The 57,671-nt window shown below is 74.8% G+C and carries 30 protein-coding genes (1 of these 30 running past the window's edge); 14 read left to right on the plus strand and 16 right to left on the minus strand.

The genetic code is table 11. The features are described 5' to 3' along the window. From ABD350_RS31975 to ABD350_RS32000, 6 genes are all read right to left on the minus strand, one after another. Positions 1-856, minus strand: an 856-nt coding sequence (locus ABD350_RS31975) for a beta-ketoacyl synthase N-terminal-like domain-containing protein (RefSeq protein WP_344352430.1), incomplete at its 3' end; no start/stop codon positions are given. Positions 857-882: 26 nt separating this feature from the next. Then, on the minus strand, positions 883-16,347 hold the full coding sequence (locus ABD350_RS31980; protein ID WP_344352431.1) for an SDR family NAD(P)-dependent oxidoreductase: 15,465 nt from the start codon (positions 16,345-16,347) through the stop codon (positions 883-885). Between the two features lie 67 nt (positions 16,348-16,414). Then, complete coding sequence (locus tag ABD350_RS31985) at positions 16,415-21,166, minus strand: type I polyketide synthase (RefSeq protein WP_344352432.1); 4,752 nt, start codon at positions 21,164-21,166, stop codon at positions 16,415-16,417. Next, on the minus strand, positions 21,166-26,616 hold the full coding sequence (locus tag ABD350_RS31990) for a type I polyketide synthase (RefSeq protein ID WP_344352433.1): 5,451 nt from the start codon (positions 26,614-26,616) through the stop codon (positions 21,166-21,168). Before ABD350_RS31990 ends, ABD350_RS31985 begins: the two co-directional genes overlap by 1 nt. 201 nt (positions 26,617-26,817) lie before the next feature. Further along, complete coding sequence (locus ABD350_RS31995; protein WP_344352434.1) at positions 26,818-27,186, minus strand: 5-carboxymethyl-2-hydroxymuconate Delta-isomerase; 369 nt, start codon at positions 27,184-27,186, stop codon at positions 26,818-26,820. Positions 27,187-27,525: 339 nt separating this feature from the next. Beyond that, on the minus strand, positions 27,526-28,461 hold the full coding sequence (locus tag ABD350_RS32000) for a LysR family transcriptional regulator (RefSeq protein WP_344352435.1): 936 nt from the start codon (positions 28,459-28,461) through the stop codon (positions 27,526-27,528). 71 nt (positions 28,462-28,532) lie between these two features. On the opposite strand from ABD350_RS32000, the gene ABD350_RS32005 reads away from it, so the two are divergent. Then, complete coding sequence (locus ABD350_RS32005; RefSeq protein ID WP_344352436.1) at positions 28,533-29,486, plus strand: DMT family transporter; 954 nt, start codon at positions 28,533-28,535, stop codon at positions 29,484-29,486. Between the two features lie 123 nt (positions 29,487-29,609). Here ABD350_RS32005 and ABD350_RS32010 read toward each other — a convergent pair whose 3' ends face one another. After that, positions 29,610-30,860 (minus strand): glycoside hydrolase family 88 protein, encoded by a 1,251-nt coding sequence (locus ABD350_RS32010; RefSeq protein ID WP_344352437.1) that lies wholly within the window; start codon positions 30,858-30,860, stop codon positions 29,610-29,612. A gap of 185 nt (positions 30,861-31,045) precedes the next feature. On the opposite strand from ABD350_RS32010, the gene ABD350_RS32015 reads away from it, so the two are divergent. After that, a complete protein-coding gene (locus ABD350_RS32015) occupies positions 31,046-31,705 on the plus strand; it encodes a maleylpyruvate isomerase N-terminal domain-containing protein (protein ID WP_344352438.1) in 660 nt (219 codons plus the stop codon). Between the two features lie 137 nt (positions 31,706-31,842). On the opposite strand, the gene ABD350_RS32020 is transcribed toward ABD350_RS32015, so the two are convergent. Next, positions 31,843-32,583 (minus strand): VCBS repeat-containing protein, encoded by a 741-nt coding sequence (locus ABD350_RS32020; protein WP_344352439.1) that lies wholly within the window; start codon positions 32,581-32,583, stop codon positions 31,843-31,845. Positions 32,584-32,775: 192 nt separating this feature from the next. Here ABD350_RS32020 and ABD350_RS32025 point away from each other — a divergent pair, with 192 nt between their 5' ends. Next, positions 32,776-33,432 (plus strand): hypothetical protein, encoded by a 657-nt coding sequence (locus ABD350_RS32025; RefSeq protein WP_382466868.1) that lies wholly within the window; start codon positions 32,776-32,778, stop codon positions 33,430-33,432. 29 nt (positions 33,433-33,461) lie between these two features. Here ABD350_RS32025 and ABD350_RS32030 read toward each other — a convergent pair whose 3' ends face one another. Together ABD350_RS32030 and ABD350_RS32035 are read right to left on the minus strand one after the other, a co-directional pair. Then, a complete protein-coding gene (locus ABD350_RS32030; RefSeq protein ID WP_344352441.1) occupies positions 33,462-34,358 on the minus strand; it encodes an NAD(P)-dependent oxidoreductase in 897 nt (298 codons plus the stop codon). Positions 34,359-34,523: 165 nt separating this feature from the next. Further along, the gene (locus ABD350_RS32035) at positions 34,524-35,762 is read right to left on the minus strand and encodes a CPBP family intramembrane glutamic endopeptidase (RefSeq protein ID WP_344352442.1); all 1,239 of its coding nucleotides are present in this window, start codon (positions 35,760-35,762) and stop codon (positions 34,524-34,526) included. A gap of 756 nt (positions 35,763-36,518) precedes the next feature. Between ABD350_RS32035 and ABD350_RS32040 the strand changes: the two genes are divergently transcribed. The 6 genes from ABD350_RS32040 to ABD350_RS32065 are packed head-to-tail and all read left to right on the plus strand — an operon-like array spanning position 36,519 to position 45,656. Beyond that, positions 36,519-37,529 (plus strand): hypothetical protein, encoded by a 1,011-nt coding sequence (locus tag ABD350_RS32040; RefSeq protein WP_344352443.1) that lies wholly within the window; start codon positions 36,519-36,521, stop codon positions 37,527-37,529. A 23-nt stretch (positions 37,530-37,552) separates the two neighbouring features. After that, on the plus strand, positions 37,553-38,593 hold the full coding sequence (locus tag ABD350_RS32045; protein WP_344352444.1) for a hypothetical protein: 1,041 nt from the start codon (positions 37,553-37,555) through the stop codon (positions 38,591-38,593). Between the two features lie 17 nt (positions 38,594-38,610). Next, positions 38,611-39,465 carry an ACP S-malonyltransferase gene (locus ABD350_RS32050; RefSeq protein WP_344352445.1) on the plus strand — a complete coding sequence of 285 codons (855 nt, stop codon included), beginning with the start codon at positions 38,611-38,613 and terminating at the stop codon, positions 39,463-39,465. After that, a complete protein-coding gene (locus ABD350_RS32055) occupies positions 39,462-43,052 on the plus strand; it encodes a type I polyketide synthase (protein ID WP_344352446.1) in 3,591 nt (1,196 codons plus the stop codon). Before ABD350_RS32050 ends, ABD350_RS32055 begins: the two co-directional genes overlap by 4 nt. After that, entirely contained in the window at positions 43,045-44,448 is a 1,404-nt protein-coding gene (locus ABD350_RS32060) for an MATE family efflux transporter (RefSeq protein WP_344352447.1), read from the plus strand. Before ABD350_RS32055 ends, ABD350_RS32060 begins: the two co-directional genes overlap by 8 nt. Further along, positions 44,445-45,656 (plus strand): glycosyltransferase, encoded by a 1,212-nt coding sequence (locus ABD350_RS32065; RefSeq protein WP_344352448.1) that lies wholly within the window; start codon positions 44,445-44,447, stop codon positions 45,654-45,656. Before ABD350_RS32060 ends, ABD350_RS32065 begins: the two co-directional genes overlap by 4 nt. A 228-nt stretch (positions 45,657-45,884) precedes the next feature. On the opposite strand, the gene ABD350_RS32070 is transcribed toward ABD350_RS32065, so the two are convergent. Both ABD350_RS32070 and ABD350_RS32075 read right to left on the minus strand, forming a co-directional pair. Further along, entirely contained in the window at positions 45,885-47,144 is a 1,260-nt protein-coding gene (locus ABD350_RS32070) for a PP2C family protein-serine/threonine phosphatase (protein ID WP_382466871.1), read from the minus strand. Then, positions 47,144-47,953 (minus strand): alpha/beta fold hydrolase, encoded by an 810-nt coding sequence (locus ABD350_RS32075; RefSeq protein ID WP_344352540.1) that lies wholly within the window; start codon positions 47,951-47,953, stop codon positions 47,144-47,146. The genes ABD350_RS32070 and ABD350_RS32075 overlap by 1 nt, the downstream gene beginning before the upstream one ends. A gap of 490 nt (positions 47,954-48,443) precedes the next feature. Here ABD350_RS32075 and ABD350_RS32080 point away from each other — a divergent pair, with 490 nt between their 5' ends. The 4 genes from ABD350_RS32080 (at position 48,444) to ABD350_RS32095 (ending at position 52,594) form a co-directional block, all read left to right on the plus strand. Next, a complete protein-coding gene (locus ABD350_RS32080; protein WP_344352450.1) occupies positions 48,444-49,376 on the plus strand; it encodes a CPBP family intramembrane glutamic endopeptidase in 933 nt (310 codons plus the stop codon). Between the two features lie 451 nt (positions 49,377-49,827). Continuing rightward, the gene (locus tag ABD350_RS32085; protein ID WP_344352451.1) at positions 49,828-51,045 is read left to right on the plus strand and encodes a sensor histidine kinase; all 1,218 of its coding nucleotides are present in this window, start codon (positions 49,828-49,830) and stop codon (positions 51,043-51,045) included. Positions 51,046-51,049: 4 nt separating this feature from the next. Continuing rightward, a complete protein-coding gene (locus ABD350_RS32090; RefSeq protein ID WP_344352452.1) occupies positions 51,050-51,754 on the plus strand; it encodes a response regulator in 705 nt (234 codons plus the stop codon). An 81-nt stretch (positions 51,755-51,835) separates the two neighbouring features. Further along, the gene (locus ABD350_RS32095; protein WP_344352453.1) at positions 51,836-52,594 is read left to right on the plus strand and encodes an SDR family oxidoreductase; all 759 of its coding nucleotides are present in this window, start codon (positions 51,836-51,838) and stop codon (positions 52,592-52,594) included. A gap of 28 nt (positions 52,595-52,622) precedes the next feature. Here the strand turns inward: ABD350_RS32095 and ABD350_RS32100 are convergent, their stop codons facing one another. Together ABD350_RS32100 and ABD350_RS32105 are read right to left on the minus strand one after the other, a co-directional pair. Further along, positions 52,623-53,813: a YihY/virulence factor BrkB family protein gene (locus tag ABD350_RS32100; protein WP_344352454.1), complete on the minus strand. Its 1,191-nt coding sequence runs from the start codon at positions 53,811-53,813 to the stop codon at positions 52,623-52,625. Between the two features lie 397 nt (positions 53,814-54,210). Further along, positions 54,211-55,776, minus strand: coding sequence for an MFS transporter (locus tag ABD350_RS32105; protein WP_344352455.1), 1,566 nt, complete (start codon positions 55,774-55,776; stop codon positions 54,211-54,213). 89 nt (positions 55,777-55,865) lie between these two features. Between ABD350_RS32105 and ABD350_RS32110 the strand changes: the two genes are divergently transcribed. Beyond that, positions 55,866-56,234, plus strand: coding sequence for a winged helix-turn-helix transcriptional regulator (locus ABD350_RS32110; protein WP_344352456.1), 369 nt, complete (start codon positions 55,866-55,868; stop codon positions 56,232-56,234). 131 nt (positions 56,235-56,365) lie between these two features. On the opposite strand, the gene ABD350_RS32115 is transcribed toward ABD350_RS32110, so the two are convergent. After that, on the minus strand, positions 56,366-56,965 hold the full coding sequence (locus tag ABD350_RS32115; protein ID WP_344352457.1) for an Rv1733c family protein: 600 nt from the start codon (positions 56,963-56,965) through the stop codon (positions 56,366-56,368). A 142-nt stretch (positions 56,966-57,107) separates the two neighbouring features. After that, positions 57,108-57,671 carry the 3' portion of a TIGR03943 family putative permease subunit gene (locus tag ABD350_RS32120; protein ID WP_344352541.1) on the minus strand. It continues 378 nt past the right edge of the window, so only the last 564 of its 942 coding nucleotides appear in the window; its start codon lies off the right edge, out of view — the gene reads right to left on this strand; it ends in the stop codon at positions 57,108-57,110.

The raw sequence follows: 57,671 nt of genomic DNA on the forward strand, positions 1-57,671 counted from the left end.
CCCGCAGTACGGCCAGCACCGGATGCCCGTTGCGCCGGGCGTCCGACAGCCGCTCCAGCACCAGGACGCCCAGCCCCTCGGAGAACCCGGTGCCGGACGCGTCGTCGGCGAAGGAGCGGCACCGCCCGTCCGGGGAGAGCGCGCCCTGCCGGCTGAACTCCACATACGTGCCCGGCGAGGCCATCACCGTCACTCCCCCGGCCAGCGCCAGTGTGCACTCGCCCTGCCGCAGCGCCTGCGCGGCCAGGTGCAGCGTGACCAGCGACGAGGAGCAGGCGGTGTCGACGCTGAGCGTGGGCCCCTCCAGGCCGAGGGTGTAGGCGACCCGGCCGGAGACGATGCTGCCGGAGCCGAAGCTGCCGAAGTAGTCGTGGTACATGACGCCCGCGAACACGCCGGTGCGCGAGCCGCGCAGCCCGGCGGGATCGATCCCGGCGTTCTCCAGCGCCTCCCAGGAGCCTTCGAGCAGCAGCCGCTGCTGGGGGTCCATCACCAGGGCCTCGTTCGGGGCGATGCCGAAGAAGCCGGCGTCGAAGTCGCCCGCGTCGTGCAGGAAGCCGCCCTGCCGCGTGTACGAGCGGCCCGGTACGCCCGGGGCCGGGTCGTACAGGCCGGGGTCCCAGCCCCGGTCGGCGGGGAAGGCGGTGATGCCCTCCCCGCCGTCCGCGACCAGCCGCCACAGGTCCTCCGGGGAGCGGACACCGCCCGGGTAGCGGCAGGCCATGCCGACGATCGCGACCGGTTCCCGGGCCGCCGCGGTCAGCGCGCGGTTGCGTTCCCGCAGCCGCTCGATCTCCTTCAGCGAGGCGCGCAGTGCCTCGACCATCCTGGTGTCCGGCATCTCGGACTCGGCCATGGTCCTCTTCCTTGTCGCGGGCGTCGTCACAGGGCGTCGTCGTCCTCGGCGAGACCGTCGAGCGCCATGCTGATCAGGCTCTCGGCGTCCATCGCGTCGATCGGGGCGGGGCCGGCTCCGCCGTCGCCGGCCGGGTGCGGCGCGGGCCGCGCCCCGGCGAGTTCGAGCAGGCTGTCCAGCAGGCCGGCCTCGCGCAGCCGCGCCACCGGGATCGCGGCGAGCGCGGCCCGTACCGTGTCCTCCTCGGTGCGCGGCCCGTCCGGGGCGGCCGGGGCCAGTTCGGCGCCCAGATGGCCGGCGAGCGCGGCCGGGGTGGGGTGGTCGAAGACGAGGGTGGCGGTCAGCCGCAGGCCGGTGGCCTCGTTGAGCCGGTTGCGGAACTCCACGGCGGTCAGCGAATCGAAACCCAGGTCCTTGAAGGGCAGGTGCTCCTCGAACTCCTCGGTGCCGAGGACCGTACGGGCCTCGTCCCTGACCAGTCGCAGCAGCCGTTCGGCGCGGTCCTCGGGTGCGAGGGCGGCCAGTTCGCGGCGCAGTGCCGTGGCGGCGGCCGGTGCGGCCGGGCCGGCCGGGCGGGGCGCCCGCACCAGGGAGCGCAGCAGCGGGGCGACGCGGGCGGGCTCGCGCGGGGTGAGGTCCAGGCGGGCCGGCAGCAGCACCGGTTCGGGGCGGACCGTCGCAGTGTCGAACAGGGCGAGCCCGGTCGCGGCGTCCAGGGCGAGCACCCCGCCGGCGGCGACGCGCCGGGCGTCGGTGCCGGTGAGCCGGTCGGCCATGCCGCCGCTGCCCGCCCAGGCGCCCCAGGCGAGCGAGACGGCGGGCAGGCCGAGCTGCCTGCGGTGGGCGGCGAGGGCGTCGAGGAAGGCGTTGCCGGCGGCGTACCCGGACTGGCCGGGGCTGCCGAGCAGACCGGCTGCGGAGGAGAACAGCACGAACGCCGTCAGGGGGCGCTCCCGGGTCAGTTCGTGCAGGTGCCAGGCGGCGTCCAGCTTGGGCCGCAGCACCGTGTCCAGCCGTTCGGGGGTGAGCGAGGTCAGCACGGCGTCGGCGAGGACGCCCGCGGTGTGCACGACCGCGGTGACCGGGTGCTCGTCCAGGACCCGGGCGAGGGCGGCGCGGTCGGCGGCGTCGCAGGCGACCAGCGTCACCCGGGCGCCGAGCGCGGTCAGTTCGTCGCGCAGCCCGGCCGCGCCGGGCGCCTCGGGCCCGCTGCGGCCGAGCAGCACCAGCCGGTCGGCGCCGTGCGCGGTGACCAGGTGCCGGGCGACCAGCCGGCCCAGGGCGCCGGTGCCGCCGGTGACCAGGACGCCGCCGGAGAAGTCGGCCGGGGCGGGCTCGGGCAGGCGCGGGGCGCGCACCAGCCGGAGGACGTGCACCGTGCCGTCGCGCAGCGCGAGCTGGGGTTCGCCGCCGGCGACGGCGGCGGGCAGCAGCCGGCGGGAGGCCTCGGTGCCGTCCAGGTCGGCGAGGACGAGGCGGCCGGGGTGTTCGGACTGGGCGGAGCGGATCAGGCCCCACGCGGCGCCGGCACCGAAATCGGTGACGACCCCGGGGCCCGTCGCGCCGCGCGTCGCCACCACCAGGGTGGAGTCGGCGGTCCGGTCGTCGGCCAGCCAGTCCCGGACCTGGGTGAGCAGGCGCCGCAGGCCCGCCCGGGCGGTGTCCGCGTCCGCGCCGCCGGGGTGGACGAGGACCACCGTGCCGGGGGCGTGGGCGGCGGCCTCGGCCGGGCCGGCGGCGACGGTGACCTCGGCGACCTCGCCCGCCAGGGCGGCGGCCAGTTCCTCGCGGCCGGGGCCGCAGACGGTCCACCGCCCGGCCTGCGGGGCCGCGGGCACGGCGACGGGCACCCAGTCCGGGGCGAACAGGTCGTCGTGGCCGCCCGCGGCGGCCGCCGCGATGCGCTCCGGGTCCACCTCCCGCAGCGCCAGCGACGCCACCCGCGCCACCGGCCGCCCGGAGGCGTCGGCGGCCTCGACGCGTACCGCGCCGGCGCCGGCCGGCGCGATCCGCACCCGCAGGGCGGTCGCGCCCGGCGCGTACAGTTCCACGCCGTTCCACGCGAACGGCAGCGCCATGCGCTCCTCGGTCCCCGCGCGCAGCGCGAGGGCGTGCAGGGCGGCGTCGGACAGCGCCGGATGCAGGCCGAATCCCGCGGTGCCGGCGGGGACGGCGACCTCGGCGCAGACCTCCTCGCCGTGCCGCCAGGCCGCCCTGAGGCCCTGGAAGCCGGGCCCGTACGCGGCGCCCAGCTCGGCCAGCCGTTCGTAGAGCCCGTCCAGACCGACCGGTTCGGCGCCGGGCGGCGGCCAGGCGGCCGTGTCGGGTGCGGGCTGTTCCCCGGCGGGCCGCAGCACGCCGGTGGCGTGGGTGGTCCAGGGGTCGCCGTCGCCGTGGGCGGCGTACACGCGGAAGGCGCGGCCACCGGTGGCGTCGGGTGAGCCGACCGTGCACTGGAGGCGGACGGCGCCGTCCTCGGGCAGGAACAGCGGTTCGGTAAGGGTCAGGTCCTCCACCGCGGGGCAGCCGGCGCGGGCCCCGGCGGCCAGGGCCATCTCCACGAAGGCGGTGCCCGGCAGCAGCGGCACCCCGCCCACACGGTGGTCGGCCAGCCAAGGATGGTCGGCCAGGGAGAGATGCCCGGTGTACAGGATGCCGTCGGTGCCGGCGAGTTCGACGGCGGTGCCGAGCAGCGGGTGCCCGTCGGCCGGGCGCGCCGGGGCCGGGTCGCCGGTCATCCAGTAACGGGTGCGCTGGAAGGCGTAGGTGGGCAGGTCCGAGCCGTCGCGGTGGGGCAGCAGACCCGTCCAGTCGACGGCGGTGCCGTGCACGTGCAGCGCGGCCAGCCCGGCGAGCAGCGCCTCGGTCTCCTCGCGGTCCTTGCGCAGCAGCGGTACGACGGCCGCCTGATCGGGCAGGCACTCGCCGGCCGCGGCGGTCAGCGCGCCGCCGGGGCCGACCTCGGCGAAGTGCCGTACGCCCGCGTGGTGCAGGGCGGTGACGGCGTCGGCGAAGCGGACGGCCTCGCGGGCGTGCCGCACCCAGTACTCGGGGCCGGACAGTTCGTCGGGGGCGGCCGGGGCGCCGGTGAGGGTGGACACCAGCGGGATGCGCGCGGTCCCGTACGACACGGCGGCCGCGATCTTCCGGAACTCCGCCAGCATCGGTTCCATCAGGGCCGAGTGGAAGGCGTGGCTGACGGCGAGTTCCCTGGTGCGCGGGAAGCGGGCGGCCAGCGCGCGGGCCGGTCCGGCGGGCCCGGAGACGACGAGGGAGGCGGGCCCGTTGACGGCGGCGATGCCGACGCCGTCGCCGAGCAGCGGCACGACCTCCTCCTCGGTGGCGCGTACGGCGATCATCGCGCCGCCTTCGGGCAGGGCCTGCATCAGGCGGCCCCGGGCGGCGACGAGCGCGCAGGCGTCCTTCAGGCCGAGCACGCCCGCCACATGGGCGGCGGCGAACTCGCCGACGGAGTGCCCGGCGAGCAGGTCGGGCCGTACGCCGAAGGACTCCAGCAGCCGGTACAGGGCCACTTCCACGGCGAACAGCGCGGGCTGGGTGTACTCGGTGCGCTCCAGCAGCTCGGCGGAGTCCAGCACCTCGGCGAGCGGCCGGTCCAGCAGCGGGTCGAGGTGGGCGCGGACCTCGTCGAAGGCGGCGGCGAAGGCGGGGAAGGCCGCCGCGAGGCGGGTGCCCATGCCGGGCAGCTGCGCGCCCTGGCCGGAGAAGAGGAAGGCGAGCCGGCCGTCGGCGGCGGTGCCCAGTGCCCCGGCCGGGGGGGTGCGGCCCTCGGCCACGGCCCGCAGGCCGGCGGTCAGTTCGTCCCGGGTGCGGCCGAGGACGGCGGCCCGGTGGCCGAGCCGGGTACGGGCGTGGGCGAGCGCTCCGGCGAGCCGGTACGGGTCGGTGTCCGGGGCGGTGGACAGGTGGTCCAGCAGCCGGGCGGCCTGGGCGCGCAGGGCGCCCGGGGTGTGCCCGGACAGCAGCCACGGCACGGTGCCTCCGGCCGGGGCGGCGGGCTCTGCCGCGGGCTCTTCGGCGGGTTCCCCGGCGGGGGCGGCCTCGATGATGACATGGGCGTTGGTGCCGGAGATGCCGAAGGAGGAGACGCCGGCGCGGCGCGGGCGGCCCGGGTCGGGCCAGGGACGGTTCTCGGTGAGCAGCCGGACGTTGCTCCCCTCCCACTCCACGTGCCGGGTGGGCCGGTCCACGCCGAGGCTGGCGGGCAGCGTCTCGTGGCGCAGCGCCTCGATCATCTTGATGACGCCGGCGACCCCGGCGGCGGCCTGGGTGTGGCCCAGGTTGGACTTGACCGAGCCGAGCCACAGCGGGCGGTCGTCGCTGTGTTCGGCGCCGTAGGTGGCGATCAGCGCCTGGGCCTCGATGGGGTCGCCGAGGGTGGTGCCGGTGCCGTGCGCCTCGACCACGTCGACCTCGGCGGCGGCGACACCGGCCGCTTCGAGGGCGCGGCGGATGACGCGCTGCTGGGCGGGCCCGTTGGGGGCGCTGATGCCGTTGGAGGCGCCGTCCTGGTTGACGGCGGTGCCGCGCAGCACGGCCAGGATGCGGCGGCCGCTCCGGCGGGCGTCGGAGAGCCGTTCCAGCAGCAGCACGCCGGCGCCCTCGCCGAAGCCGGTGCCGTCGGCGGCGTCCGCGAACGGCTTGCAGCGGCCGTCCCGGGACAGGCCCCGGTGCCGGCTGAACTCCACGAAGGTGCCCGGCGTGGCCATGACGGTCACTCCCCCGGCCAGCGCCAGCGAGCAGTCGCCCTGCCGCAGCGCCTGCGCGGCCAGGTGCAGCGCGACCAGGGAGGAGGAGCAGGCGGTGTCGACGCTGAGCGTGGGCCCCTCCAGGCCGAGGGTGTAGGCGACGCGGCCGGAGACCACGCTGCCGGAGCCGTAGCTGCCGAAGTAGTCGTGGTACATGACGCCCGCGAACACGCCGGTGTCGGAGCCGCGCAGGGTCGCGGGGTCGATGGAGGCGCGCTCCAGCGCCTCCCAGGCGGTCTCCAGCAGCAGCCGCTGCTGGGGATCGGTGACCAGGGCCTCCTCGTCGTCCATGGCGAAGAACGCGGGGTCGAAGCCGGCCGCGTCGTACAGGAAGGCGCCGTGCCGGGTGTAGCTGGTGCCGGGGCGGTCCAGGGTGGGGTCGTAGAGGCGGTCGAGGTCCCAGCCGCGGTCGGTGGGGAACTCGCCGATGGCGTCCCGGCCTTCGGCGACCAGCCGCCACAGGTCCTCCGGGGAGGCGATGCCGCCGGGGAAGCGGCAGGCCATGCCGACGACGGCGATCGGCTCGTCGTCGGCGGCGGCGCGCGGGGTGGTGCGCGCGGGCGCCGCGGCGAGGGCGCCGGTGAGTTCGCCGAGCAGGTGGCGGGCGAGGACGGCCGGGGTGGGGTGGTCGAAGACGAGGGTGGCGGGCAGTTTCAGGCCGGTCGCCGTGGTGAGCCGGTTGCGCAGTTCGACGGCGGCCAGGGAGTCGAAGCCGAGTTCCCTGAAGGCCAGGGTGCGGCCGACGTCCTGGGCGGAGCGGTAGCCGAGGAGGGTGGCGACATGGCCGCGTACGAGGTCGGTGAGGAACGGTTCGCGTTCGGCCGCCGGCAGTCCGGCGAGCCGGTCGCGCAGTGCGCCGGCGCCGGCGGCCGCGCTCCGCGCGCCGGCCGCCCCGGCCCGGCGTACGGGCACCAGGGTGCGGAACAGCGGGGCCGCGTCGGCGCCCTGGGCGCGCAGCGCGGCCGGGTCCAGCCGGACCGGCAGCACGGCGGGGTCGGCGCCGCGCACGGCCGCGTCGAACAGGGCGACGCCCTCCTCGGTCTCCAGCGGGGCGACGCCGCCGCGGGCGATGCGGTCGAGGTCGCTGTCGCCGAGGGTGCCGGTCATGCCGCCGGCCTGCGCCCACAGGCCCCAGGCCAGGGAGTGCGCGGGCAGTCCGAGGGCCCTGCGGTGAACGGCGAGGGCGTCGAGGTAGGCGTTGGCGGCGGCGTAGTTGGCCTGGCCGGGCGAGCCGAGCGTGGCGGCGGCGGAGGAGAACAGCACGAACGCGGACAGGTCCAGGTGAGCGGTGAGTTCGTGCAGGTTCCAGGCGGCGTCCAGCTTGGGCCGGAACACGGTGTCGAGCCGCTCCGGGGTGAGCGAGGAGAGCACCCCGTCGGCGAGGACACCGGCCGCGTGGATCACGGCGGTCAGCGGCCGGCCGGCGGGTACGGCGTCGAGTACGGCGGCGAGCGCGGCGCGGTCGGCGGCATCGCAGGCGACGCTCGTCACCTCGGCACCCAGCGCGGTGAGTTCGCCGACCAGGTCCTCGGCACCACCGCTCCGGCTGACCAGCAGCAGACTGCGCACCCCGCGCTCGCCGACCAGGTGCCGGGCCACGATCCGCCCGAGGGCACCGGTGGCACCGGTGAGCAGGACGGTGCCGGTACCGAAACCGGTGCCGGTACCGGAGCCGGTGCCGCTGTCGGTACCGGGCCCGTCGGTGACGGTGCCGGGACCCTCGATGGTGTCGGTGCCGGGCCCGTCGGCGGTGACCCGGACCAGGCGCGGCACCCGCCACGTGTCCTCCCGGAACGCCACGTGCGGTTCGCCCAGGGCCGTCGCCTCGGGGAGGCGTCCGGGGGGCGGGGGCGTGTCGGACTCGACCAGGACGATCCGGCCGGGGTTCTCCGACTGGGCCGAGCGGACCAGGCCGCCGGCGGCGGCGCCCGCCGGGTCGGTGCCGGTGACGACGACGAGGGGGGTGTCGGCGAGGCGGTCGTCGGCCAGCTTGGCGCGCAGCTCGTCCAAGACCGTGCCGACGGCCGCCCGGGCCTCGGCGGCGCTCGCCCCGGCCGGGGCCCGCACCACCTCCACCGGGCCGGCGGGCGCCGCCGTGACCGGCGGGGCCTGGACCCAGTCGACCCGGTACAGCGCGCCCGCGCCGGGCGTCCGGGCCGCGGCGGCCAGCACCTCGGTGCGCAGGGGCCGCAGGGTGAGCGCGTCGACGGTGGCGACGGGGGCGCCCGCGGGGTCGGCGAGCGTGAGGGCGACGGTGCCCTCGCCGGTGGGCCGGACGCGGACGCGCAGCGCGTTCGCCCCGGTGGCGTGCAGCCGTACCCCGGACCAGGCGAACGGCAGCAGGGCCTGCTCGCCGGCCGCGTCGGTGAGGGCGACGGTGTGCAGCGCGGCGTCCGAGAGCGCCGGGTGCAGTGCGAACCCGTCGGGCGCCGCGTCGGTGGCGACCTCCGCGTACAGGCCGTCGGCGGCGCGCCAGGCGGCGCGCAGGCCCTGGAACAGCGGCCCGTAGCCGAGGCCGAGCCCGGCCAGGTCGTCGTACAGGCCGTCGAGCGGGACGGGTTCGGCGTCCCGTGGCGGCCAGTCGGTGAGCGGGTCGGCGGGGACGGGCAGGGTGCCGGTGGGGGCGAGCAGGCCGTCGGCGTGCCGGGTCCACGGCAGCTCCTCGTCCGGGCTCTCCGGGCGCGACCAGATGGTGACGGGACGGGTGTCGCCCTCGGGCGGGCCGACGGTGACCTGGAGCTGGACGGCCCCGTGGTCGGGCAGGACGAGCGGCGCGTGCAGGGTGAGTTCGGCGAGGTCCCCGCAGCCGACCTGGTCGCCGGCGCGCAGCGCGAGTTCCAGGTGTCCGGTGCCGGGGAACAGCAGCCGGCCGCCCACCCGGTGGTCCGCCAGCCAGGGCTGGGTGGCGGCGGACAGCCGGCCGGTGAGCACGGCGCCCTCGGTGTCGGCGCGGACCATCGCGGCGCCGAGCAGGGCGTGGTCGGTGGGGGCGAGGCCGGCGGAGGTGACGTCGGCGCCGCCGGCGGTGCTGTCGAGCCAGTACCGTTCGCGCTGGAAGGCGTAGCCGGGCAGCGGCACCCGGCGGGGCCGGCGGCCCTCGGCGACGGCGGCCCAGTCGACGGCGGCACCGTGGGTGAACGCCTCGCCCAGCGCGGTCAGCAGCCGGTCCCGGCCGCCCTCGTCGCGGCGCAGGGAGCCGACGGCGGCCACGGCGTCGTCGGTCTCCTGGATGCCGACGGTGAGCACCGGGTGCGGGCTGGCCTCGATGAACAGCTGGTGCCCGGCGGCGACGGCGGCCCGGACCGCCTGTTCGAACAGCACGGTTCCGCGCAGGTTGGTGTACCAGTACCCGGCGCCGAGCGCGACGGTGTCGAGGGGGCCTCCGGTGACGGTGGAGTAGAACGGCACCCGGGTGGCGCGCGGCTCGATGCCGTCGAGGACCTCGGCGAGGCGGGCGCGCAGGGTCTCGACGTGGGCGCTGTGCGAGGCGTAGTCCACGGGCAGGCGTTTGGCGCGGACCTGCTCCGCGCGCAGCAGCGCGAGGAGCTCGTCGAGGGCGCCGGGGTCGCCGGAGACCACGGTGGAGGCGGCGCCGTTGACGGCGGCGACCGACAGCCGGCCGTCGAAGGCGGCGAGCCGGGCGCGGACCGCGTCGGCGCCCTCGCCGACCGACATCATGCCGCCGGAGCCGGACAGCAGCTCGGCGATGGCCTGGGAGCGCAGGGCGACGACGCGGGCGCCGTCGGCGAGGGACAGCGCGCCGGTGGCGCAGGCGGCGGCGATCTCGCCCTGGGAGTGGCCGATGACGGCGGCCGGGGTGACGCCGTAGGCGCTCCAGGTGTGCGCGAGGGACACCATCACGGCCCACAGCAGCGGCTGGACGATGTCCACCCGGTCCAGGGTGCCGCGCAGCTCGGTGGCGAAGTCCCAGTCGGTGTAGGGGGCCAGGGCGGCGGCGCACTCGGCCATGCGGGCGGCGAACACCGGTGAGGTGTCGAGGAGTCCGGTGGCCATGCCGGACCACTGGGAGCCCTGGCCGGGGAAGACGAACACGGGGCGGGCGCGGCCGGTGGCGGTGCCCTGGACGAGGGTGCGGGCGGTGCTGCCGTCGGCCAGCGCGGCCAGGGCGCCGCGCAGTTCGGCCGGGTCGGCGCCGGTGATCGAGGCGCGGTGGGGGAAGCGGGCGCGGGTGGTGGCGAGCGACCAGCCGATGTCGGACGGGTCGAGGCCGGGGTGGGTGTCGAGGTGGCCGAGGAGGGCGGCGGCCTGCCCGGCGAGCGCGGCGGGTGTCCTGGCGGTGAGCAGCCACGGCACGGCGAGGTCGCGCGGTGCGGGGTGCTCGGGCTCGGCGGGGGCGGGCGGGGCCTGTTCGAGGACGACGTGGGCGTTGGTGCCGCTGATCCCGAAGGAGGACACCCCGGCCCGCCGCGGCCGGCCCGTGGCCGGCCACTGTCGTTCCTCGGTCAGCAGCCGTACGTTCCCCGCATCCCAGTCGACCTTCGTGGACGGCCTGTCCACATGCAGCGTCCGGGGCAGCACCCCGTGCCGCATCGCCATCACCATCTTGATGACACCGGCGACCCCCGCCGCCGCCTGCGTGTGCCCGATGTTCGACTTCACCGACCCCAGCCACAACGGCTCCGCACGATCCTGACCATAAGCGGCCAGCAGCGCCTGCGCCTCGATCGGATCACCCAGCGTCGTCCCCGTACCATGCGCCTCCACCACATCCACGTCGGCGGGCATCAGACGGGCGGAGGCCAGCGCCTCGCGGATGACGCGTTCCTGGGCGGGGCCGTTGGGGGCGGTGAGACCGTTGGAAGCACCGTCCTGGTTGACGGCGGTGCCGCGGACGAGGGCCAGGACGGGATGGCCGTTGCGCCGGGCGTCGGAGAGGCGCTCCACGACGAGGACGCCGACGCCCTCGCCCCACACCGTGCCGCCCGCCGCGTCGGCGAAGGCGCGGGTGCGGGCGTCGGGGGCGAGCGCGCCCTGCCGGCTGAACTCGATGAACGTCTCCGGGGTGGCCATGACGGCGACACCGCCGACCAGCGCCAGGCCGGACTCCCCCTGCCTGAGCGACTGGGCGGCCAGGTGGAGCGCCACCAGGGAGGAGGAGCAGGCGGTGTCGACGGAGAGGGAGGGGCCCTCCAGGCCGAGGGTGTAGGCGACGCGGCCGGAGATGATGCTGCCGGAGCCGAAGCTGCCGAAGTAATCGTGGTACTGGACGCCGGCGAACACGCCGGTGCGGCTGCCCTTGAGGGTGTGCGGGTCGATGCCGGCGCTCTCCAGCGCCTCCCAGGACGTCTCCAGCAGCAGCCGCTGCTGCGGGTCCATGACGAGGGCCTCCTTGGGGCTGATGCCGAAGAAGGCGGCGTCGAAGTCGCCCGCGTCGTGCAGGAAGCCGCCCTCGCCGACGTAGGAGGTGTCGGGGCGCCTCCGGGTGGGGTCGACGATCCGGTCCACGTCCCAGCCGCGGTCGGCGGGGAAGGCGGTGATGGCGTCGGTGCCGTCGGCGACCAGCCGCCACAGGTCCTCCGGGGTGCGGACGCCGCCCGGGTAGCGGCAGGCCAGGCCGACGATCGCCAGCGGCTCCTCGGCGCGGGCCGCCCGGGTGCGCCGGCCGCCGCGGGCCGTGGCCGGGGCATCGCCGACCAGGGTGCCGAGGTGGGTGGCGAGCGCCTCGGGCGAGGGGTGGTCGAAGACCAGGGTGGCGCTCAGCCGCCGGCCCAGCTCGGCGGAGAGGGAGTTGCGCAGCTCGATGGCGGCGAGCGAGTCGAAGCCGAGGTCCTTGAAGGCCCGGTCGGTCTCCACGCCGTCCGGGTGGGCGTGCCCGAGGACGGCGGCGACATGGGCGCGGACCGTGTGCAGCAGCGCCTCGGCGCGCTCCTCGGCGCCCAGGGCGGCCAGCCGCTCGGCGAAGCCGGCACCGGTGCCCTCGGCGGCGGCCTCCCGGCGTACCGGGCGGCCCGCCAGGGCGCGGAAGACGGGGGCGAGTGCGGGGCCCTGGGCGCGCAGCGCGGGCAGGGAGAGCCGTACCGGTGCCAGGGCGGGACGGCCCGCGCGCAGCGCCCGGTCGAACAGCGCGGTGCCCTCCCCGGCGGACAGGGCGGTCATGCCGCCGCGGGTCATCCGGGCGCGGTCGGCCTCGTCGAGGGTGCCGGTCATGCCGCCGGTGGGTGCCCAGGGGCCCCAGGCCAGCGACAGGGCGGGGGCGCCGTGGGCGTGGCGGTGCGCGGCCAGGGCGTCCAGGAGGGCGTTGGCGGCGGCGTAGTTGCCCTGACCGGGGGCGCCGACGGTGCCGGCGACGGAGGAGAACAGCACCAACGGGGTGTCCCCGCCGGTCAGTTCGTGCAGGTGGAGGGCGCCGAGGGCCTTCGGTGCGAGGACGGTGTCGACGCGTTCGGGGGTGAGGGAGGAGACCACGCCGTCGTCCAGGACGCCGGCGGCGTGCACGACCGCGGTGAGGGGGTGGTCGGCGGGGATGCCGGCCAGGACGGCGGCGAGGCGGTCCCGGTCGGCGGTGTCGCAGGCGTGGACGGTCGCGGTGGCGCCGAGCGCGGCCAGGTCGGTGACCAGGTCGTCGGCGCTGCCGGAGCGGCTGAGCAGCGCGAGGTGCCGTACGCCGTGCGCGGTGACCAGGTGGCGGGCGAGGATCCGGCCGAGGCCGCCGGTGGCGCCGGTCAGCAGGACGGTGCCCTCGGGATCGAAGGTGAGGCCGGGTGCTCCGGCGGACGGTTCGGCGCGGGTCAGGCGGGCGGCGCGGGCGGTGCCTTCGCGTACGGCGAGCTGGGGTTCGCCGGTGGCGAGGGCGCCGGGCAGGACGGTGACGGCGTCCGCGCCGGGTTCGAGGTCGAGCAGGGTGAACCGGTCGGGGTGCTCGGACTGCGCGGACCGCACCAGACCCCAGACGGCGGCGCCGGCCAGGTCGGGCACGTCCTCGCCGGCGACGCTGACCGCGCCCCGGGTGATCACGGTGAGCGGGCGGGGGTCGTCGTCCTGGAGGGCGGCGAGCGCGGTGTGCAGGGCCTGGCGTACGGCGTCGGGGGTGGACCCGGGGGTGCTGTGCAGCACCCGGTGGCCGGGGTCGGGGGCGTCGGTGTCCAGCGGCAGCGGCTGCCAGTCGAGGGTGAACAGGGCGTCCGCCGCGGGGTCGTGGGCGGTGAGGCGGGTGAGCGGGCGGGAGGTCAGCGAGGCGACCGTGGCGACGGGGGCGCCGTCGGCGTCGGCCAGGTCGACGGTGAAGGCGTGGTCGCCGGCGGGCGTCAGCCGGGCGCGCAGTACGGAGGCGCCGGTGGCGTGCAGGGTGACGCCCGTGAACGCGAACGGCAGCCGGGCGGTGTCGTCGGCGGATCCGTCGCCGAGCAGGGCGAGGGAGTGCAGGGCGGCGTCGAACGCGGCCGGGTGCAGGCCGAAGCGGGGGGCGTCGGCGGCGGGCCGCTCGGGCAGCCGTACCTCGGCGAACAGTTCCCCGTCGCGCCGCCAGGCGGCCGTCAGCGCCCGGAAGACGGGCCCGTACTCCAGTCCGGCGGCGGCGTGCCGCTCGTACAGGCCGCCGGTGTCGAGGGCTTCGGCGTCCTCGGGGGGCCAGTCGTCCAGGCGGGTGCCCGGGGCGGCGGGGCCGGCGGTGAGGAGGCCGGAGGCGTGCGCGGTCCACGGCGCGTCGGCGGGCAGGCTCTCGGCGCGGGCGTACACCTGCACCGTACGGGCGCCCGAGGCGTCGGGCGCGCCGACCGCGACCTGGACCCGCACCCCGTCGTCCCCGGGCAGCACCAGCGGTGCCTCCAGGGCGAGTTCGTCCAGGTGGGCGCAGCCGACCTGGTCGCCGGCGCGGACGGCGAGTTCGACCATGGCGGTGCCGGGGACGACGATCCGGCCGGCGACGACGTGGTCGGCGAGCCAGGGGTGGGTGCGCGCCGACAGCCGGCCGGTGAGGACGGCGCCGTCGGTGTCGGCGAGGACGGTGGCGGCGCCGAGCAGCGGGTGGTCGGCGGAGTCGAGGCCGGCGGAGCCGACGTCGCCGGCGGCGGCGGTCGTCTCGGGCCAGAACCGTTCGCGCTGGAAGGCGGTGGTGGGCAGGTCCACGGTGCGGGCGCCGGTGAACAGCGCGGTCCAGTCCACGGCGGCGCCTGCGGTGTACAGCCGGGCGAGGGCGGTGAGCAGGGTCTCGGTCTCGTCGCGGTCGCGGCGGGAGGCGGCGGCCAGGACGGCGTCGGTGTCGGTGCCGTCGGCACTCAGGCAGTCGCGGGCCATGGCGGTCAGCACGGCGTCCGGGCCGACTTCGAGGTAGCGGGTGACGCCCTCGGCGGCGAGGGCGCGGATCCCGTCGTGGAAGCGGACCGCCTCGCGCACGTGCCGCACCCAGTAGTCGGGGGAGGCGATGTCCTGGGTGGCGAGGGCGCCGGTGACGTGGGAGACGACGGGGAGGGTGGCCCGGTGGTAGGTCAGGGACTCGGCGACCGTCCGGAACGCGGCCAGCATCGGTTCCATCAGGGGCGAGTGGAAGGCGTGCGAGACCGTCAGCCGGCGGCTCTTGTCGAAGCGGGCGGCCACCGCCTCGGCCTCGGCGGCGTCGCCGGAGATCACCACGGAGCGGGGGCCGTTGACGGCGGCGATGCCGACCCGCCCGGTGAGCAGCGGGCGGACCTCCTCCTCGGTGGCGCGTACGGCGATCATCGCGCCGCCCTCGGGCAGTTCCTGCATGAGCCGGCCGCGCGCGGCGACCAGCGTGGTCGCGTCCTTCAGGTCCAGGACGCCCGCGACATGGGCGGCGGCGATCTCGCCGACGGAGTGTCCGGCCAGGTAGTCGGGGGTGAGTCCCCAGGACTCCAGCAGCCGGTACAGGGCGACTTCGAAGGCGAACAGCGCGGTCTGGGTGCGGGCGGTGCGGTGCAGCGGCGCGGGGTCGTCGCCGAGGACGAGGTCGCGCAGGTCGTCGTCGCCGGTCAGCGCACAGATCTCGTCGAAGGCTCGGGCGAAGACCGGGAAGCGGGCGTGCAGTTCGCGGCCCATGCCGGCGCGCTGGGCGCCCTGGCCGGTGAACAGGAAGGCGGTCAGCCCCTTGCGGACCCGGCCGGAGGCGGCGCCCCGGCCGCCCTCGGCGACGCCGGTCAGGGCGGCCAGCAGCGCGTCGCGGCCGGCGCCGAGGACGACGGCCCGGTAGGGGTGGGCGGTGCGGGTGGCGGCCAGGGAGTGCGCCACGTCCACCGGGTCCAGCTCGCCGACGGCGGCGGCGAGGCGGGCGGCCTGGTCGCGCAGGGCGCGTTCGGTGCGGCCGGAGACCACCCAGGGCACCAGCAGCGGCGCCGTACGCGGTTCCGGCTCCCCGGCTTCGGCTGCTTCGGCGGGGGCCTCCTCCAGGATGGTGTGCGCGTTGGTGCCGCTGGCGCCGAAGGAGGAGACGGCGGCCCGGCGCGGGCGGCCGGGGTCGGTCCAGGGCCGGTTGTCGGTGAGCAGCCGGATGTCGCCCTGTGTCCAGTCGACCTTGGTGGAGGGCTGCTCGGCGTGCAGTGTCCGGGGCAGGATCCGGTGCCGCATCGCCATGACCGCCTTGATGATGCCGGCGACGCCGGCGGCGGCCTGGGTGTGTCCGATGTTGGACTTCACCGAGCCCAGCCACAACGGCTGTTCGCGGCCCTGGCCGTAGGTGGCGAGCAGTGCCTGGGCCTCGATGGGGTCGCCGAGGGTGGTGCCGGTGCCGTGCGCCTCCAGCAGGTCCACGTCGGCCGGGCCGAGGCCGGCGGAGGCCAGCGCGGCGCGGATGACGCGCTGCTGGGAGGGGCCGTTGGGGGCGGTCAGGCCGTTGGAGGCGCCGTCCTGGTTGACGGCGGAGCCGCGGACCACGGCCAGCACCTCGTGCCCGTTGCGGCGGGCGTCGGAGAGCCGCTCCAGCACCAGCATGCCGGCGCCCTCGCTCCAGCCGGTGCCGTCGGCGGTGTCCGCGAAGGACTTGCAGCGGCCGTCGGCGGCGAGGCCGCGCTGCCGGCTGAAGGCGATGAAGTTGCCGGGTGTGGACATCACGGTGGCGCCGCCCGCCAGGGCGAGGGTGCACTCCTTGGCGCGCAGGGCCTGCACGGCGAGGTGCACCGCGACGAGCGCCGAGGAGCAGGCGGTGTCGATGGTGACGGCCGGGCCCTCCAGGCCGAGGGTGTAGGAGATGCGGCCGGAGATGACGGCGGCCAGCACGCCGGTGCCGAGCGCGGCCTCGCTGTCGTCGGGCATCCGGGCGAGCAGGTCCTTGTAGTCCTGGCCGTTGGTGCCGGCGAACACCCCGACGCGGGCGCCATGGGCGGAGTCGGGGGCGATCCGGGCGCGTTCCAGGGCCTCCCAGGACACCTCCAGCAGCAGTCGCTGCTGGGGGTCCATCGCCAGCGCCTCGCGGGGGCTGATGCCGAAGAAGTCCGGGTCGAACCCGGCCGCGTCGGCGAGGAAGCCGCCGCGGGTGACGTAGCTCTTGCCGGTGGCGTCCGGGTCGGGGTCGTACAGCGCGTCGAGGTCCCAGCCCCGGTCGTCGGGGAAGTCGCCGATGGCGTCGGTGCCGTCGTGGACGAGCCGCCAGAACTCCTCCGGGGTGGTCACCCCGCCGGGGAAGCGGCAGCCCATCCCGACGATGGCGATGGGTTCCCGGTCCTGGGTCTCCACCTCGCGCAGCCGCCGGCGGGTCTGGGCCAGGTCGGCGGAGACCCGCTTGAGGTAGGAGAGCAGCTTTTCGTCGTTGGTCATCGGGTGTCGCCACTCCTGTGCGAAGAGGTGGACCGCGGTGCGGCCGCGGTGTCGTGGGCGGGTCGCCTCAGGCCGAGCCGAGTTCGTTGTCGATGAACGCGAAGACGTCGTCGGCGGTGGCGTCCTGGAGCCGTCCGGCGACGCTGCCGGCCTCCTCCCGGCCGAGGGCCTGGTCCAGGTCGCCGAGCAGGGACCGCAGGCGGCCGGTGATCCCGCCCTGTTCGATGTCCTCGGCGTCCAGGTCGCCGAGCCGGGCGGCGAGCCGGTCGAGGTCGGCGAGGACCGAGTCCACGGCGGAGGTGCCGGCGCCGGCGAGTTCGCCGCCCAGGTGCTGGGCGAGGGCGGCGGGGGTGGCGTAGTCGAAGACGAGGGTGGCGGGCAGCGGCACCCCGGCGGCGGCGCTGATCCGGTTGCGCAGGTCGACGGAGGTGAGGGAGTCGAAGCCGAGGTCGCGGAAGGCGGTGGTCGGCTCGACCGCGTCGGCGGCGCCGTAGCCGAGGACGGCGGCGGCCTGGCCGCACACCAGCTCCCGCAGGGCGCGGTCGCGTTCGCCGCCGGTGAGGCCGGCGAGTTTCGCGGCGAAGTCGCCCGCGGGGCCCGCCTGTCCGGGTCCGCCGGTGCCGGGGCGGGCCCCGGGCAGCGTGGACAGCAGGGGGCTGGGCCGGGTCGCGGTGAAGGCGGGTGCGAACACCGTCCAGTCGACGTCGGCGACGGTGACGGTGGTGTCACCGCCGGCCAGGGCGCGGCGCAGCGCGGTGAGCGCGCGGCCGGGGTCGAGGAGGGACATGCCCAGGGCGCGGGCGGCGGAGCGGACGGTGCCGTGGGCGGCCATGCCGTCGCCGCCCCAGGGTCCCCAGGCGATCGAGGTGGCGGGCAGTCCGGCGGCGCGGCGGTGTTCGGCGAGGGCGTCGAGGTAGGCGTTGGCGGCGGCGTAGTTGGCCTGGCCGGCGCCGCCGACGGTGGCGGTCAGGGAGGAGAACAGCACGAAGGCCGACAGGTCCCGGTCCGCGGTGAGTTCGTGCAGGTGGCGGGCGGCGTCGGCCTTGGGGGCGAGGACGCGGTCGAACCGTTCGGGGGTGAGGGCGTCCAGGACGCCGTCGTCGAGGGCGCCGGCCAGGTGGATGACGGCGGTGAGGGGGTGTTCGGCCGGTACGGAGTCCAGCAGGGCGGCCAGGGCCGCGCGGTCGCCGACGTCGCAGGCGGTGAGGGTGACCCGGGTGCCGGTCTCGGTGAGTGCGCGGACCAGGTCGACGGCGCCGGGGGCGTCCAGGCCGCGGCGGGAGGTCAGCAGCAGGTGGTCGGCGCCCTCGGCGGCGAGCCGGCGGGCGACGGCGCTGCCGACGGCGCCGGTGGCCCCGGTGACCAGCACGGTGCCGGACGGCGTCCAGGGGGCGCCGGTACGGGCGGGGGCGGGCTCCAGGCGCCGGCCGTAGGCGCCGCTCTCGCGCAGCACGACCTGGTCCTCGCCGCCGGCGTCGCCGAGCAGGGCGGCCAGCCGGGCGAGGGACTGCGGGCCGGGTTCGGCGGGCAGGTCGGCCAGTCCGCCCCAGCGGTCGGGGTGTTCCAGGGCGGCGACCCGGCCGAGGCCCCACACCGGGGCCTGGTCGAGGCCGGTGACGGCGGCGGCCGGGCCGTGGGCGACGGCGTCCCGGGTGACGCACCACAGCGGGGCGCCGACCTGTGCGTCCCCGAGGGCCTGGACGAGGGCGGCGGTGACGGCCGGTGCGGTGGCGGGCGCCAGCAGGGACAGCACCCCGTCGACGCCGTCCCGTCCGGCGAGCAGCGCGGCGAGCTCGGTGCGGCCGGCCGTGGCGGGCACGGTGAGGGTGTCGAGGGTGAGGCCCCGTTCGGTGAGCCCGGTCAGGACGGTGGTGGTCCACGGGTCGTCGGCTGCGGGGACGACGGCGAGCCAGTGGCCGCCGCGCGCCGGGGTGGCGGCGGGGGGCAGCGGCTCCCAGGCGACGCGGTAGCGCCAGCCGTCGGCCGCGGCGTCGGCCCGCCGCCGCTCGTGCCAGGCGGCGAGGGCCGGTACGACGGCGGCGACGGAGGTTTCGTCGGCGACGCCGAGGGTGGCGGCCACGGCGGTGACGTCCTGGTCGCGGACCAGGTCCCAGAACGGGTCGGCGGCGTCGCCGGCGCGGGCGGCCGCCGAGCGCTCGGCCTGGAGGATGGGGGCGTCCTCCCAGTGCCGGTCGCGGCGGAAGGGGTAGGTGGGCAGGGTGACCTTGCGGCCCCCGGCGAACAGCGCCGTCCAGTCGGGGCCGGTGCCGGTCAGGTGCAGCCGGCAGACGGCGTCGAGGAGGGCGGCGTCCTCGGCACGGTCGCGGCGCTGGGCGGCGACGACGACGGGCGCCGTGTCCTGGGCCAGGTTGCCGAGCACCGTGTCGGGGCCGACCTCCAGGAAGCGGGTGGCGCCCTCGGCGGCCAGGGTGGTGAGCCCGTCGTGGAAGCGGACGGCCTCGCGGACGTGCCGGACCCAGTATTCGGGCGAGTCGAGCCGGTCGGCGAGGCGGCCGGTGACGTTGGAGACGACCGGCAGGGCGGGCTCGCGGAAGGTCAGTCCCGCCAGCACCTCGCGGAACGCCTCCAGCATGGGGTCCATGCGGTGGGAGTGGAAGGCGTGCGACACCTTCAGCCGGGTGGACTTCTCCACCCGGGCGGCGACGGCGAGTACGGCGTCCTCGTCACCGGAGACCACCACGGCGCGCGGGCCGTTGACGGCGGCGATGTCGACGCCGTCGGTGAGCAGCCCGGCGACCTCGGTCTCGGTGGCGAGCAGGGACACCATCGCGCCGCCGGCGGGCAGTTCCTGCATGAGCCGGCCGCGGGCGGCGACCAGGGCGACGGCGTCCTTCAGGTCCAGGACGCCGGCGACGTGCGCGGCGACGACCTCGCCGACGGAGTGCCCGGCGAGCAGGTCGGGACGGATGCCCCAGTGCTCCAGCAGCCGGTACAGGGCGGTTTCGAAGGTGAACAGGGCCGCCTGGGTGTACACGGTCCGGTGCAGGGGCGCGGGGTCGGTGTCCTGGTCCCACATCACCTCGCGCAGCGGCCGGTCCAGGTGGGTGTCGAACGCGGCGCACATCTCGTCGAAGGCGGCGGCGAACACCGGGAACGCGGCGTACAGGGTGCGGCCCATGCCGGGCCGCTGGGAGCCCTGCCCGGAGAACAGCACGGCGAGCCGGCCGGGTTCGGGGGCCGCCTCGGCGGGGCGGCTGCCGTCGGCGACGGCGCGCAGGCCGGCCAGCAGCTCGGCCCGGTCGCGGCCGGTGACGGCGGCCCGGTGGGTGAACACGGTCCGGGTGGTGGCCAGCGAGTAGCCGACGTCGTACGGGTCGAGGTCGCCGGCCTCTGCGAGCAGCCTCTCCGCCTGCCGCCGCACGGCGTCGGGGCCCTTGCCGGACAGCACCCAGGGGATGACGGGCAGCGCGGCCCGCTCGGGGGCGGGCTGTTCCGTCGCGGTGGGCGGCGCCTCCTCCAGGATGGTGTGGGCGTTGGTGCCGGAGATGCCGAAGGAGGACACGCCGGCCCGGCGCGGGCGGCCGTCGGGGGTGTCCCAGGGGCGGGCCTCGGTGAGCAGCCGGACGTCTCCGGCGCTCCAGTCGACGGCGGTGGAGGGCTTCTCGACGTGCAGGGTGCGGGGCAGGGTGCCGCAGCGCATCGCCATGACCATCTTGATGACGGCGCCGACCCCGGCCGCGGCCTGCGGGTGCCCCATGTTGGACTTCAGGGAGCCGAGCCACACCGGCCGGTTCTCGGGCCGGTCCTGCCCGTAGGCGGCGATGACGGCCTGGGCCTCGATGGGGTCGCCGAGGGTGGTGCCGGTGCCGTGCGCCTCGACCGCGTCGATGTGGTGCGGGGCGAGCCGGGCGTCGGCGAGGGCCTGCCGGATGACGCGGATCTGGGCCGGGCCGCTGGGCGCGGTCAGGCCGTTGGAGGCGCCGTCCTGGTTGACGGCCGAGCCGCGGACCACGGCGAGCACTTCGTGGCCGTTGCGCAGCGCGTCGGACAGCCGCTCCACCAGCAGCATGCCGGCGCCCTCGGCCCAGGCGGCGCCGGCGGCGTCGTCGGAGAAGGAGTGGCAGCGGCCGTCGGGGGACAGCGCGCGGCGCTCGCTGAACTCGATGAACATCTCGGGGCTGGCCATGACGGCGGCGCCGCCCGCCAGCGCCAGGGAGCACTCGCCCTTGCGCAGCGACTGGATGGCCTGGTGCAGCGCCACCAGGGAGGAGGAGCAGGCGGTGTCCATGGTCACCGCGGGGCCCTCCAGGCCCAGGGTGTAGGCGATGCGGCCGGAGACGATGCTGCCGGAGATGGTGCCGCCGAGGTAGTCGTGGTGCATCAGGCCGACGAAGACGCCGGTCGGGGTGCCCTTGACGGTGGTGGGGTCGATGCCGGCCCGTTCGAAGGCCTCCCAGGCGACCTCCAGCAGCAGCCGCTGCTGCGGGTCGGTGCCGGGTGCGTCCTTGGGGCTGATGCCGAAGAAGGCGGGGTCGCACTCGGCGGCGTCGTGCAGGAAGCCGCCGTGGCGGACGTAGGTCTTGCCGGGGGCGCCGGGCTCGGGGTCGTAGATCGCCTCGGTGTCCCAGCCGCGGTCGGTGGGGAACTCGGTGACGACGTCGATGCCCTCGTCGACGATCCGCCACAGGTCCTCGGGGGTGCGTACACCGCCGGGGAAGCGGCAGCCCATGCCGATGACGGCGACGGGCTCGCGCTCGCGGTCCTCCAGCTCCCGTACGCGGCGGCGGCTGCGCTCCAGCTCGGTCGTGGCCCGCTTGAGGTAGTCGCGGAGCTTGCCGGCCGTGGCCGAGTCTTCCATCACAGGGCTCCCAGTTCGTTGTCGATCCTGGCGAAGAGTTCCTCGTCGCTGGCGTCGCCGAAGTCGTCCGGTGTCCCGGGCGCGGGGTGCCGGCCGTGGGTGTCCTGCCAGTCGCGCAGCAGCGCTTCGAGGCGGGCGGTGACGCGGGCGTGGCTGCCGTCCTCGTCGGGCAGGGCGTGCAGTGCGGCTTCCAGGCGGTCCAGTTCGGCCAGCGCGGACCGGGCCCGGTCGGCGGGGCCGGGCACGAGCGCGGTCTTGAGGTGGGCGGCGAGGGCGGTGGGCGTGGGCTGGTCGAAGACGAGCGTGGCGGGCAGGGTCAGTCCGGTGGCGCCCGCGAGGAGGTTGCGCAGTTCCACGGCGGCGAGCGAGTCGAAGCCCATCTCCTGGAAGGCGCGCCCCGGTTCCACCGACTCGGGCGAGGGGTGCCCGAGCACGGCGGCGACATGGGTGCGCACCAGTTGCAGCAGGGCGCGGTCGCGTTCGGAGTCGGCCAGCGGCGCCAGCCGCTCGCGCCAGGAGCCGGCCGGGGTGCCGCCGTCGGCGCCGCGCCGCCGGGCGGGCCTGACCAGGCCTCGCAGCAGCGCGGGGACGCCGTCGGTCCGGGCACGCACCGCGGCGGCGTCCAGGCGTACGGGCACCAGTACGGCGTCCTCGGCGCCGAGGCCCGCGTCGAGGGCGCGCAGGCCCTGGGCGGGGGTCAGGGGCGGCAGGCCGAGCCGGCGCAGCCGTTCCAGGTCGGCGGCGTCGATGCCTGAGCCCAGGCCGCCGGTGCCGGACCACAGGCCGTAGGCGAGGGAGACGGCGGGCAGGCCGAGAAGGCGGCGGTGGGCGGCGAGGCCGTCGAGGAAGGTGTTGGCGGCGGCGTAGTTGGCCTGGCCGCCGCCGACCAGCAGCCCGGCGGTGGAGGACAGCAGCACGAACGCCGACAGGTCCTTCTCGCGGGTCAGTTCGTGCAGGTTCCAGGCGGCGTCCACCTTGGGCCGCAGCACCCGGTCCACCTGGTCGGCGTCCAGGCCGGCCAGGACGCCGTTGTCGACGACGCCGGCGGCGTGCACCACGGCCCGTACGTCGTGCTCGGCGAGCAGCGCGGCCAGTTGGTCCCGGTCGGCGGCGTCGCACCGGGCGACGGTCACCTCGGCGCCCGACTCGTGCAGGGCTTCGGCGAGTTCGGCGGCTCCGGGGGCGTCCAGGCCGCGCCGTCCGGCCAGCAGCAGGTGCCGTACGCCGTGCGCGGTGACCAGGTGACGGGCGATCAGGGCGCCGAGGCCGCCGGTGCCGCCGGTGATCAGGACGGTGCCGTCCGGGTCCCAGGCGGGCGGGCCGCCGGGCTTGGCGCGGGTCAGCCGGGGCAGCCGTACCTCGCCGTCGCGCACCGCGACCTCCGGTTCCCCGGCGGCGAGCGCGGTGGCGAGGGCTGCCGCGGGGCCGGCGCTGCCGTCGCTGTCGACGAGCAGGAACCGCCCGGGGTGCTCGGCCTGCGCCGCGCGGACCAGCCCGTACAGGGCGGCGTGACCGAGGTCGCCGGTGCGCAGCAGCACGGCGAGCCGGCGCCCGGCGTACCGTTCGTCGGCGGGCCAGGCACGCAGCACGTCCAGGACCGCGTGCACCCGCGCACGCACCAGGGCGGGCAGGTCGCATGCGGCGTCGGGGGCGGGCGGTACGGCCAGCAGGACCAGGTCGGGGACGGGACCGGCGGCGGTGAGGGCGGCGAGATCGGGGTGGTGCGGGACGTCGGCGCCGATCAGGGGACCACGGTCCGAACCGGCGCTCTCGGGGCCGGTGCTGTCGTGCCCGAGGCCGCACACGGCCGCCGCGGGCGGGGCCGGGGCCGTCGCGGCGGGCGCCGGGACGAGGTCCACCCGGTACAACGGGTCGTCGCCGTCCCCGGCGAGCTGGTCGGCGGTGACGGGGCGGGCGACGAGGCCGCGTACGGTGGCGACGGGCGCACCGGCGGCGTCGGCCAGGGTGAGGGCGACGGAGTCGGGGCCGGAGGGGGTCAGGCGCAGGCGCAGGGTGTCGGTGCCCGCCGCGTGCAGGGTGACGCCGTCCCAGGCGAACGGCAGGACCGCCTGGCCGCCGGGCAGGTCCAGCAGGTTGACGTGCAGGGCGGCGTCCAGCAGGGCCGGGTGCAGCCCGTACCCGGCGGCGGTGGCGCGGGCGCTGTCGGGCAGGGCGGCCTCGGCGAACAGCTCGTCCCCGCGCCGCCACATGGCGCGCAGGCCCTGGAAGACCTCGCCGTAGCCGTAGCCGGTGCCGGCCAGCGCGGGGTAGAGGCCGGCCAGGTCGACGGGTTCGGCGTCCGGGGGCGGCCAGTCGGTCAGCCCGGCCGGGTCCGTGGCGTCGGCGGTGGCGCCGGTGTGGGTGAGGATGCCGGCGGCGTGGCGGGTCCAGGGGGCGTCGGGGGTGTCGGCGCGGCGGGACCAGATGGTCAGCTCCCGCTGTCCGTCCCGGTCGGGCCCGACGGCGGCCTGCACGGCGAGGGCGCCCTGCTCGGGCAGGATCAGCGGGGCGTGCAGGGTGAGTTCGCCGACGGTGGCGCAGCCGGTGCGCTCCGCGGCCTGGAGTGCCAGCTCCACGAAGGCGGTGCCGGGCAAGAGTACGGTGCCGTGCACGGTGTGGTCGGCGAGCCATGGGTGGGAGGCGCGGGAGAGCCGTCCGGTGAGGACCGCTCCCCCGCTGTCGGGCAGGTCGGTCGCCGCGGTCAGCAGCGGGTGGCCGGTGGCGCTCTGCCCGAGGCCGCCCGCGTCGCCACCGCCGCCGGGGCCGGCGTCCAGCCAGAGGCGGCTCCGCTGGAAGGCGTAGGTGGGCAGGGGGGTGGGCCGGGCGTGGTACGGGGCGAAGAAGGCCGCCCAGTCGACGTCGGTGCCGGCCGCGTGCAGGCGGGCCACGGCCGTGACCAGGTCGCGTTCCTCGTCGCCGGTGCGGCGCAGGGCGGCGACGGTCACGCTGTCCTCGGGCAGGCAGTCGGCGGCGAGCGCGGTGAGGGCGGCGTCCGGGCCGACTTCGAGGAAGGTCCGGACGCCCAGGTCGTGCAGGGTGGTCAGGGCGGGGGCGAAGCGGACGGTGCGACGGACGTGGTCGACCCAGTAGCCGGGGGTGGTCAGGTGCGCGGGGTCGGCGAGGGCGCCGGTGAGCGTGGATACCAGGGGAATGCGGGGCTCGGCGTAGGAGCACCGGGCGGCGGCCTCGGCGAAGCCGGCGAGCATCGGCTCCATCAGCGGCGAGTGGAAGGCGTGCGAGACGGTCAGCCGCTTTCCGCTGCCGAAGCGGGCGGCGAGGGCGTCCACGGCGTCCTCGGCACCCGAGATCACCACCGAGCGCGGGCCGTTGACGGCGGCGAGGCCGACCGTCGCGTCCAGGTGGGGGGTGATCTCCTCCTCGGTGGCGCGCAGCGCGGCCATGGCGCCGCCCGGGGGCAGGGCCGCCATCAGGGTGCCGCGGGCGAGGACGAGCCGCACGGCGTCGGGCAGGGACAGCACCCCGGCGGCGTGGGCGGCGGCGATCTCGCCGACGGAGTGGCCGGCCAGGTAGTCGGGGGTGACGCCCCAGGACTCCAGGAGGCGGTAGAGGGCCACTTCGGTGGCGAAGAGGGCGAGCTGCGCGTGGTCGGTGCGGTGGAGCGGGCCGGTGTCGTCGTCGAGCACGTCGGCGAGCGGCCGTTCCAGGCCCGGGTCGGCGAGGGCGCACACCGCGTCGAAGGTGTCGGCGTACACCGGGAAGGCCCGGTACAGGGCGCGGCCCATGCCGGGGCGCTGGGCGCCCTGGCCGGTGAACAGGAACGCGGTGCGGCCGCCGGTCCGGGTGAGCGGGGCGGCGGTGGCGAGCGCGGCGAGCAGTTCGGCGGTGTCCCGGCCGACGGCGACGGCGCGGTGTTCGTGGCGGGCGCGGGTGGTGGCGAGCGACAGTCCGATGTCGGCCGGGCGGGCGCCGGGGTGTGCGTCGAGGTGCTCGCGCAGCCGGGCGAGCTGCGCGGTGAGGGCCTGGGGGGTGCGGCCGGAGACGATCCAGGGAACGCAACCGCCGTCCCGGGCGGGCGGGTTGGGTGTGTCCTGCGCCGGTTCTGGGTCGGCGGGCGCCTGTTCCAGGACGACGTGGGCGTTGGTGCCGCTGATGCCGAAGGAGGAGACGGCGGCGCGGCGGGGCCGTCCGGTGGCAGGCCAGGGGCGCCGCCGCAGGGCCAGTTCGACGGCTCCGGCGCTCCAGTCCACCTGGTCGGTCGGGGCGTCGACGTGGAGGGTGGGCGGGACCTCGCCGTGCCGCATGGCCAGCACCATCTTGATGACGCCGGCGACGCCCGCGGCGGCCTGGGTGTGCCCGAGGTTGGACTTCACCGAGCCCAGCAGCAGCGGCCGGTCGCGGCCCTGGCCGTAGGTGGCGAGCAGCGCCTGCGCCTCGATGGGGTCGCCGAGGGCGGTGCCGGTGCCGTGCGCCTCGACCACGTCGATGTCGGCGGGGGTGAGCCCGGCACCGGCCAGGGCCTGCCGGATGACCCGCTGCTGGGAGGGGCCGTTGGGCGCGGTCAGCCGGCTGCTGGCGCCGTCGGAGTTGACCGCGCTGCCCCGGATGACGGCGAGCACCGGGTGGCCGTTGCGGCGGGCGTCGGCGAGCCGTTCCAGCAGCAGCATGCCGGCGCCCTCGCCCCAGCCGGTGCCGTCGGCCGCGGCGGCGAACGCCTTGCAGCGGCCGTCCGGGGCGAGCCCGCGCTGCCGGCTGAAGTCGACGAAGGTCTCCGGGGTGGACATCACGGTGACCCCGCCGGCCAGGGCGAGCGAGCACTCGTCGGACTGCAGCGCCCGTACCGCCCAGTGCAGGGCGACCAGGGAGGAGGAGCAGGCGGTGTCGACGGTGACGACGGGTCCTTCGAGTCCGAAGGTGTAGGCGACGCGGCCGGAGGCGATGCTGGCGGCGCTGCCGTTGGCCAGGTAGCCGTCGAGGTCGTCGGGTACGGCGGAGCCGAGGCGGGTGGCGTAGTCGTTGTACATGACGCCGGCGAACACGCCGGTGCGGCTGCCGCGCAGGGTGGCGGGGACGATGCCGGCGCGTTCGAACGCCTCGTGGGAGGTCTCCAGCAGCAGCCGCTGCTGCGGGTCCATGGCGAGGGCCTCGCGCGGGCTGATGCCGAAGAAGCCGGGGTCGAAGTCGGCGGCGTCGTGCAGGAAACCGCCGGTGCGGGCGTAGGTCTTGCCGGGCCGGGCCGGGTCGGGGTCGTACAGGGCGTCCACGTCCCAGCCGCGGTCGGCGGGGAAGCCGGTCACCGCGTCGGTGCCCGTCGCGACGAGGTCCCACAGGTCCTCGGGGGTGGTGACGCCGCCGGGGTAGCGGCAGCCGATGCCGACGACGGCGACCGGGCCGTGTGCGCGTCGCTCGTTCTCGCGCAGCCGTCGCCGCGCCTCCCGCAGGTCCGCCGTGGTCCGCCTGAGATAGTCGAGCAGTTGCTCTTCGTTGTTCACCAGCGCGCCATCCGATCGGGATCGAAGTGAGGGCCTGGGCCGTGCGGATCGCTCCGGACGGTTGCCGGTCCGCTTCCCCTTTCGCTGTCGGAGGCTAGGCAGGCGGTGGTGACGCAAGACACCCCTAGGGCCCCCAGGGGTCCCCCGCGACGGCTAAGGGGTCCCCCGGTGGTGGCGGCCGGTGAGGGGCCGCGGGAGGGGTCACCCGCCGGCCGTGGCCACGGGCGACAGCCGGTAGCTGCCGGCCAGTTCCCTGACCTCCACGGAGACGACCGCGTCGGGTACGCCGGCGGCACGCAGATGTCCGCCGGCCAGGGCCAGGACACGCTCGGACAGGCGGGCCCGCTGGTGTTCGGGGCGGCCGGCCAGGAGGCCCACCTCGATGTGCAGGAAAGCGGTCTCCCCGCTCGGTATGTCTCCGACATACGTGTCCACCGGCCGGACCAGCGTCTTGCACACGCCCGCCGATCCGGATTCCTCCAGGACCAGCGGATGCAGCTCCTTCACGAGGACGCCCGCGTCGAGGACTCCGGCCAGCCGGGAGGAGTAGTCGATGGTGAGGTGCGGCATGCGGGACCTTTCATCACACTTCCTGGTTTCTCAAGGCAACTATTTTCCCTCACGCCGTCCGGCCCCCGACGCCCGCCCCGGCACCGCGGCCGCTCACCTGGGTTGTACGCGGCACTGGGCTGGACGGTCGCACACCTCTGTACCGCCCGCCTCGGCACCGGAACGCTGCCCACCGCCCTCTCCCTGACCTTGGCCACGGCGACCCTGACCACGGCCCGCCTACCGCGGGTCCCCGAGCCACGACGCCTGCCCGGCCCGCGCCGACGCGGCCGGGAGCGGCCTGGAGACGCAGGGACGGCGGCGGGGGCAGAAGTCGGGTCGCCGGGATCGCAGGGGCGGTCAGGGGGTGGCGGAGTGGTCGGCCGCCGCCCGTTTCAGCAGGGAGTTCAGCAGGTGTATGTCCGGTCTGCCGGCGGTGCCCGAGCGGCTCACGGTGAAGATCGTCCGGCTGACCGGCCTGGTCAGCGGGTGCAGGCCGACCCCGGCGGCGTCGTCCGGGACGGCGAGCCGGGGGGCCAGCGCGACGCCCGCGCCGGCGGCGACCAGGGCGGTCAGGACGGCGAAGTCGCTGCTGCGGACCCGGATGTCGGGGACGAACCCGGCGGCGCCGCAGGTGCGCTGGATCATCTCGTAGCAGGAGGTGTCCGGCGCGGGCGTCAGCCAGGGCGCCTGGGCGAGCGCGGAGAGGTCCACGGGCTCTCCGGGAGCCAGCCCGAGCCGGTCCGCGTGGTCGAGGCGCAGCACGGCCATCACCGGGTCCTCCATGAGGGCCTCCTGCTCGCTGCCCGAGGGGAAGTCGCGGGGCAGCACGGTGTAGCCGTGGACCACGGCCACGTCGGTCTCCCGCTTGTGCAGGGCCTGGAGCGCGTCACCGGGTTCCAGAACGGTGAGCTGGAGGGCGAGCCGGCGCGACCACGCGTCGTCCTCCTCGGCGAGCGCCCGGTACACGGCCGGGAACAGGGTGCGGGCGGCCGAGGCGAACACGGCCACCCGGACCTGGCCGCGCCGGCCGCCGCGCAGCGCCACGAGGTCGGACTCGGCGGCGGCGAGGTCTCCGAGGACCACCTCCGCGTGCGCGACCAGCAGCTCGCCGGCGGTCGTCAGCCGCAGGGTGCGTCCGTGCTTCTCGACGACCGGCAGGCCGGCCTCCCGTTCGAGGACGGCCAGTTGCTGGGAGACCGCCGGCGCGGTCAGGTGCAGGGCCTCGGCCGCCGCCGCGACGGTGCCGTGGATGGCCAGGTGGTGCAGGATCCTGAGCCGACGAACATCAAGCATCATCTCATCTTACGCTTGACGTAAAGAAAGCTAACTGGACCTTCTTGTTTCGCTCTCGGCATCGTAGAGGAATGCGCACACGGTTCGCCTCTCCCAGCTTTCTCGCCCTGGCCGGCACCGTGGTGCTGTGGGCGTCCGCGTTCCCGGCGATCCGCGTGGGGGTGGGCGGGCTCGGTCTGGCGGCGCTCTCGCTGCTGCGGCTGGCCATCGCCGCCGTCGTCCTGGCCGCCATCGCGCCGTTCGCCGGGGTCCGGATGCCCCGGCGCAAGGACCTGCCGCAGATCGCCCTGTGCGGGCTCACCGGCATGACCGCCTACCAGGTCCTGCTGAACTGGGGCGAGATCCATGTCGAGGCGGGCACCGCGAGCCTGCTGATCGCCGTCGCCCCCGTCTTCAGCGTGCTGCTCGGCAGCGTCTTCCTGGCCGAACACATCAGCCGCAACGTGGCCGTCGGCAGCGTCATCGCTCTCGTGGGCACCGCCGTGGTCACCCTGAGCGACGGGGTGTCCGGGTTCACCGTCGCCTCCCTGGTGGTCCTGGCCGCGGCCGTCGTCCAGGGTGTCTACCACTTCGCCAGCAAACCCCTGCTGCGCCGCTACACCGGGCTGGAGGTGGCCACGTACGCCATGATCGCCGGCACGGTGTTCGCGCTGCCGCTCGCGCCCGCGACGGTCCGGGCCATGCCCCATGCCCCCCTGGACGCGCTGCTGGCCGTCGTCTTCCTCGGCCTGCTGCCGTCCGCGCTGGGCTTCGTCATCTGGGGCTACGCCGTCGCCCGGCTGCCGCTCGCCGCGTCCACGGCCGCGCTGTACCTGGTGCCGCCCGTCGCCCTGCTGGTGTCCTTCGTCTGGCTCGGCGAGATCCCGCACCCGGTCGAACTGCTCGGTGGTGCCGTGGTCGTGGCCGGCGTCGTCCTGATCAACCGCCGCGGCGGCCCGGCGGCGCGCTCCCGGGCCGTCGCCGGACGCACCGGACGCGACCAGAGCACGGGCGAACGCGCCGACGAGGCCTCCATACGCCGCTGAGCCGCCCGTACCGGACCGCGACGGCCCGAACCCGACCGCAGCGGCCCGGCGCGGCCATGACGGCTGTACGACCAGCACGACCGGACGGTAGGACGGTCAGGACGGCTACGACGGCCAGGACGGCTACGACGGCTGTGACAGGTCGATCGCGCGGTCCACGTCCGCGGGGCGGAGCACCCGCAGGATGCCTTCGAGAAGGTAGTAGTCGGCGTAGGGCAGCGAGATCTCGATGCCGTCCTCCCCCGGACGGTTGCGGGTGCAGCGGGCCACGACCGCCTCCGCGCGGGCCGAGTTCCGGGTCAGGCACGTCTCCGCGAGCGCGGTGAGGATCCGCAGCGCCACGTCCCGGTAGGCGCGCCGGCCGGTGGCCGCGTGCAGGTCCAGCAGACCGCACGCCATGATCGCCCCGGCGGAGGCGTCCTTGATGTCGTACGGCTGCTGCGGGGCCCGGTAGTCCCAGACGGGAACGTGGTCCGGGGTCAGCACGTCGATGGCGTAGTCGGCGAGTCTGCGCGCGGTGTCCCGGAACCCGGTGTCGCCGGTCCTGCGGTACATGGTGGTGAACCCGTAGATGCCCCACGCCTGCCCGCGCGACCAGCAGGAGGAGGCGTCGTAGCCCTGCACCGTGGCGGGGCCGAGGGGTGCGCCGGTGTCCGGGTCGAAGTCGAACACGTGCGGGGTCGAGCCGTCCGGGCGGGGAAAGACGCGCTGGGCGGTCTTCGCGTGCGCCACCGCGATGTCCAGGTACCTCGCGTCACCGGTCTGCCGGCTCGCGAACGCCAGCAGATCCAGGTTCATCATCGTGTCGATGATGACGCGGCCGGCGTTGGCGGTGTCGGTCAGCGCGCCCCACGCCCGGATGAACCGCCCGCGCGGGTTGTACCGCCGTATCAGGGAGTCCGCCGCGCGTATCGCGCCGGTGCGCCACTCGTCGTCGCCGGTCAGGCGCCAGGCGGTGACCCAGGAGGGGGAGAAGAGGAAACCGAGGTCGTGGGTGGTCGTGTCGGTCTGGCGGGGGGCCAGGTTCCGGGCCGACTCGGCCGCCCGGGCGCGGAAGGTGTCGTCCCCGCTGTGCAGGTACGCCATCCACAGCGTCCCCGGCCAGAAGCCGCCGACCCAGTCCCCGCCGCGCGAGTACGTCCACTTCTCGAACCTGGTGCCGACCGGGAAGCCGGTGACGCGGGGTGCCACGGCGCGGACCTTGTCCACGGCGTAGTCCGCCGCCGCGCTCAGTGTCCGCAGGGTCGCGCCCGTCTCCGCCCGTCCGGCCGCCGCCACGGGTGCCGCGGACGCCTCCACGACCGGTCCCGCGACCGGTTCCGCGACCGCCGCACCGGCCGCCGTCACCAGCAGCGCACGCCGGGAAACACTCATGTTCGCCCTCCCACTCCGCCGTGTCCGAGGAAAGTCGGCTGAGCTTGGCACACCATCACACCGCAAGAACACCCATGTGAGCGATGTTCATGTTCATGAACGTTCGTCAGCGTGAACGCCCTGGTCGACGAGGCGTCGGCCGGCCACGGTCGAAGCACCCCGCCGCCCGCTGCTAACTTGCGGGCGTGGACCTCTTCCAGCGCTCCTGGGCCGCCTTGCGCACGGCCGTCGCCGGTCTCGCCGACGAGGACTTCACGCGACCGTCCGGCTGCACCGGCTGGCTCGTCCGGGACCTCGTGTGCCATCTGGTCATCGACGCCCAGGACGTACTGATCACCTTGGTGACACCCGTCACGGGGGAACCGACACACGACGCGGTGACCTACTGGCACGTCACGGACACACCGCCGGCCGGTAACGACCCGCTGGACGCGCTGACGGTCCGGCTGGCCGCCGCCTACGAGGACCCGGGACTGCTGAAGTTCCATCTGGACGACGTGGGTTCGGCCGCCGGGCGCGCGGCGGAACTGGCCGATCCCGGACTGCGGGTGAGCACCCAGGACATGGTCCTCACCGCCGGCGACTACCTGGCGGCGTATGTCCTGGAGTGGACCCTGCACCACCTGGACCTGATCGCGCACCTCCCGGACGCGGAGCGGCCGCCCGCCGAGGGCCTCGCACAAGCGCGCGCGATGCTGGAGGAGATCGCCGGGGCACCCTTCCCCGCGTCCTGGTCCGACGAGGACGCGCTGCGGATCGGCACGGGCCGCCGGGCCCCGACCGACGCCGAACGGGCCGCCCTCACCGACCCGCCCGCCGGACGGATCCCGCTAGTCCTCGGGTGAATTCCGCCCCCCTCGGGCGCCTTCCGCCCCCCTCGGGTCCGTTCCACTCGTCCTCGGGTCCGTTCCACTCGTCCTCGGGTTTCGTTCCGCTCGTCCTCGTGTGTGTTCCACTCACCCCGGGGCGGGTTCCGGATGAGTCACCCCGTCCGGCACCCCGGGTAGAACGGTGTCAGGCCGGCGTGCGGGAGGCGGGCCGGCGGGTCGTAGCCGGTGGCCTCCGCGTCCGTGGTGTACGCGCGGGTGCCGGCCCCGAGTCCGGTGCGCGGGTTGCCGAGCCGGGCCTGGAACTCGTACACCCCGTCGCCGGAGTATGTGTAGGCCACGAGGTCGGGATACCGGTCGTGGTTGTGATCGGCCACCGCGATGTCCTGCGTGGCGCCCAGGTCGAGCCGTACGGTGCGCCGGCTGCGGCCGGTGCCGGAGAAGGGACCCAGCCGCAGTTCGGCCACGCGCGGCGGTACCGGGTCGTCGCCGCCCTGGGCGCGCCCGGCGACCACGGCCAGGTCGCTCCAGCCGTCCTGGTCGAAGTCCGCGACGGCGGCGCGCACATACCGCTGCCGGTTCCCGGGGCGGTCGGCCAGTCCCCGCGCGGGGACGGTCCGTTCGCGGCGCGAACCGGTACCGAAGGCGATGGCCAGCCCGGCGCCGTGATGGGAGGGGTCGGTGATCCGGTCCGGGCGGCCGTCGTCGTCCACGTCGGCGATCAGGTCCCCGGAGCCGGTCAGGCACGCGGCGACGGCGGAGGGTCCGTCCGGGCGCGGCGGCGGCTGACCCAGCGAGTCCTCGCATCCGGCGCAGAGCAGCAGTCCGGCCAGGACCAGGGCCGCACGGCTACGGCGCCCCGGTCCGGGGGTGCCGGTGTGTCCGCGCGTCGCCATGAGCAGGAATCCTAGCCAGGGGGCGTCCCCCACATGGCGGTTGGGCAACAGCTGGGCCACGGGAGCCGCTTCCGGTACCCCGACCCGTGTCCCCAGGCCCAGGACCGACCGCCGTGTCTGTTGGTCACGAAAGGTGAGAACGGGTTAACTCACCCGTATCATCCAGGTGTCGCACCAGAAGCGGAGGTAGATATGCCGGAAACCGCTGGGCCCGTCACCGAATTGGCCTCTCAGTATGTGAGCCAGGTGACCAAGGACCTAGAAGAGAACGTCAAGGAACAGGAGCGCGTCACCGCCGAAATCGCCGCGCTGCAGGAGCGGTTGGCCGCTCTTCAGCACGACCACTCCATTCTGCTGAACATGCAGCAGGCGCTCGGCATCGCCGCCCCGGCCGCCGGCGCGGTCGTACCCGCTCCGCGCGGGCAGAGCGGCGGCGCGCGACGCCCCGACGCCAAGAAGCCGGCGCCGAAGAAGACGGCGGCCAAGAAGTCGGCGGCCGGGAAGCCGGGGAACGGGAAGGCGGCGGCAGGGAAACCGGCGGCCAAGAAGGCCCCCACGCCGCCCGCACAGTCCGCGGAGCCCGCGCAGCCGACGCTCGTCGAGCTGGTCCGCCGGTATCTGACCGAGCAGAACGAGCCGCGCTCCGCCGCGGAGGTCACCGAGGCGCTGAGCCGGACGTACCCCGATCGGGGGGTGCAGACGAAGGTCGTGCGCACCACTCTGGAGAACCTCGTGGCCCGCAACGGCGCGCACCGCAGCAAGCAGGGCTCGTCCGTCTTCTACACCGTGGCCGCCGAACCGGAGCCGGAGACGGCCGAGAAAGCGGAAGGCGCCGACCCCGCCCGGTGAGCCCGGACGCCTCCCGCAGGGCCCCTCTCTCAGGCGGACGGCGTCTCGGCTTCGCCGAAGCTGGCGAAGTAGGCGGCGGCCATGTCCTCGTCGGCGTGGCCCTGCGCGGCGGCGCGCTCCAGACGTTCGGCGCTCGCGGCGGCCACGTCCAGACGCACACCGTGTTCCTCGCCCGCCCGGACGATGAGCCGGGCGTCCTTGGCGGCCGTGACCACCGCGAACTGGGCGGGCGTCAGTTCCCCGTCCAAAATGAGCCGGGACTTGGCGCGCAGGTAGCCCATGTCGAGCGGGCCGCCGGCGATGGCGTCGAAGAAGTCCTGCGGGTCCACGCCGAGCGCCTTGGCGAGGGCCAGCGTCTCGCCGGTGGCGGCGGTGGCCGCGACGACCCAGCTGTTGGCGACCAGCTTCAGCCGAGTCGCGGTGTCCGCGGTGCCGTCGTCGCCGGTCCACACGGTACGACTGCCGATCGCGTCGAACACCGGGGTGACGGCGGCCCGTTCGCCGGCCGGGCCCGCGGCGAGGACGAGGAGCTGTCCCGCCTCGGCCGGCTGCCGGGTGCCCAGCACCGGCGCGTCGAAGAACACCAGGCCGTGTTCGCGGGCGAAGGCCGCCAGGTCGCCGAGGGCCTGGGTGCCGGCGGTGGTGCACTGCGCCCATGCGGCGCCGGGGCGCAGCGCGGGGGCGGCCTGCCGCATGACGTCCAGGGCGGCCGGGCCGTCGTAGAGCATGGTCAGCACGACGTCGGCGCCCTCGACGGCCTCGGCGGGCGTGCCGGCGACCAGCACACCGTCGGCGGCGAGCGGTTCGGCCTTGGCGCGGGTACGGTTCCAGGCACGCACGGTGTGTCCGGCGCGCGCCAGGTTGCGGGCCATCGCGGCCCCCATGATGCCGGTACCCAGGACGGTCACGGTAAGCGTGTCGGTCATGACGCCAACTTCCTTTGCACATAGGTGACTTGCGGCCGACGGGCACGCATCGGGTGAGGAGGCGGCTCCGGCCACGGAACGATCTTCCCCCAGCCGCCCGCACACCCTCGCACGCCACCCGCCGCCCAGGGCGCCATGTCGCGGGCGGACCCGCCCATACACCGCTCACCCGGTGCCCGGGTTCTCCTCCCCGGTGCCCGCCGACTCGGCCGGACGGCCCGTACCCGGCCACGGCGCGGCAGCCCCCGGCTGAGCGGTCCAGCCCGGCGGCACGGGGTGACCGGCCGCCGGGTGACCCGGCCAGGCGGGTGGCGCGGGGTGACCGGCCGTCGGGTAGCCCGACCAGGCCGGTGGCACGGGGGCACCGGCCGCCGGATGCCCCGGCCACTGCCCGGGTACGGCACCGTACGAGTGACCCGGGGGCTGCGCCGGCACCGCACCGTACGAGTGACCCGGCCACTGCCCGGGCGCCGCACCGTACGGGTGAACCGGGGGCAGCGGCGCGGGGGCGGTGCGTTCCAGTCGGCGGCGGCGCAGCCACCACGTCACGGCCGCCGTGTACAGCACGATGCCCGCGACGTCGAGCACGACCGTCTGCCAGCCCGCGTCGGCCGCGGTCTCGTCACTGGCGAGCCCGTCCACCACGGCGGCCGACACACCGAAGGCAAAGAGGTTGTTGACGGCGTGCAGGGCGATGGCCGCCTCCAGTCCCCCCGTCCGCCAGGTCAGCCACCCCGCGCACGCGCCGAACACCAACAGGTCGGCGAAGCCCCACGGCGTACCCCAGCCGTGGGCGGAGGCGAACAGCACGGCCTGGGGCACCAGCGCGGCCCACGGCGACCGCAGGAACGCCCCCGCCGTCTGCGTCAGCCAGCCCCGGAAGACGTACTCCTCGGCCGCCGCCTGCAACGGCACCAGCACCAGCAGCACGGCCAGGGCCCGCCCGAAGGCCGGCCAGCCCACCCACTGGCTCTCCGCCTCGCCGCCGTCCGAGGGCAGCAGGAGCGTGGCGCCCATCGTCAGGGCGAGGACCGGCAGGGCCGTCAGCACGCACAGCGCGAGCCAGCGCATCCGCAGCCGCCCGGTCACCGAGGAGACCGTGCCGGCCGGGCGCCGGCCGATCCAGCGCACGGTCAGCAGCAGCACGGGTATGCCCACCGCGATCGACAGCAGGTCCAGGGCGGTGCCCGAGACGGGGCCGAACTCCGGCCAGCCATCGGCGTCCTCGGGGTATCCGAGGGCAACACCCAGGACCAGGAAACAGAGCATGAGGACGAGCACGGCGAGCACGTAGGCCACACCCACGACCAGGGTCCCGAGCAGCGGGCGCCACCACTGGTAGCGCGGCGCGAGACGGGCCAGACGGTGGTACGGGAGCTGCTCGGCGAAGGGTGGCTGTGTCATGCCGTCAGCCTGCCAAAGCCACGGAGGTGTGCCATCGGCCCACGGTAGGAGCGGTGCCTCTCCCCTGCGGCCGACGTCGTCACCGCATCCCTCGGCGCCCTGGAGCCCGGGGAGGTGGTGTGCGTTCCCGGCCTGCGCGAGCCCGAGGCACCGACCCGGCCGTTCACCTTCCGCGGGCGCGGAGCCGGGACGGCGCGCCCCGGGCGGCGGCGAGGGCTGGGCCGGCCTCGCCCGCCGGGGCCCGTGTGCCGCCGATCGATCGGCAGACCTTCGTGCCGACAGATACTCCGGTCAACTAGGGCCGCAGATATGGAATCTGACCTTCAGTCATCGAATCGGTGGAGCAGGGGTGGAGCGGAGTTCCAGCGGACGGCAAATCGTATGACTTTTATTGACCGGTGCTCACCGCGCTGACATCATGAGGCGCACCAGGCGAACGTCTGAGCGGTTGCCTGTGTCGCTGACGAAGAAGCCATCGACGGGTCCCACGTGACCCATCCACCCTTGCCGCCGCGCGCCTCGCCTGATCGCCCAATGCGGGAAATTCCTGGCGTGTGCCGCGTGAACAGTCCGCACATCGATGTGCGTGACCTCGGTGAATCCGTTGACACCCGCCCCGGCGTCGCCGTCCCGGCCCGGACGGCCCGTACCCGTATGAATGCGGCACCCCTCAAGAGGTGTGCGGCTCTCCCCGGTCCGAGCCTCCGCGACAGAGGCTCCGCCGAACGGAGGTTTACGCTCTTGTCCGTCGACCAGATGATCAAGTTATCGGGCCTGGATCTGATCCGCACCCGGGATCCGAACAACCACCTGCACTGCCGCAAGACCCAACTGCTCGCCTACGTCGGCGGCCGCACCCGCTGGTCCGACCTGCTGATGTACGGAGCGCTGGGCTCCACCTCCGCCATCCACCGCCACTGCTACCTGCGGGGCGAGGACCGCTGGGCCTTCGACACCCCGTACGTGACCGACGACGACCTGCGCCTGCTCGGCTTCGAAGTGCTCTCGGCCGGGGCCGTCGACCTCGCCCGCTTCGAGTCCGGTGTGACCGGGTTCCTCGCCGCCGGACAGCCGGTCTTCTTCTACGCGCCCCGGCATCACTTCCCGTACTGGGTGGAGTTCATGCGCCGGGCCGGCACCCTCCCCGAGGAGTACCACCTGCTGCACTCGTTCCTGCTGTGCGGAGTGAGCGGCACCGACGTCCTTCTGGTCGACAACGTTTCCGACGACCATGAGTACGCCCCGCTGACCGTGAGCTGGGACGTCCTGCGCGCCGGCTACGCCCGCGAGCCCGAACGCTGGTTCACCGGCTGCGCCACCGTACGGAAGGCCTCCGGACCGGACCAGGAGGGGTTCGAGGCCGCCTACCGCGCCTTCCTCGGCCGGTTCCGCGACGGCTTCGAACTCTACGACGTGGTCGGCGACAACCTCGTCGTGGAGCGCGCCTCGGTGACCGCCGCGTACCGCGCGCCCGGCGTCAACAGCATGGCTCTGCTGGCCGGTTCACGCACCTTGTTCCACCGCTTCCTGGCCCACACCACGCACGGGGAGCAGGTCCGGTCCGCCTACGCCCGCATCGCGCAGCTGGCCACCGTGCTGTCGGACCGGGTCACCGCCTTCCAGTCCGGGCTGCCCGCGCTGCCGGCGGACCGGATCCGGCGTGGGCTCAAGGGCCTGCGGCAGCTCGAACAGCGGGCGGCCCGGCGCCTGGTCGCCGAGGCGGACGCCCTCCCGCAGCTCCTACCAACGCCTCCCAGCGGCCGGTAGCACCTCCTCACGGGGAAAGGCACATGCGAGACCTTTACCTGTTCAGCGGCATGGCGGGGATGCAAGGACCGCCGCTCGCCGCGTTACGGGCGCTGTACACGCGCCCCGAGAACGCCCGGTACTTCACCACGGCTGTCGAGGCAGTGGCCGGCGTGCTCGACCACGTCGGCGCGGACGCCTACCGCGGGGAACTGCCCGGCGGCATCCCGCTGACCGCCTGGCTCCGCGGCGCGTCACCCGACGACGCCGCGCTGGACCACTCCATCGTCGACGGGCTGTGCGCCCACCTCTACCAACTGTGCCTGCTGCAGCCCGCGATCGGCGGCCGCGACCGCGACCGGCCCGCGCCGGTGGCCGCCATCGGCCACAGTCTGGGCCTGATCGGCGCGGTGGTCGCCGGGCTGCGGATCACCGGCCGCCGGCAGTACACGGACCTCTGTCACGACATGATCACCATGACAGCGCTCACCCTGATCCGCTGTCACCAGCAGACGCCGCCGCGGAGCGGCGAGGCCACCCCGATGGCAGCGGTGACGGGCCTGAAGGCCGAGGAACTGCGCGACCTCGCGGCTCACTCCCCGGTGCACGTCGCGCTTGCCAACTCCGGACGCTCGCACGTGCTGGCCGGAGAGCCGGCCGACCTCGCCGGCTTCCGGTCACGGCACGCACGGCGGTTCGCCGACACCGGGGTGCGCTGGGCCTATCTGCGCAGCACCGCGCCGTTCCACACCCCGCTGCTGAACGCGGCGGTGCGTGCGGCGCTGGAGGACCGGCACCTGATGACGTCCACGCTGACCGGAGACCGGCTGGCCGTGCCGGTCTACGTCGCCGACGCGCCGGTCAACCTCCAGCACCGCGGCGACTTGCTGCCGGACATCCTCGCCCACGCGGTGTGCCGGCCACTGGACTGGCCCGGCACGGTCCACGCGGCGATCGACGGCTGCCGGCCCGACCGGATCGTCGACTTCGGCCCGGGTCCTTCGGCCCGGGTGTTCACCCGGGAGAGCCTGCGCGGCAGCCACAACGGGCTGCGTTACCGCAGCATCCCCGCACCAGCGGCCTGATTGAGGAGCGTCCACGCATGCACTGTCTGGTCTTCCCCGGCCAAGGCGCACAGCGCAGAGGTATGGGAGAAGCACTGTTCGAGCGGTACCCGCGACAGACCGCGGCCGCGTCCGAGCTGCTCGGATACTCCGTCGCGGAGCTGTGCCGCGACGACCCCGAGGACCGGCTCGCCGACACCCGCTACGCCCAGCCGGCCGTCTTCCTCGTCAACGCGCTGTCCTGGCTGGACCTGGAACGGGCCGGCCGGCGCTACGACTACTTCGCCGGGCACAGCCTGGGCGAGTTCAACGCGCTGGTGGCCGCCGGAGTCATCGGCCTCATGAACGGCCTCGCCCTGGTCCGGCGCCGCGCCGAGCTGATGGCCGGCGTCACCGGCGGCGCCATGGTCGCGGTGGTCGGGCAGGACTCGGCACGGGTCGAGGCGACACTGCGCACCGCCGGGTTCAACCTGGTGCACGTCGCCAACCGCAACAGCGACCGGCAGGTCACGGTGGCCGGCGACCGGCGGCAACTGGCGCTCGCGGCCAAGGCCCTGCGCGGCCCGGACGTCCGGGTGCTGCCGGTGCACGTGAGCGGCCCGTTCCACACGCCGGCGATGGCCCCGGCCGGCCGGGCGTTCGCGGACGTCCTGCGCGCGTACGAGTTCCGCGCCGGGCACACGCCCGTGATGTCGAGCGTCACCGGCGCCGAGTTCGATCCCGGCCAGGCCGTCCAGCTGCTCAGCAGGCAGATCTCCCGCCCGGTGGAGTGGGTACGCACCGTCCGCGCTCTGCGCGCCGCCGGCGTGGACCACTTCGACGAGGCCGACGGCACCACTCTCACCGCCTTCATCGCACGGATCGCGGCACAGCCCACGGAGGAACGCGTATGACCACGGACATCGCCATCGTCGGATTGTCCGTCGAAGTACCGGACGCGCCGGACCAGCACGCCTTCTGGGACGTCGTCCGCACCGGCCGCAGCCTCACCCGGTCCTTCCCGGCGCGGCGACGCCGGGACGTCGAGGAGTTCCTGCGCTACCACCGCGCATCCGCCCTGGTGCCGGACGCCGAGGAACGCGTCGCGTTCCACGACGGCAGCTTCCTGGACCGGGTCGACCTGTTCGACCACGCCTTCTTCGGCATGACCCCGAAGCAGGCCGCGGTCACCGACCCGCACCAGCGGCTGGTCCTGCGCACCATGTACCGCGCGCTGGAGGACGCCGGATACACCGGCCGGCGACTGGCCGGCAGCCGCACCGGCGTGTACATCGGCTACGCCGGCAACCCCGGCGGGTCCTACCTGGACTACTTCTGCCGCATCGACCCCGCGCTGGGCCAGCTCGGCATCACCGGCAACATCGTCACCATGCTGGCCAACCGGCTGTCCTACCTGCTGGACCTGCGCGGGCCCAGCATGGTGATCGACAGCGCCTGCTCGGCCTCGCTGCTGGCGCTGCACCAGGCCAGGGCCGCGCTGCTGCTGGGCGACTGCGAGATGGCCGTGGTGGCCGGCACCCGCGTGGTGATGGCGCCCGTGCAGCACCCGCACACCCGCATCGGCATCGAGTCCTCAGACGGCGTGACCCGCACCTTCGACGAGAGCGCCGACGGCACCGGATTCGGCGAGGGCTCCGGAGCGGTCGTGCTCAAGCGGCTGGACCGGGCACTGGCCGACGGCGACCAGGTGTACGCGGTCGTCAAGGGCAGCGCGGTCAACCACGACGGCCACTCGGAGATGATGACCGCGCCGGACGCCGGGGCCCAGGCCGATCTCCTGGACGCCGCGTGGCGCGCCGCCGGCGTGGACCCCCGAACGATCGGCTACCTGGAGGTGCACGGCACCGCCACCAAGGTCGGCGACCCGATCGAATTCGAGGGACTGCGGCGGGCGTTCGCCGCCCGGACCGACGACCGGCGGTTCTGCGCGGTCGGCACCGTGAAGGCGAACATAGGCCACCTCTTCGAGGGCTCGGGCGTCATGGGCGTGATCAAGACCGCCCTCGCGTTGCGGCACCGCACGATCCCTCCGCTGGCCAACTACGTGCGGCCCAACGAGGCCATCGACCTGGCGGGAGGTCCGGTGTACGTGCCCCTGGAGGCCCGCGCGTGGCCGGACGGTGACGGCCCCCGGCGTGCCGGAGTCAGCGCCTTCGGCCTCGGCGGGACCAACGCCCACGTCGTGCTGGAGGAGTTCACCGCCGCGCCGCCGGAACCCGGCGAGGACCGGCCGCCCTACCTCTTCACGCTGAGCGCGCAGAGCCCGGCGTCCCTCGGCCGGCTGGTCACCCGCTACCGCGAGGCGATCGACGCGGGCCGGATCGAGGGCACCGTCCGGGACGTGTGCTGGACGTCGAACGTCTCCCGCGCCCACCACCGCCACCGGCTCGCCTGCACGGTGGCCGACCTGCCCGCCCTGCGGGCGGCGCTGGCGGCCACCGAGACCGGTGAGGTGCCGGACGCCGCCCGCACCGACGCCGCCCGGCACTGGGCCGGCGGCGGTGAAGCGGACCTGCGTGCGCAGTACCGGGGAACGGCCCCGCGCACCGTGCACCTGCCGCCGTACGAGTTCGACGAGACCCGCGCCTGGGTCGACTTCCCCGACGACTGGCAGGACCGGTTCGCCCTGGCCGCGCCGCGCGTGGCACACCCGCTGACCCACGCGGTGGAGTTCACGCCGGCGCCGCCCGCGCGGTACGCGGACGCGTCGCCCCGCGTGCTGGCGCTGGCGGATCCGGAGGCGGCCGACGCCGTGGCCGCCGTCCTGCCGCCGGACGCGGTGCTGCGCACGCCGGGTGCCCCCGGCACCGAACCGGACGGGCTCGCCGAGGAACTCGTCGGCGAGGGGTACACCCACCTGGTGTATGCCCCGGCCCCCGGCGGCGCACCGGCTGCCGATCCGGCCGGGCTGGACCGCCGCGTCGACGAGCACCTGACCGGCCTGTTCCGGCTGGCGAAGGCGCTCATGCACGCCGGCGCGACGGTCGACTTGGTGGTGCTGACCCGCCGGGCGCTGGCGGTCGTACCGGGCGAGGCGGACGTCGTCACGGAACACGCGGCGCTCGCCGGGCTGGTCAAGGCGATCGCCCGCGAGTACCCGTATGTGACCGTCCGGCTGGTCGACACCGACGACGCGGCGCCCGCCGAGCTGCTGCGCGAGGAGATCCTCGCCCGGCAGGCCGGCGTGTACGCGCTGCGCGGCACGGCCAAGTACCGCGAGTCGTTCTCGGAGCTGCCGGGGGTCGAGGCGGTCCGCGACACATATCTGCGGCCCGGCGGCGCCTACCTGATCACCGGCGGACTCGGCGCCATCGGACTGGAGACGGCCCGTCACTTCGCGGCCGGCGCTCCCGGCGCGCACCTGTACCTGCTCGGACGCACCGCGTTGCCGCCCGAGACCGAGTGGGACGCGGTCGCCGCCGACCCGCAGCATCCCGCCGCGGCGCGTGTCACCGCGGTCCGTGACATCACCGCGCTCGGCGCCACCGTGCACCCGGTGGCCGCCGACGTCGCCGACGAGACCGCGCTGGCGGCCGTGCTGGACACCGTCCGCGCCGCGCACGGCCGTGTCGACGGGATCGTGCACGCCGCCGGAGTGCCCGGCGACAGCCTCATCGCCTACCGGGAGGCGGCCGGGTTCACGGCCGTCCTGCGGCCCAAGCTGCGCGGCGCGTTCCTGCTGCACCACCTGACCCGGGACGACCGTCCGGACTTCATCCTGCACATGTCCTCGGTGGCCGCGGTCTTCCCGGCCCTCGGGCAGGCCGACTACGCGGCCGCGAACTACTACCTGGACCACCTGGCCCGCGCCCTGGACACACCCGAGCACCGCGTGGTCAGCGTCGAGTGGGTGGCCTGGCGGGAGGTCGGCATGGCGGTCGCCGCCGGCGTCAACGAGGACCTGGCGTTCCGCTCGCTGCGCACACGCGACGGTCTGGGCCTGATCGACGCGGCGCTGTGCGGCGGCCGGCCGGTACTCTTCGCCGGCGAGATCAACTACGACAGCGACCTGATGAGCGTCCTGCCGACGTACGACGTGGCCCTGTCCGCGGACATCGAGGACAAGATCGCGACGGGGCTGGCGGCGCTCGCCGAGCGGACCAAGCGGAACCTGGCACGCGTGCGCGAGGCCGTGGAGTCCACCGAGGTACGGCTCACCGGGCAGCCGGACGGCGAGTACACCGACACCGAACGGATGGTGGGCCGCTGCCTGGCGCATGCCCTCGGCCATCCGGAGATCGACGTGCACGCCGACTTCCGGGACCTGGGCGCCGACTCGATCATGGCGCTGACCATCGGCAACAGCATCTCCTCCTGCATCGGCCGCCAGTTCGACGCCGTCGACCTGATGAGCGAGCGCACCGTGGTCGCCGTCGCCCGGCTCATCGAGACCAAGTACGACGCGGACGTACGGGGTGACGACGACGGCGGGGACGACGACGCGTGGCTCGACGAGCTGCTGACCATGCCCGGTGAGTGACGTGCCGGACCTGACGCGGGGCCCGGTCCTGTCCGGCGTCGTCGGCATCGCGGCCCCGCTGGCCCTGGCCAACCTGCTCCAGCAGGGCTACCTGCTGGTCGACAGCGCGGTCGTCGGCCGTTACGTGGGCGTCGACGGGCTGGCCGCGATGGGTGCGGCACTACCGCTGTACGCGATCCTGACCTCCCTGTTCACGGGTGTCTCCAACGCCTTCTCGGTACGGCTCGGGCACCTCGCCGGCGCCGGCCGGCGCGACGACCCCAGCGTGCTGCGGGCCCTCGCGGTGTGCACCGTCGTGTGGGCGGTGGTCTGCGCCGTGGCCGCGGTACTGATCACGGCGCCGCTGCTGGCGCTGACGGGTGTGACCGCCGAGGTCGCCGCCGAGGCCCGGACCTTCGTGGTGACGCTGTGCTCGGGCATGATCGCCGTGTACGCGCTCGGCGCGGTCTGTGCGGTCCTGACCGGCCGCGGCGACGCCCGCCGGGCCACCGGACTGTTGATCGCCGCGAGCGTGCTGAACGCGGTGTTCGCCTGGCTGTTCGTCGGTCCGGGCCGGCTCGGCATCGCGGGCGCCGCGCTGGCCGTATGGGCCGCCAACGCGCTGGCCGCGGCGGCCGGCCTGACCCGTTTGGTGAGTGAACAGCGCCGGCGCCCGGCCGGGACGTCCGGGGTCACGGTCGCCACGGTCCGCGCCGAGATACGGCGCGGCCTGCGGATCGGCGTCCCGATGGCCGTGCAGTACCTGCTGATCGGCGTCGGTGTCCTGGCCCTGGTGTGGATCATCACGCCGTTCGGGGACGAGGCGCTCGCCGCGCTGACCGTCGTCTCCCGCCTGGAGCTGCTGACCAGCGCGCTGTTCCTCAACCTGTCCGGCGCGCTCATGGTGTTCACCGCGCAGAACACCGGTGCCGGACAGGCCGCGCGCGTCCGCGACGGCGTCCGCCACAGCGTGTGGCTGGGCGTCGCGCTCACCGCGGTGGTGTCCCTGCTGCTGCTCACCGGACGCGGGCCGGTCGCCGCGCTGTTCTCCGGCAGCGACGAGACCCGGCTGATCACCGAGCGGTACATCCTCATCACGGCGCCGTTCTTCCTGTGCTACACGCTGACGGTCGTACTGCACGGCTGGTTCAATGGCATCGCCCGTACCGTGGTGCCGCTGGTCTGCACGGTGCTGTCGCTGGGCGTGGTCCGGTTGCCGCTGTCGTACGGGCTGGGCCACGCCCGGGGCGTCGACGGAGTCATGTGGGCGACGGTGATCGGCTGGGCCGCGGGACTGGTGTACACCCTCCTGGCCGCCGCCCGGCGCACGGGGAGCCCGCCCGAAGGCGGCCACGACCAAGGCCACGACACCAAGGAAGGCCCGATGGCGACCTCGGACAACCGGGGCGACCGGTGATCCGCACTCTCTTCGTCAGCGACATCCTGCCCCGCCGTCCCGCCGGCGGCGCGGTGCGGCGAATGGACGTCGTCACCGCCGCCCTCGCCGAACTGGGCCCGGTGGACGGGCTGTTCCTCGCACCGTCCGGTACCGCCCCACCGCCGCGGGAGACCACCCGCTTCGCCCGCACCGGCGTGGCCGGTGTACCGCCGTACACGGGCGTCCGCGCCCTGCTGGAGATCACGGCACGCGGGCCGTCGGCCGCCTACGCCGCTCACCAGCGGCGCACCCTCGCCCCCGGGCTGCCCGACTGGTCGACCGGCACCCGCTACGACCTCGTCTGGTTCAACCGGGAACGCACCTGGCTGCCGCTGCGCGGCCGGTTCACCGGCCGGACGGTCGTCGACGTGGACGACTTCGAGGACGTGCTGATCCGCCGCTGGACACGGCTCGGCCAGGGCGTGTGGGGGGTACCGCTGACCCCGTGGCAGCGGGTGCAGGCACGCCGTTCCATCGCCTGGTGGCGCCGCGTCCACCGGCGGGTGGCACGGCAGGCCGACGTGGTCGTGGCCGCCTGCGCCGCCGACGCGGCCCGGCTCGGCCGCGGGGACCGGACAGCCGTGGTCCCGAACACCTACCCCGCTCCGCCCGCTCACCCGCCGGTGCCGCCGCGCCCCGACGGCGGTGCGACCATCCTGTTCCAGGGCTCCTTCGACTGGGCGCCCAACACGGACGCCGCCCGCTGGCTGACCGCGGACATCCTCCCGCTGGTCCGCGAGCGGATCCCGCACGCGAGGGTCGTACTGGCGGGCGCCTCCACACCGGAGGTCGCCGCGCTGGCAGGCCCGCACGTCGAGGTCACCGGCGCGGTCCCCGACATGACACCTCACTTGCGGGGCGCCGACCTGGTGATGGTGCCGCTGCGCGTGGGCAGCGGCACCCGGATCAAGATCCTGGAAGCCTTCGCACACGGTGTGCCGGTGGTCAGCACCACGATCGGCGCGGAGGGACTCGACGTGGTCGCCGGTGAGCACCTGGCGATCGCCGACACGGCCGAGGACCTGGCACGGCAGTGCGCCGATCTGCTCACCGACCGGGCCGCGAGGACCGCCATGGTCACCACGGCGGCCCGCCTGCACACCGTCCGTCACCTGCCCGGACACGCGGCGGCCCGGGTACGGCAGGCGGCCCTGCGGGCGACCGGCGGTCCGGCCACCGACCCATGAGGATCCCCGCAGGCCCTTCGGTGCGTGACCGTTCCGCTCCGGGCGGAGTCGGGCGGTTCAGAGGACAGCAGTTCTTCGGCGCCGTGGCCGCGGAGCTGCCGTGGCCGAGAAGCCCGTGGTGGGGTGGCTGCTACGCGGACTGAGCGTGAGCCCTGCCGGCACGGGGGCCCGCTGCCGGGTGGCGTCGGTCTGCCGGGGGCTTCCAGGCCCCTTCGGCTGCCTGGGCGCTCACTGTCGCTCTTCTCGGTCGGCGCGGGGCACGTGGACGGCCAGGACGGCGGTGTCGTCGTCCACCCCGGTGCCGAACGTGCCGAGGAGGTCACGGAGGGCTGTGATGGTGCCCTGGGCGGTGGTGGGGGCCAAGGCCCGGACGAAGTCGAGGAGGGCTTCATCGCCGTAGCGTTCGCCGCGGAGGACGGTGTGGGCCTCGGTGAGACCGTCGGTGTGCAGCAGGAGGGTGTCCCCGGGACCGAGGCGGAAGGAGATGGTGGCGATGTCGGCGTCGGGCAGGACGCCGATGAGCTGGCCGCCGGGGGTGGGCAGGTAGTCGGCGGTGCCGTCCGCGCGGAGCAGCAGCGCCGGGGGGTGGCCGCCGCTGGCGAGGATGATGCGGAAGCCGCCTTGGTCGCCGTCGGGGGTGAGCAGGCCGAAGATGACGGTGCAGAACCGGGGGTCGGTGCCGTTGTACTCGTGGTTGAGGACGGTGTTGAGGTTGCTGAGGACCGCCGCCGGGTCGGGGTCGTAGACGGCGGCGGCGCGCAGGGTGTAGCGGGCCAGGGAGGTGACGGCCGCCGCCTGGGCGCCCTTGCCGCACACGTCTCCGAGGAACAGTCCCCAGGTACCGGCTGCGAGGGGGAAGAGGTCGTAGAAGTCGCCGCCGACCTCGTCGGTCGAGGCGATGTGGTAGTACGCGGCCACGTCCAGGCCGGGCACGTTCTCCACCGCCGGCGGCAGCAGCGTCTTCTGCAGGGTGGTGGCCAGTTGCTGGAGGCGTGCGCGTTCGCGCTCGGCCTCCTGGCGGGCGCGCAGCAGTTCCTGCTCGTAGGCGCGGCGATCACGGGCGTCGAAGACGGTGGTACGGATCAGCAGCGGCTGCCCGTCGCTGCCGGTCTTGACGGTGGAGGTCACGAGGACCGGCATCCGGCTGCCATCAGCCGCCCTCAGCTCCAGTGCGATGCCGCTGATCTCGCCCTGCATGCGCAGGAGCGGCGCGAAGTGCGTCTCGTGATACAGCCGCCCACCGGTGGTGAGGAGATCACTGAACTTCCTCCGGCCGACCAGCTCCGTGCGCTTGTAGCCCAGCCAGTTCAGCAAAGTGGTGTTGACCTTGGCGATCCGCCCGTCCAGCAGGGTGGAGAGATATCCGCACGGGGCGTTCTCGTACAGGTCCTCGACGCTGTCTTCCAGCAGAGCGGAGAATGTCCGGTCGTCGTCCGGGGGCTGTCCGGGATCCGGGCCGCAGCCCTGGTCGCCGTCGCTCCGGCACATCATCGCGGTGTCCTCGCGAACGCGGCGATGGCCTGGGCCGTCTCCTCGGGGGCGCTGAGCTGGGGGCAGTGCCCAGTGGCGCTCAGGGTGATGAGCCGGCTGCCCTTGATCTGGGCCTGGACGAAGGGGCCGACCTCTGGTGGGGCGATGGCGTCGCTGGAACACTGGGCAACGAGGGTGGGCACCGTCACCTGCGCCAGGTCGGTGCGGTTGTCGGACAGGAACGTCACCCGGGCGAAGACCCGGGCGATCTCCGGGTCGGTGGCGCAGAAGCTGTTGGTCAGCTCCTGCCCCAGTTCCGGGCGCTCGGGGTTGCCCATGATGACCGGTGCCATCGACCCTGACCAGCCCAGATAGTTCGCGTCCAAGGACTGCAGCAGTTCCTCGATGTCCTCGGCGCTGAACCCGCCGCGGTACCCGGTCGCGGGATCGTCGATGAAGCAGGGGGAGGGGGCGAGCAGCACCAGCCCGGCGAAGTACTCCGGGTGTCGCGCCGCGGCCAGCACGCCCATCATCGCGCTGACCGAGTGGCCCACGAACGTCACCGGACCGAGGTTCAGCTCCCGGCAGATCTCCAGCACGTCGTCCACGTAGCCGTCCATGCCGGAGTAGCGGTCCTCGCTCCACGCCGACAGGTCCGAGCGGCCTGCTCCCACATGGTCGAAGAGCACCACCGTGAACTCTCGCTCCAGCGTCGGTACCACCAGACGCCACAAGTTCTGGTCGCATCCGAACCCGTGCGCCAGCATCACGACGGGCCCGCCCGGCCGCCCGGACACCCGCACCTGGTTCCTGCCGCGCACGTCCATACGCCTCATCCTCGCAGATTTCGGGACGCCGGGAACCGGCGAGCGACGCATGACGACGCCTCCCTCCTGCGATAAGGGACTGCGGCGATGGAGGCGGTCCGCCGTGTGCCGCTCGGCGGCTGCGGACTCCTGGTGCCGGAACACCGCGATGACGAACCCACCCTCGACCCGGGCGCGCTCGCTTGCCGCCCTGGCAGCGGTGGTGTCGGTCAAGACGATCGACTGGGACCTGATCCGCCGGCAGTGGAGAAGTGGCGGAGCCGGCTCACCGACGCCGACCGGCGGGCCCTGTCCCGCTGAACTCCCGCCTCGGCCTCGCCGCCGCGGCGGTCATGGTGTCCGGCTGTCGTCGGGTGCCTGATCCTTTTACGGGACGCATCCCCCGCGAGAGCTACAGGAGCTGTCCCTGTGCGGGTGATTCGCGGACGGCGCCGCATTCCTAGCGTGGTTGTCCGGTCGCAGCTGTGCGACCGCTACAGGGGAGGCCACGATGAGTACAACATCCACCGCAGGTCACGCCGGAGGCTCCGGCCCGGACACCGGCCCCGACGGTCACCACACTCGTGGCGGTCGTCTCGACCGGATCGTCCGCTCTCCGCTCGGCTGGATGCTGACGGGCCTGGTCGGCGTCGGCCTGGTCTCGGGTCTGACCGCCATGGGTCCTGGTCCGGTTCCGGTGCTGGGCGCGGTGGCCGCGGTGGTCGTGTACTGGCTGGTCATGCGCCGTGTCGCGCGACGCTCGACGCCGGAGATCGCACGGCGGGGAGCCGGCCGGGAGGCGCTGCTGGGCGGCGCGACCGGCCTCGGCTTCGTTCTGGTGTCGGTCTTGCTGATCACGGCGTTCGGGGGCTACTCGTTCTCCTGGGCGGGCCATGGCTTCATGGCGGTCGTCTGGTCCGCGGTCATGGTGCAGATCGGCACCGCGGTCACCGAGGAGTTGTTGTTCCGCGGTCTGGCGCTGCAGGCTCTGGAGCAGTTGTGGGGCAGCCGGGCCGCCATCGTGATCACCGGGCTGTTCTTCGGCATCGCCCATCTGGGCACCCCGGGAGCCAGTGCGTGGAGTGCGCTGGCGATCGCTTTGGAGGCGGGCGTGATGCTCGGTGCCGCGTTCCTGTGGCGGCGTAGCATCTGGTTCGTCGCGGGTCTGCACTTCGCCTGGAACACCACCGAACAGTTGTTGGGCATCCCGGTCTCCGGGCACACCTCCGAGGGTCTGTTCGCCGTCGACGTGCAGGGCTCCACTGTGCTGTCCGGCGGTGGCTTCGGATTGGAGGCGGCGCTGGTGCCCGTCGTCTTCGGTGTGCTGCTCGCCGTCCGGATGTGCGTCCTCGCCCGCCGCGGCGGCCGTCTGCTGCCCCGTCGTTCCGCACGACACACTCAGACCGGCCGACCGGAGGAAACGGCGGTAAACCCTTCTCGGTAAGAGGCACTTGTGAAGACCTGGTCGGAATCACCATGGTGCCGTCCGGGCCGAGGTGTGGGTAACCGGCCGCCGCCGCGCGCTCCAGCGCGATGGTCACCTCCCGGTGGTCGCCCTGCGGGTACCGGCTCCCTCCCACAAGGCAACTCCGGATGCGGCCGGTCGTGTTCGGCCTGTGTCGCAGCGAGCGCGCTATGTTTGTCCTCCGGCTGTTCGCCGACGTCCCCGAAGAGGACATCCCGATGACGATCACCGAAACAGCCGGAGAGCGCTGGTGGGCTGCCGGCCGCGTCGTCACCCCCCACGAACGACGTCCTCACCGGTGCCGAGGCGACGAGTTGAGGCCGGCGCCGACCGCCCCGCCCACGTCGCTCGACCGAGCTCGGCCATGACCGTACTGTCTGAGCACGAAGATCACGAAGGGTCGCGAAACGCTACCGGGAAAGGTGCAGTGATGTCCCTTCAGGCGCCCTGGAGCCGTGCGCCGCGCGACTGGTGGGAGGAGCGGGACGCCTTCCTCAAGGACGGCGTCCTCGCCCTGGTGCTGGCCCTGTTGGCCTTCGTGCCCACCCTGTCCAACATCGGAGGGCAGCTCGGGGATCTGCCCGAGCGGCCGGCGAGCGCGCTGAGCGTCGGGCTGGTTCTGGCCCAGACCCTGCCGCTGGCGGCCCGCCGGCGGTGGCCCGCGGGCTGTCTGGCTGTCGTCGCGGGCGCGTTCGCCGCGTACCAGGCGCTGGGCTTCGCGACGACGTTCGGGAGTCTGGGGCTGTATCTGGCCCTGTACTCGGCCGGGGCCCACCAGGTTCGCCTCCGCCGTGGCCTGGCGGGCGCGGTGAGTGCGGGCTACGCCGTGCTGGCCCTCGTCCTGGACCGCCTCGGCTCACCGCAGGGCATCGCGGACTATCTCGCGTTCTATCTGACTCTGGCCGCGTTCTGGCTGGTGGGGAGCATCGTGCGCACACGGCGGGCGGAAGAGGCGCAGCGCCGGCGGCTGACCGCCGAAGTGGCCACGGCCGCGGAGCGGGCACGCATCGCCGGCGAGCTGCACGACGTGGTCACCCATCATGTGACGGCCATGGTGGTGCAGGCGGACGCGGCACAGTTCCTGCTCACCTCCGCACCGGACAAAGCAGGCGAGGGGCTCTCGGCCGTCAGCGACACCGGCCGTCGGGCGCTGGCAGAGCTGCGACACCTGCTCGGTGTGCTGGAGGCGACCGGCGAGTCGGCGTCCGCGGACCCGGTGCGCGCGGACCGGGCACCCACCCTGGGACGGCTCGGAGATCTGGTCGAACAGGCCCGCAGGTCGGGGCAGCCGGTCGAGTTCAGCGAGCAGGGCGAGCGGCGGGCGCAGTCCGTGGACGTGGAGCTGGCGGCGTACCGGGTGGTGCAAGAGGCGCTCACCAATGCGATGAAGTACGCCGCCGGGCAGACGACACATGTTCTGGTCCGGCACGGCGAGGAGCGTATCGAGATCAAGGTGACCACCGACGGGCCCCTCGTCTCCCCGGCCGCCGCACCTGCCGTGCGGAAGCCGGGCCCTGCGGGCGGGCGTGGACTGGCGGGGCTGCGTGCACGGGCCCGCATGGTCGATGGTGAACTGGAGGCCGGTCCCCGGCCCGAAGGCGGGTTCGAGGTCCGCGCCACCATTCCGTCCAAGTCCGCATCGGAGTGATCCCGTGAGCGATGCGCCGCCACCGATCCGTGTGCTCGTCTGCGACGACCAGGCACTGGTGCGCACCGGCTACGTCACCATCTTCTCCGCCCAGCCCGACATGGAGGTCGTCGGAGAGGCCGAGAACGGGCACGAGGCGGTCCAGGCCGCGGGGCGCCTGCGTCCCGACGTGGTGGTGATGGACATCCGGATGCCCCTGCTCGACGGCATCCAGGCGACCCGGCAACTGGCCGGTCCCGACGCCGAGGCACCGCCGAAGGTACTGGTCGTCACCACCTTCAACGTGGACGCCTACGTCTACGACGCGCTGCGGGCCGGGGCCAGCGGCTTCCTCCTCAAGGACGCGCCCCCGGCGGAGCTGGTCAACGGCATCCGTACGGTCGCCAGGGGCGAGGCCCTGCTGGCCCCCGCCGTCACCCGCCACCTCGTCGGCCGCTTCGCCGAACACCTGCGCCCCTCCGATGCTTCCCGGCCGGCCAGCAAGGACGTGGTACGGGCACTGACCCCGCGCGAGCTGGAGGTGCTCCGGCAGATCGCTGAGGGGCTGTCGAACGCGGAGATCGCCGCGGAGCTCTTCATCACGCCCGAGACGGTCAAGACGTACGTGTCGAGGATCCTGGCCAAACTCGGCCTGCGCGACCGGGTCCAGGCCGTCGTCCTCGCCTATGAGACCGGCCTGATCAGTCCGGGCGGCCACCGGGCGGGGTGACCCGGCCCGGTGGCCGCCCGGGGCAGGTCGATGTCCGTTCCCCGCCGGAGCTCACCCCGCCCCTTCCGGTGGGATGGGCACATGACTTCACGAGAGAACCCGAACGGCCAGACGACCCGGGCGGCCCTGGTCACCGGCGGCAGCCGGGGCATCGGCGCGGCGACGGCACGGCGACTGGCCCGGGAGGGCGCGGACGTGGCCCTGACCTACGCGCACGACAAGGAAGCGGCCGAAGGGGTCGTACGGGACATCGAGGCGCTGGGGCGGCGGGCGGTGGCCCTGCGCGCGGATTCGGCGGACGCGGCGGAGGCCGCGGACGCGGTACGGCGGGCCGCCGCCGAACTGGGCGGACTGGACGTGCTGGTGGCCAACGCGGCCGTAGGGGTGATGGAACCGCTGGAGAACCTGTCCCTCGCCGACGTCGACCGGGTCCTCGCGGTGAACGTGCGCGGGGTGTTCCTGGCGGCCCGGTCCGCCGCCGCGCTGATGGGTTCGGGCGGGCGGATCATCACCGTCGGCAGCTGTATCACCACGCGGGTGCCGGGGCCGGGGGCCACGCTGTACGCGATGAGCAAGTCCGCCGTGGTCGGGCTGACGAAGGCGCTGGCGCGGGAGCTGGCCGGGCGGGGGATCACGGCGAACGTCGTGCATCCGGGCCCGACCGACACCGACATGAACCCCGCGGACGGCCCCTACGCCTCCGGTCAGGCGGCCATGACCGCGCTGGGCCGGTTCGGCACGGCCGAGGAGGTGGCGTCCATGGTGGCGTTCCTCGCCGGACCGGAGGCGGACTATGTGACGGGCGCGGAGTTCTCGGTGGACGGCGGCTACGCGGCCTGAGCCGGACGGGACGGGCAGGGTGTGCGCATCAGGGCCGGTTCAGGCGGCGCACATCCTCCTCGTCCCACTTCCGGGTGTCGCGGGGCTGCACATAGGGCTCGGCGCGGGGTGGGTGGCCGCCGGCGATGGCCCGTTGCCGCAGGGTCTCCGCGTCGAACTCCAGACCCAGCAGGATGGCCAGGTTGGTGATCCACAGCCAGACCAGGAAGACGATGACGCCGGCCATCGTGCCGTAGGTCTTGTTGTACGAGGCGAAACCGGCGACGTAGAACGCGAAGCCGGCGGAGGCCACCAACCAGATCAGCAGGGCGAGGACACTGCCGGGGGTGATCCACCTGAAGCCCCTCACCTTGGCGTTGGGGGCCGCCCAGTACAGGATCGCGATCATGAGGGTGACCAGCACGACCAGCACCGGCCACTTCGCGATCGACCACGCCGTCAGGGCCGTGTCGCCGAGGCCGAGCGCCTGCCCGGCCCGCTTGGCCAGCCCGCCGGTGAAGACGACGATCAGCGCGCCGGCCACGGACAGCACCATCAGCACGACCGTGACGCCCACCCGCACCGGGAGGATCTTCCACACCGGGCGGCCCTCGGGCATGTCGTAGACGGCGTTGGCGGCGCGGATGAAGGCGGCCACGTAGCCGGACGCGGACCACACCGCCAGCACGATACCGACCAGGGCCATCACCGAGCCGATACCGGCCTTGTCCTGGAGCTGTCCCACGGCCCGGACGAGGATGTCCCGGGCCGGTCCGGGGGCGAGGCCCTGCACGTTGGCCAGCACCCGGTCGGTGGCCGAGCGGCCGATGACGGACAGCAGGGAGACCAGCACCAGCAGGGCGGGGAAGAGGGACAGGACGGCGTAGTAGGTGAGCGCCGCGGCCCGGTCGGTCAGCTCGTCGTCCCGGAACTCGCGCAGCGCGCCCCGGAACACCGCGCCCCAGGCCCGCCGGGGCAGTCGTACCGGGCTGTCCGGCGCGGCCCGCTCCGTCTCGGGCGCGGGCCCGGCCTCCTCCGGCGCGGGCGTCCGGGGCTCCGGCCCCTCGTCACGGTCGGACACCGTCCCGGGCGCCCGGGACTCCGGGCTCTCGTCACGGCCCGGCGCCCCTCGCCCCGGCTCCGGCCCGGCCCCGGCCTCCTGCCGCGTCGGCGTCCGTGCCTGAAGGCTCTCGTCGGCGGCCTGCCGGTGACGCCGCCGTGGAACGTGCAGCTTGGTCATGGCGGCCGGGTAACCAGTCACGGCGCCCTCACGCGCACGGTGCGGATGCAACCGGCGGCGGAGGCCGGCCCCGACCGACACGGCCACCGACCGACGTCCCCCACCGAGACCGACGTCCCCCACCGACCTGAAACGTCTTCCCCCACCACCGGACACCGCCCACCGGCCCGGCAGACCACCAGCCCAAACCCGACGAACCACCGACCACCCCGGCTCCCGCCGCCCGCCGGGCAGGCCCCACGCCGTCGCCGGGTGATGCCCACCAGCCCGGCGGACCGCCTGCCGGGACCCGGTGGGCACCGACCGGGGTCTCCCGTCACCTGCCGGGCGGCTTCCGCCGTCAGGCCGGTCGGGGCAGGTGCCGGGCGCGTCCTGCCGGGTGCCGGGGCCGGTGGGTTCAGGCGTCGGTCTTGCCGGGGCGCAGCAGCACGGCTGCCAGTAGGGCCGTGCCGGTCACGATGACGGCGGTGGTGGCGGTGACGGCGGTGAACGCGCGGTCGTAGGCGTGCCGGCCCGCGTGCAGCAGGGCGTCGGCGGTGTGGTCGGGCAGGCGCGGGGTCAGTCCCTCCAGTGCCGTGAAGGACCGCTTCGCCGTGGCCCGTTGGTCCGGGTCGAGTCCGGGGACGGCCGGCAGACTCGTGCGGTAGACGGTGGTCAGGACGGTGCCGAGGACCGCGACGCCGAGACCCGCGCCGAGTTCGAAGGAGGTCTCCTGGATCGCGGCGGCCTCCCCGGACCGCTCGGGCCGGGCGGCGCTCATGATGGAGTCGGCGCCCAGGGTCATCACGACGCCCGCGCCGTACCCCGCGCAGAGCAGCGGCCCGAGCAGGGCGCCGTAGCGGCCGGTGTCGCCGGTGAGCGCGAGAACGGCCAGGGCGGCGGCGAACAGGGCGAGGGCGGCGCTGAGCGACCAGCGGTCCCCCAGCCGGCGGGCGACCCAGGGCGCCGTCACCGCCCCGGCCGCGTTGGCGCCGGCCAGCGGCATCAGCGCGAGGCCGGCCCGGGACGGCGAGTACGCGCCGGTCTGCTGGAGCCACTGGGTGAGGAAGAACAGCAGCGCCACATAGCTCCCGAAGCAGCCGATCACACACAGCGTCGCGGTGGTGAACCGGCGTGCGCGGAACAGGGAGAAGTCCAGCAGGGGTTCGGGGATACGGCGCTGGCGGCGCACGAAGACGTACAGCAGCACGGCACCGGCGCCGGCGGTGCCGAGGACGAGGCCGTCGGCGCCCGCGTGGTCCCCGGCCCGCTGGAGGGCGTGGACGACGCCGGCCAGGCCGGTGACGGACAGCACCACGCCGGCGACGTCCCAGCGGCGCGGAACCGGGTTGCGGGACTCGGGGATCACCTTGGCACCGACGGCCAGGACGACGACGATGACGGGCACGTTGACCAGGAAGACGGCGCCCCAGCCCCACCTCTCGGTGACGAGGCCGCCGACGAGGGGGCCGATGGTCGTGCCGACGCTGTGCGCGGCGGTCCAGATGCCGAGGGCGACGGCGCGTTCCCGGTCGTCGGCGAAGACGACCCGGATGATCGCCACCGTGGACGCCATGATCATGGCCGCGCCGACGCCCAGCGCGGCGCGCGCCGCGATCAACTGGGCGGTGGTCGTGGAGAAGGCACAGGCCGTGGAGGCGAGGCCGAAGGTGACGAAGCCACCGAGGACCATGCGGCGGCGCCCGAGCCGGTCGCCGAGGGTGCCGCAGGTCACCAGCAGCGCGGCGAGCGTGAGGGAGTAGACGTCGACGATCCACAGCAACCGCGCGGGCGACGGCTCCAGTTCGCGGCTCATCCGGGGTACGGCGGCGTGCAGCACGGTGAGGTCGGTGCCGCACAGCAGCAGGCTGCCCGAGACCACGGCCAGCACCAGCCATCGCCTGCCGTGGCTCCGGTCCGCCTCGTACCCCTCCGCCGTCTCCCCGGGCGTGCGCGGCACCGCCCGCGCCTCCTTCTGTGACATAGCCTCAGCTTCCGGAGGTACCGGACCGGGCCGCAAGTACGGTCTTTCCTGTGGCCTGGTGCCCTGTTGTATACCCATGGAGGTCAGCGGTGCGTTCGAAGATCGATGATGTGCCGGATCAGTGCGCCGTGGAGTTCGCGATGGAGATCCTGGGGGGCCGCTGGAAACTGGCGATCCTCAAGCAGCTGACCGCCGGAACCCTCCGGTTCGGCGAGCTGCGGCGCACCCTGCCCGGCGTCACCCAGCGCATGCTGACGCGGCAGTTGCGCGAACTGGAGGAGGACGGGCTGGTGTCGCGGACGGTGTACGCGGAGGTGCCGCCGCGGGTGGAGTACGCGCTCACCGAAGTCGGCCACAGCCTGGACGCCATCACCGAGGAACTCGACAAGTGGGGCCACTGGTACCGGGAGCGGGTGCGCGGCGGGGCAGCGCGCGCAGCCGGTGAAGAACCCGGCTGAGGACACACCTCCCCGAGCCCGTGCGGGCCTCTCTCACCGAGCCCCTACGGACCTCTCCCCCAACCCGTACGAATCTCTCTCCCCCAGCCCGTGCGGGCCTTGCTCCCCGGCACTCCCCGGCCCCGCCCCGGTCAGCCGACGCCCCCGCTGAGGTTCCCCCACCGGGGCCCGATCTGCTTCCACTCCTCGTCCCACTCGGCCATGCGCCGCCGGATGAGCGAGCCGCGGACCAGCCGTACCCCGCCCCAGACCAGCGCGCCGGCCGCCGGGGCGACGAGGGCGCCGGTGAGGGCCGCCTGGACATCGGCCGCCGTGCCGGTGACGGGCGGGGGCACGACCCGGCCGGCCTGGTCCGTCCATACCGTCACCCGGCTTCCGGCGGGTGCGCCGGGGGCGACCCTGGCGTGGCCGGTGTGCACGGATCCGTCCGCGTCCGTCCAGCGCACGGTCGCCCACACCCGCCCGTCGTAGCCGCCGCCCGCGGCCGGGGTACGGGCGGCGCCGTCGGTGAGCACGGCGGAGACGGGTTGCAGCCGGGCCAGCCGCGCCGTGAACGCGGACTCGGAGGTCTGGGCCGCCGCGACGCCCGCGACGGTCCCGACGAGCAGGACCAGCAGCCAGCCGACGAGCACGATCCAGGCCTCGACGACATCGCTGTGCCGTTTGAGCGGGTTGCGCCGCCAGCGCCACAGCCGCACCCGGGTGACCGCCGTGGGGGGTGTCCGCGTCATCGTCACCGCCTCCTTCCGCGCACCGGCGGCCCGCGACCGGGGCGGCCGTCCGCGGCGGCCGGGACCCGGTCCCGGAGCGAGCGTCACGACACCATCCTGCACCCGTCCCGGCCGGTCGTACGCCCTGCTGCGGGAGCCTTGTTCAGGAAGGGGTCAGCGGGAGATCGTCGGTGTAGGCGTTGACCGGCGGGGCGATGGGCCGGGCGTCCCGGACGTCGAGCGCGGCCTGGGCGGTGCGGGTGCCCAGGGCGCCGCGCGGGTGCCAGGTACCGGTCACCGCCAGCCAGGTGTCGGCGGGCGGCGCCGGCCTGCCGTACATGCGCACCCGGACCGTCTGGGAGTCCGCGGCGCAGCAGGAGAAGACGATCCGGGTCAGGTACCAGCCGCCGTCCCGGCCGGCCGGGGTGACGAAGCCGGTCAGCCGGACGGTGCGGCCCGCGACGGCCCGGCTGCGGTCCTGCCGCACCCGCTTGGTGAACTCCGTGAGGGTCAGCGGCAGGGGCGAGGCCGTGGGCAGCGGGGCGAACCCCCGCTGCACGGCCACCGTTTTGTCGTTGGCGCGGGCCGCGGTGTACGCGCCGAGCGCGGGCGGGGCGTAGCAGAGCAGACTGAGCGCGGGCAGGAGCAGCAGCCAGGCGACGCGGGGGGTGCCGGTGTGGTCGTGCCCGTGGCCGTCGGCGGGCCCGTGGCCGTCGGCGGGCCCGCC

This window comes from Streptomyces nogalater, from assembly GCF_039532885.1.
Taxonomy (GTDB): Bacteria; Actinomycetota; Actinomycetes; order Streptomycetales; family Streptomycetaceae; genus Streptomyces; species Streptomyces nogalater.

Bases quoted from the DNA above. Each gene is read 5' to 3' on its own strand.
- ABD350_RS31980 (WP_344352431.1), bottom strand. From the start codon at position 16,347: ATGACCAACGACGAAAAGCTGCTCTCCTACCTCAAGCGGGTCTCCGCC.
- ABD350_RS31985 (WP_344352432.1), bottom strand. From the start codon at position 21,166: ATGGAAGACTCGGCCACGGCCGGCAAGCTCCGCGACTACCTCAAGCGG.
- ABD350_RS31995 (WP_344352434.1), bottom strand. From the start codon at position 27,186: ATGCCGCACCTCACCATCGACTACTCCTCCCGGCTGGCCGGAGTCCTC.
- ABD350_RS32000 (WP_344352435.1), bottom strand. From the start codon at position 28,461: ATGCTTGATGTTCGTCGGCTCAGGATCCTGCACCACCTGGCCATCCAC.
- ABD350_RS32005 (WP_344352436.1), top strand. From the start codon at position 28,533: ATGCGCACACGGTTCGCCTCTCCCAGCTTTCTCGCCCTGGCCGGCACC.
- ABD350_RS32010 (WP_344352437.1), bottom strand. From the start codon at position 30,860: ATGAGTGTTTCCCGGCGTGCGCTGCTGGTGACGGCGGCCGGTGCGGCG.
- ABD350_RS32020 (WP_344352439.1), bottom strand. From the start codon at position 32,583: ATGGCGACGCGCGGACACACCGGCACCCCCGGACCGGGGCGCCGTAGC.
- ABD350_RS32025 (WP_382466868.1), top strand. From the start codon at position 32,776: ATGCCGGAAACCGCTGGGCCCGTCACCGAATTGGCCTCTCAGTATGTG.
- ABD350_RS32030 (WP_344352441.1), bottom strand. From the start codon at position 34,358: ATGACCGACACGCTTACCGTGACCGTCCTGGGTACCGGCATCATGGGG.
- ABD350_RS32035 (WP_344352442.1), bottom strand. From the start codon at position 35,762: ATGACACAGCCACCCTTCGCCGAGCAGCTCCCGTACCACCGTCTGGCC.
- ABD350_RS32040 (WP_344352443.1), top strand. From the start codon at position 36,519: ATGATCAAGTTATCGGGCCTGGATCTGATCCGCACCCGGGATCCGAAC.
- ABD350_RS32045 (WP_344352444.1), top strand. From the start codon at position 37,553: ATGCGAGACCTTTACCTGTTCAGCGGCATGGCGGGGATGCAAGGACCG.
- ABD350_RS32050 (WP_344352445.1), top strand. From the start codon at position 38,611: ATGCACTGTCTGGTCTTCCCCGGCCAAGGCGCACAGCGCAGAGGTATG.
- ABD350_RS32055 (WP_344352446.1), top strand. From the start codon at position 39,462: ATGACCACGGACATCGCCATCGTCGGATTGTCCGTCGAAGTACCGGAC.
- ABD350_RS32070 (WP_382466871.1), bottom strand. From the start codon at position 47,144: ATGTGCCGGAGCGACGGCGACCAGGGCTGCGGCCCGGATCCCGGACAG.
- ABD350_RS32075 (WP_344352540.1), bottom strand. From the start codon at position 47,953: ATGGACGTGCGCGGCAGGAACCAGGTGCGGGTGTCCGGGCGGCCGGGC.
- ABD350_RS32080 (WP_344352450.1), top strand. From the start codon at position 48,444: ATGAGTACAACATCCACCGCAGGTCACGCCGGAGGCTCCGGCCCGGAC.
- ABD350_RS32085 (WP_344352451.1), top strand. From the start codon at position 49,828: ATGTCCCTTCAGGCGCCCTGGAGCCGTGCGCCGCGCGACTGGTGGGAG.
- ABD350_RS32095 (WP_344352453.1), top strand. From the start codon at position 51,836: ATGACTTCACGAGAGAACCCGAACGGCCAGACGACCCGGGCGGCCCTG.
- ABD350_RS32100 (WP_344352454.1), bottom strand. From the start codon at position 53,813: ATGACCAAGCTGCACGTTCCACGGCGGCGTCACCGGCAGGCCGCCGAC.
- ABD350_RS32105 (WP_344352455.1), bottom strand. From the start codon at position 55,776: ATGTCACAGAAGGAGGCGCGGGCGGTGCCGCGCACGCCCGGGGAGACG.
- ABD350_RS32115 (WP_344352457.1), bottom strand. From the start codon at position 56,965: ATGACGCGGACACCCCCCACGGCGGTCACCCGGGTGCGGCTGTGGCGC.